Origin of the sequence: Caballeronia fortuita (genome assembly GCF_001544835.2) — a bacterium.
Classification (GTDB): Bacteria; Pseudomonadota; Gammaproteobacteria; order Burkholderiales; family Burkholderiaceae; genus Caballeronia; species Caballeronia fortuita.
Genome location: NZ_FCNX02000009.1, coordinates 1 through 55,037, shown reverse-complemented (window position 1 = coordinate 55,037; position 55,037 = coordinate 1). Strand labels below are relative to the sequence as shown.

The 55,037-nt window shown below is 63.7% G+C and carries 54 protein-coding genes (1 of these 54 running past the window's edge); 24 read left to right on the top strand and 30 right to left on the bottom strand.

The genetic code is table 11. The features are described from left to right. On the bottom strand, window positions 1-1,036 hold the 5' portion of the coding sequence (locus AWB77_RS18150) for a porin (protein WP_061135841.1). Its footprint begins 122 nt before the window's first position; the window shows 1,036 of its 1,158 coding nt (coding positions 1-1,036); its start codon is at window positions 1,034-1,036; the stop codon falls past the left edge of the window. Between the two features lie 975 nt (window positions 1,037-2,011). Between AWB77_RS18150 and AWB77_RS36895 the strand changes: the two genes are divergently transcribed. Next, window positions 2,012-2,167 carry a hypothetical protein gene (locus AWB77_RS36895; protein WP_244158570.1) on the top strand — a complete coding sequence of 52 codons (156 nt, stop codon included), beginning with the start codon at window positions 2,012-2,014 and terminating at the stop codon, window positions 2,165-2,167. Window positions 2,168-2,208: 41 nt separating this feature from the next. On the opposite strand, the gene AWB77_RS18140 is transcribed toward AWB77_RS36895, so the two are convergent. Both AWB77_RS18140 and AWB77_RS18135 read right to left on the bottom strand, forming a co-directional pair. Next, entirely contained in the window at window positions 2,209-2,469 is a 261-nt protein-coding gene (locus AWB77_RS18140; RefSeq protein WP_061135839.1) for a hypothetical protein, read from the bottom strand. Between the two features lie 99 nt (window positions 2,470-2,568). Continuing rightward, window positions 2,569-2,859, bottom strand: coding sequence for a hypothetical protein (locus tag AWB77_RS18135; RefSeq protein ID WP_061135838.1), 291 nt, complete (start codon window positions 2,857-2,859; stop codon window positions 2,569-2,571). Window positions 2,860-2,981: 122 nt separating this feature from the next. Between AWB77_RS18135 and AWB77_RS18130 the strand changes: the two genes are divergently transcribed. After that, window positions 2,982-4,046 carry a DMT family transporter gene (locus AWB77_RS18130; protein ID WP_061135837.1) on the top strand — a complete coding sequence of 355 codons (1,065 nt, stop codon included), beginning with the start codon at window positions 2,982-2,984 and terminating at the stop codon, window positions 4,044-4,046. Here AWB77_RS18130 and AWB77_RS18125 read toward each other — a convergent pair. Beyond that, complete coding sequence (locus AWB77_RS18125) at window positions 4,043-5,431, bottom strand: FAD-binding oxidoreductase (protein WP_061135836.1); 1,389 nt, start codon at window positions 5,429-5,431, stop codon at window positions 4,043-4,045. The two genes, AWB77_RS18130 and AWB77_RS18125, sit on opposite strands and share 4 nt — an antisense overlap. A 98-nt stretch (window positions 5,432-5,529) precedes the next feature. Between AWB77_RS18125 and AWB77_RS18120 the strand changes: the two genes are divergently transcribed. After that, entirely contained in the window at window positions 5,530-5,808 is a 279-nt protein-coding gene (locus AWB77_RS18120) for a hypothetical protein (protein WP_061135835.1), read from the top strand. Between the two features lie 19 nt (window positions 5,809-5,827). Here the strand turns inward: AWB77_RS18120 and AWB77_RS18115 are convergent, their stop codons facing one another. Continuing rightward, complete coding sequence (locus tag AWB77_RS18115) at window positions 5,828-6,031, bottom strand: hypothetical protein (RefSeq protein WP_061135834.1); 204 nt, start codon at window positions 6,029-6,031, stop codon at window positions 5,828-5,830. 88 nt (window positions 6,032-6,119) lie between these two features. Between AWB77_RS18115 and AWB77_RS18110 the strand changes: the two genes are divergently transcribed. After that, complete coding sequence (locus tag AWB77_RS18110; protein ID WP_061135833.1) at window positions 6,120-6,563, top strand: SET domain-containing protein; 444 nt, start codon at window positions 6,120-6,122, stop codon at window positions 6,561-6,563. 269 nt (window positions 6,564-6,832) lie between these two features. Beyond that, window positions 6,833-7,876, top strand: a complete 1,044-nt coding sequence (locus tag AWB77_RS18105; protein ID WP_061135832.1) for a GGDEF domain-containing protein — start codon at window positions 6,833-6,835, stop codon at window positions 7,874-7,876. Between the two features lie 4 nt (window positions 7,877-7,880). Here AWB77_RS18105 and AWB77_RS18100 read toward each other — a convergent pair whose 3' ends face one another. The 3 genes from AWB77_RS18100 to AWB77_RS18090 all read right to left on the bottom strand — a co-directional run bounded on the left by AWB77_RS18100 (window position 7,881) and on the right by AWB77_RS18090 (window position 10,404). Next, window positions 7,881-8,582, bottom strand: a complete 702-nt coding sequence (locus AWB77_RS18100) for an SDR family NAD(P)-dependent oxidoreductase (protein ID WP_061135831.1) — start codon at window positions 8,580-8,582, stop codon at window positions 7,881-7,883. Window positions 8,583-8,666: 84 nt separating this feature from the next. Then, on the bottom strand, window positions 8,667-9,041 hold the full coding sequence (locus AWB77_RS18095) for a potassium channel family protein (protein ID WP_061135830.1): 375 nt from the start codon (window positions 9,039-9,041) through the stop codon (window positions 8,667-8,669). Between the two features lie 163 nt (window positions 9,042-9,204). Beyond that, window positions 9,205-10,404, bottom strand: coding sequence for a polysaccharide pyruvyl transferase family protein (locus AWB77_RS18090; RefSeq protein WP_061135829.1), 1,200 nt, complete (start codon window positions 10,402-10,404; stop codon window positions 9,205-9,207). Between the two features lie 71 nt (window positions 10,405-10,475). Between AWB77_RS18090 and AWB77_RS36395 the strand changes: the two genes are divergently transcribed. Continuing rightward, window positions 10,476-10,643 carry a hypothetical protein gene (locus tag AWB77_RS36395; RefSeq protein WP_167354153.1) on the top strand — a complete coding sequence of 56 codons (168 nt, stop codon included), beginning with the start codon at window positions 10,476-10,478 and terminating at the stop codon, window positions 10,641-10,643. A gap of 21 nt (window positions 10,644-10,664) precedes the next feature. Continuing rightward, the gene (locus AWB77_RS18085) at window positions 10,665-11,066 is read left to right on the top strand and encodes a hypothetical protein (RefSeq protein ID WP_061135828.1); all 402 of its coding nucleotides are present in this window, start codon (window positions 10,665-10,667) and stop codon (window positions 11,064-11,066) included. A gap of 42 nt (window positions 11,067-11,108) precedes the next feature. On the opposite strand, the gene AWB77_RS18080 is transcribed toward AWB77_RS18085, so the two are convergent. Further along, the gene (locus AWB77_RS18080; protein ID WP_061135827.1) at window positions 11,109-11,585 is read right to left on the bottom strand and encodes an outer membrane lipoprotein; all 477 of its coding nucleotides are present in this window, start codon (window positions 11,583-11,585) and stop codon (window positions 11,109-11,111) included. A gap of 182 nt (window positions 11,586-11,767) precedes the next feature. On the opposite strand from AWB77_RS18080, the gene AWB77_RS18075 reads away from it, so the two are divergent. The 3 genes from AWB77_RS18075 to AWB77_RS18065 all read left to right on the top strand — a co-directional run bounded on the left by AWB77_RS18075 (window position 11,768) and on the right by AWB77_RS18065 (window position 14,314). After that, window positions 11,768-12,526, top strand: coding sequence for a hypothetical protein (locus AWB77_RS18075; protein ID WP_061135826.1), 759 nt, complete (start codon window positions 11,768-11,770; stop codon window positions 12,524-12,526). Window positions 12,527-12,743: 217 nt separating this feature from the next. Next, window positions 12,744-14,012 (top strand): PQQ-dependent sugar dehydrogenase, encoded by a 1,269-nt coding sequence (locus tag AWB77_RS18070; protein ID WP_061135825.1) that lies wholly within the window; start codon window positions 12,744-12,746, stop codon window positions 14,010-14,012. Next, a complete protein-coding gene (locus AWB77_RS18065) occupies window positions 14,009-14,314 on the top strand; it encodes a c-type cytochrome (protein ID WP_061135824.1) in 306 nt (101 codons plus the stop codon). The genes AWB77_RS18070 and AWB77_RS18065 overlap by 4 nt, the downstream gene beginning before the upstream one ends. A gap of 194 nt (window positions 14,315-14,508) precedes the next feature. On the opposite strand, the gene AWB77_RS18060 is transcribed toward AWB77_RS18065, so the two are convergent. The 5 genes from AWB77_RS18060 to AWB77_RS18040 form a co-directional block, all read right to left on the bottom strand. Continuing rightward, complete coding sequence (locus AWB77_RS18060) at window positions 14,509-15,852, bottom strand: type II toxin-antitoxin system HipA family toxin (RefSeq protein WP_061135823.1); 1,344 nt, start codon at window positions 15,850-15,852, stop codon at window positions 14,509-14,511. A 1-nt stretch (window position 15,853) separates the two neighbouring features. Next, window positions 15,854-16,117, bottom strand: a complete 264-nt coding sequence (locus tag AWB77_RS18055) for a helix-turn-helix domain-containing protein (RefSeq protein ID WP_061135822.1) — start codon at window positions 16,115-16,117, stop codon at window positions 15,854-15,856. Window positions 16,118-16,500: 383 nt separating this feature from the next. Continuing rightward, the gene (locus AWB77_RS18050) at window positions 16,501-16,683 is read right to left on the bottom strand and encodes a hypothetical protein (protein WP_061135821.1); all 183 of its coding nucleotides are present in this window, start codon (window positions 16,681-16,683) and stop codon (window positions 16,501-16,503) included. Window positions 16,684-16,819: 136 nt separating this feature from the next. Further along, entirely contained in the window at window positions 16,820-17,497 is a 678-nt protein-coding gene (locus tag AWB77_RS18045; RefSeq protein ID WP_061135820.1) for a glutathione S-transferase family protein, read from the bottom strand. Between the two features lie 17 nt (window positions 17,498-17,514). Further along, entirely contained in the window at window positions 17,515-18,312 is a 798-nt protein-coding gene (locus AWB77_RS18040) for an enoyl-CoA hydratase/isomerase family protein (protein ID WP_061136059.1), read from the bottom strand. Window positions 18,313-18,695: 383 nt separating this feature from the next. On the opposite strand from AWB77_RS18040, the gene modA reads away from it, so the two are divergent. Genes modA through modC form a run of 3 tightly spaced genes read left to right on the top strand, consistent with a single transcriptional unit; the run spans window position 18,696 to window position 21,233 of the window. Then, window positions 18,696-19,406, top strand: coding sequence for a molybdate ABC transporter substrate-binding protein (gene modA, locus AWB77_RS18035; protein WP_061136058.1), 711 nt, complete (start codon window positions 18,696-18,698; stop codon window positions 19,404-19,406). 8 nt (window positions 19,407-19,414) lie between these two features. Then, complete coding sequence (gene modB / locus AWB77_RS18030) at window positions 19,415-20,095, top strand: molybdate ABC transporter permease subunit (RefSeq protein ID WP_061135819.1); 681 nt, start codon at window positions 19,415-19,417, stop codon at window positions 20,093-20,095. 19 nt (window positions 20,096-20,114) lie between these two features. Further along, window positions 20,115-21,233 carry a molybdenum ABC transporter ATP-binding protein gene (modC, locus tag AWB77_RS18025; RefSeq protein WP_374728702.1) on the top strand — a complete coding sequence of 373 codons (1,119 nt, stop codon included), beginning with the start codon at window positions 20,115-20,117 and terminating at the stop codon, window positions 21,231-21,233. Here the strand turns inward: modC and AWB77_RS18020 are convergent. After that, complete coding sequence (locus AWB77_RS18020; protein WP_061136057.1) at window positions 21,222-21,809, bottom strand: NUDIX domain-containing protein; 588 nt, start codon at window positions 21,807-21,809, stop codon at window positions 21,222-21,224. The genes modC and AWB77_RS18020 overlap by 12 nt on opposite strands. Before the next feature lie 77 nt (window positions 21,810-21,886). Here AWB77_RS18020 and AWB77_RS18015 point away from each other — a divergent pair, with 77 nt between their 5' ends. From AWB77_RS18015 to AWB77_RS18005, 3 genes are all read left to right on the top strand, one after another. Then, window positions 21,887-22,642, top strand: a complete 756-nt coding sequence (locus AWB77_RS18015) for a DeoR/GlpR family DNA-binding transcription regulator (RefSeq protein ID WP_061135817.1) — start codon at window positions 21,887-21,889, stop codon at window positions 22,640-22,642. A gap of 171 nt (window positions 22,643-22,813) precedes the next feature. Beyond that, entirely contained in the window at window positions 22,814-23,164 is a 351-nt protein-coding gene (locus AWB77_RS18010) for a hypothetical protein (protein WP_061135816.1), read from the top strand. A gap of 16 nt (window positions 23,165-23,180) precedes the next feature. Then, complete coding sequence (locus tag AWB77_RS18005; protein ID WP_061135815.1) at window positions 23,181-23,711, top strand: YMGG-like glycine zipper-containing protein; 531 nt, start codon at window positions 23,181-23,183, stop codon at window positions 23,709-23,711. A 7-nt stretch (window positions 23,712-23,718) separates the two neighbouring features. On the opposite strand, the gene AWB77_RS18000 is transcribed toward AWB77_RS18005, so the two are convergent. The 7 genes from AWB77_RS18000 to AWB77_RS17970 form a co-directional block, all read right to left on the bottom strand. Continuing rightward, window positions 23,719-24,549, bottom strand: coding sequence for a hypothetical protein (locus AWB77_RS18000; RefSeq protein WP_082852676.1), 831 nt, complete (start codon window positions 24,547-24,549; stop codon window positions 23,719-23,721). A gap of 19 nt (window positions 24,550-24,568) precedes the next feature. After that, window positions 24,569-25,321: a lipoyl protein ligase domain-containing protein gene (locus AWB77_RS17995; RefSeq protein WP_061135813.1), complete on the bottom strand. Its 753-nt coding sequence runs from the start codon at window positions 25,319-25,321 to the stop codon at window positions 24,569-24,571. A gap of 109 nt (window positions 25,322-25,430) precedes the next feature. Beyond that, complete coding sequence (locus tag AWB77_RS17990) at window positions 25,431-26,555, bottom strand: acetoin dehydrogenase dihydrolipoyllysine-residue acetyltransferase subunit (RefSeq protein ID WP_061135812.1); 1,125 nt, start codon at window positions 26,553-26,555, stop codon at window positions 25,431-25,433. Next, complete coding sequence (locus AWB77_RS17985) at window positions 26,555-27,571, bottom strand: alpha-ketoacid dehydrogenase subunit beta (RefSeq protein WP_061135811.1); 1,017 nt, start codon at window positions 27,569-27,571, stop codon at window positions 26,555-26,557. Before AWB77_RS17985 ends, AWB77_RS17990 begins: the two co-directional genes overlap by 1 nt. A 19-nt stretch (window positions 27,572-27,590) precedes the next feature. Continuing rightward, the gene (locus AWB77_RS17980) at window positions 27,591-28,586 is read right to left on the bottom strand and encodes a thiamine pyrophosphate-dependent dehydrogenase E1 component subunit alpha (RefSeq protein ID WP_061135810.1); all 996 of its coding nucleotides are present in this window, start codon (window positions 28,584-28,586) and stop codon (window positions 27,591-27,593) included. A gap of 29 nt (window positions 28,587-28,615) precedes the next feature. Continuing rightward, window positions 28,616-29,671, bottom strand: coding sequence for an ATP-NAD kinase family protein (locus tag AWB77_RS17975; RefSeq protein WP_061135809.1), 1,056 nt, complete (start codon window positions 29,669-29,671; stop codon window positions 28,616-28,618). A 189-nt stretch (window positions 29,672-29,860) separates the two neighbouring features. Continuing rightward, entirely contained in the window at window positions 29,861-31,837 is a 1,977-nt protein-coding gene (locus tag AWB77_RS17970) for a sigma-54-dependent Fis family transcriptional regulator (RefSeq protein ID WP_061136056.1), read from the bottom strand. A gap of 180 nt (window positions 31,838-32,017) precedes the next feature. On the opposite strand from AWB77_RS17970, the gene AWB77_RS17965 reads away from it, so the two are divergent. After that, a complete protein-coding gene (locus AWB77_RS17965) occupies window positions 32,018-32,248 on the top strand; it encodes a hypothetical protein (RefSeq protein WP_061135808.1) in 231 nt (76 codons plus the stop codon). 7 nt (window positions 32,249-32,255) lie between these two features. Here the strand turns inward: AWB77_RS17965 and AWB77_RS17960 are convergent, their stop codons facing one another. Together AWB77_RS17960 and AWB77_RS17955 are read right to left on the bottom strand one after the other, a co-directional pair. Further along, window positions 32,256-33,023 (bottom strand): SDR family oxidoreductase, encoded by a 768-nt coding sequence (locus tag AWB77_RS17960; RefSeq protein ID WP_061136055.1) that lies wholly within the window; start codon window positions 33,021-33,023, stop codon window positions 32,256-32,258. Between the two features lie 72 nt (window positions 33,024-33,095). Further along, the gene (locus tag AWB77_RS17955; protein ID WP_061135807.1) at window positions 33,096-33,599 is read right to left on the bottom strand and encodes a hypothetical protein; all 504 of its coding nucleotides are present in this window, start codon (window positions 33,597-33,599) and stop codon (window positions 33,096-33,098) included. 377 nt (window positions 33,600-33,976) lie between these two features. On the opposite strand from AWB77_RS17955, the gene AWB77_RS17950 reads away from it, so the two are divergent. Next, on the top strand, window positions 33,977-34,681 hold the full coding sequence (locus AWB77_RS17950) for a glutathione S-transferase N-terminal domain-containing protein (protein WP_061135806.1): 705 nt from the start codon (window positions 33,977-33,979) through the stop codon (window positions 34,679-34,681). A gap of 214 nt (window positions 34,682-34,895) precedes the next feature. Then, window positions 34,896-36,443, top strand: coding sequence for a methyl-accepting chemotaxis protein (locus AWB77_RS17945; protein WP_061135805.1), 1,548 nt, complete (start codon window positions 34,896-34,898; stop codon window positions 36,441-36,443). A gap of 99 nt (window positions 36,444-36,542) precedes the next feature. On the opposite strand, the gene AWB77_RS35850 is transcribed toward AWB77_RS17945, so the two are convergent. Continuing rightward, window positions 36,543-36,683 (bottom strand): hypothetical protein, encoded by a 141-nt coding sequence (locus AWB77_RS35850; RefSeq protein WP_157694831.1) that lies wholly within the window; start codon window positions 36,681-36,683, stop codon window positions 36,543-36,545. On the opposite strand from AWB77_RS35850, the gene AWB77_RS17940 reads away from it, so the two are divergent. Beyond that, a complete protein-coding gene (locus AWB77_RS17940) occupies window positions 36,682-37,038 on the top strand; it encodes a hypothetical protein (protein ID WP_061136054.1) in 357 nt (118 codons plus the stop codon). The genes AWB77_RS35850 and AWB77_RS17940 overlap by 2 nt on opposite strands. 122 nt (window positions 37,039-37,160) lie before the next feature. Here the strand turns inward: AWB77_RS17940 and rpoD are convergent, their stop codons facing one another. From rpoD to AWB77_RS17910, 5 genes are all read right to left on the bottom strand, one after another. Continuing rightward, window positions 37,161-39,164, bottom strand: coding sequence for an RNA polymerase sigma factor RpoD (gene rpoD / locus AWB77_RS17935; protein ID WP_061135804.1), 2,004 nt, complete (start codon window positions 39,162-39,164; stop codon window positions 37,161-37,163). Window positions 39,165-39,415: 251 nt separating this feature from the next. Continuing rightward, window positions 39,416-40,735 carry a replication protein O gene (locus AWB77_RS34460; RefSeq protein ID WP_244158569.1) on the bottom strand — a complete coding sequence of 440 codons (1,320 nt, stop codon included), beginning with the start codon at window positions 40,733-40,735 and terminating at the stop codon, window positions 39,416-39,418. A 318-nt stretch (window positions 40,736-41,053) separates the two neighbouring features. Next, window positions 41,054-42,025 carry a ParB/RepB/Spo0J family partition protein gene (locus AWB77_RS17920; RefSeq protein ID WP_061135801.1) on the bottom strand — a complete coding sequence of 324 codons (972 nt, stop codon included), beginning with the start codon at window positions 42,023-42,025 and terminating at the stop codon, window positions 41,054-41,056. Continuing rightward, window positions 42,026-43,204 (bottom strand): ParA family protein, encoded by a 1,179-nt coding sequence (locus AWB77_RS17915; protein ID WP_061135800.1) that lies wholly within the window; start codon window positions 43,202-43,204, stop codon window positions 42,026-42,028. A 173-nt stretch (window positions 43,205-43,377) separates the two neighbouring features. Beyond that, on the bottom strand, window positions 43,378-45,324 hold the full coding sequence (locus AWB77_RS17910; protein ID WP_061135799.1) for a site-specific integrase: 1,947 nt from the start codon (window positions 45,322-45,324) through the stop codon (window positions 43,378-43,380). 181 nt (window positions 45,325-45,505) lie between these two features. Between AWB77_RS17910 and AWB77_RS17905 the strand changes: the two genes are divergently transcribed. The 4 genes from AWB77_RS17905 to AWB77_RS17890 all read left to right on the top strand — a co-directional run bounded on the left by AWB77_RS17905 (window position 45,506) and on the right by AWB77_RS17890 (window position 54,088). Next, complete coding sequence (locus AWB77_RS17905) at window positions 45,506-46,849, top strand: Nramp family divalent metal transporter (protein WP_061135798.1); 1,344 nt, start codon at window positions 45,506-45,508, stop codon at window positions 46,847-46,849. Window positions 46,850-46,898: 49 nt separating this feature from the next. Further along, entirely contained in the window at window positions 46,899-48,068 is a 1,170-nt protein-coding gene (locus AWB77_RS17900; RefSeq protein ID WP_061135797.1) for a dienelactone hydrolase family protein, read from the top strand. 156 nt (window positions 48,069-48,224) lie between these two features. Next, window positions 48,225-51,734 carry an autotransporter family protein gene (locus AWB77_RS17895; protein ID WP_157694830.1) on the top strand — a complete coding sequence of 1,170 codons (3,510 nt, stop codon included), beginning with the start codon at window positions 48,225-48,227 and terminating at the stop codon, window positions 51,732-51,734. Between the two features lie 47 nt (window positions 51,735-51,781). Beyond that, window positions 51,782-54,088, top strand: a complete 2,307-nt coding sequence (locus AWB77_RS17890; RefSeq protein WP_061135795.1) for a cytochrome P450/oxidoreductase — start codon at window positions 51,782-51,784, stop codon at window positions 54,086-54,088. Window positions 54,089-55,037: the final 949 nt, after the last annotated feature.

Below are 55,037 nucleotides of genomic sequence, written 5' to 3'. Positions count from 1 at the left end.
ACACGCCTTCGACGTACACATCGGTGCGCTTCGAGAGCGAGTAGTCCGCCTGCAGCGAAACCGTGTGCCACTTCGGATCGCCCGAACCGTTCGCGCCGGTCACCTTGCCGTCCGTGTACGTGTACGCGGCGTCGAGGCTCAGCGCCGGCGTCACGAGATAGCGGCCGTTCAGCTCGAAGTTGTTCAGATGCAGGTTCGTGTTGCCCGGCAGCGCGATCGTCGAGCCGCCCTGCGATGCCGCCAGCAGGTTGTCGTAGTGCGTGTTAGTCCACACGAAGCCGAGCGTCGCCGGGCCGTACGTGTAATTCAGGCCCGCACCGAACGTGCGCTGGAGTTCAGCCGTCAGATTGGCGTTGTTGCCCTGACCCGCCGATACCGCGCCGCCCGCATTCGCGCCATTGCGCGAATTGTTCGTCTGCAGGTAAGCGGCCGCGAAGTTCAGCGGGCCGTTGCCGTACGATGCGCCCGCGCTCCATGCGCGGTTGTTCGCGAACTGGCCCGCGTCGTTCGAGAAGCCGTACAGGCCGCCGAACTTGAAGCCTGCGTAATTCGCGCTCTGGTACTTGACCGAGTTCTTGATCGAGAACGAGTGATCGAGGTTGTCGTTGTCGAACGGATGCGCGGTCAGGTTATTGCCGTAACCCGCGCCTGCTTCGGCGAGCGGCGACAGATAATCGACCATCGAATCGTATTGACGGCCGAGCGTGACCGTGCCGAATTGATCGTGTTGCAGGCCGACATAAGCCTGGCGATTGAACATCGTGCTGTTTTCGGTATAGCGGCCGTTATTGAGGTTGAAGCCGCTCTCCAGCTTGAAGAGCGCGTGCAACCCGCCGCCCAGATCTTCGCTGCCTTTCAGGCCGAAATACGTGTCGGAAACTGCGCCGCTGCCTTGCTGCCAGTTATTGTGGCCGCCGGAATTGTTCGTGTAGACGAGACCTGCATCCAGCGTGCCGTACAACGTGACGCTGCTTTGCGCGTGCGCCGCTGCCGTGAACGTGCCGAGAATGCCCGCGATGAGAAGGGTTTTTTTCATGGTTCTCTAGTGTCCTGTTAATGCGAAAGCTTCCGCGGGCCAGTTGCCCTGAAGAAACTGGGACACACTTTATGCGACGGACACTTGAAATTGACCGCTCAGGGCACGCAATAATCATTTGCTGATTCCGCGATTCGGCTTGTGGGCGCTTCATAGTCTTTTAAGGTCAAGCGCTTAGCGCCGCAACCATCCCTTTTACGGCAATCGCGCTGTTGCACATCGACGACGTCATTAATGCGTATTCTGGAGAGGTCCATTGCGCCGCATGACGTTTATAACGGCCTGAACGATTTGTTAAGCTCGGTTCCGTCAACAGGTCTCCGAGAAGATAATCTGCGGACACGGGGCGGCTTCGCGAGAGGAGGCCGCCCCGTTATTCAACGTCTTAACGATGTGGTTGTTGCGCATCGATTTCCTTGCGCCGAAAAAATTCAGTTACCCGAAGCGTTCGGTGCGTTTCCCGCGATTCTTTCGGTTCATGTCGTCCACCCTCTTCGTCTTAGAACGACTCTCATTTAGGTCTATAATCACGAAGTTGCGCGATATGTTCTGCCCGATATCCCGCTACTTTTGAAAATTTTTCGCGCTTTTTGCATGCGATTCAGGCGACGAATTTACAGCTTGCCCACGAGAAGTCCGGCAATTCGCGGATCAGATCTAAAAAAATGTAACTGCCTTGCAAACGTTTGCCACGCCGTCTGGACGTGATGCGCGCCTCGCGGGTTTCATTTCGAAACAAATTGAATTGCCTTGAATCGTCTCTCCGGAACATTGATTGCTTTAATAGAGGTCTGTGTAAATCTAGCCGGAATCAGCGACATGAAAAGAAACGCCAACGCAACCGCCGTCCCCGCATTTCGACAGCGACGCCCCGCTCAACTAGCGGAGCGCGAGCTCATTCACCTCGAAATGGTTCTGGCGAGTCTCGCCGAAGGGAGTCCGGCTTCGGAGCGTCTTCCGGCCAGGTATTGGGACATGCGTATATCGCGACTCGACGCCGAATACGATCTCGTGCCGTCGCAAAGCCAGCGTGTCGCATCGCTTCAACGCAAACTTGCGTTACTCGATAACGCGCTCGATTCCGCCGCCGATGCTCAGGAAGGACAAGAGAGCCGGCGCGTTGCCGCCTGAGGCGATTTGCGCGATTTCCCGCATCGCCCGACTTGACGAAGTCACGGAGCCGCCCGCACCCATTCGTCGACGAATGTGCGTGCCGCGGTTTGCGCGCTCATCAGCGCATCCTCGGCGGACATGAAGCTCGCGTAACGCGCGTGCTCGATGCACAACGGCGAAAACGCGGTGACCGGCCTGCCCGACCGGCTTATCGTCACGATCGCCAGGTAGCGGACGTCGCCGGGCGAAGGCACGAGCCTGCCGTTCGTTTCGATTGCGACTTCGAGCACGAAGCCCCTGTGGTTGTAGGACCGTATCATCGGAACACCCCGTCACGCTCGTACGACGCATAGGCTCGCGTCGTGAATTAAGCGTGATCCAGCATGGGACGTTCCCGTGCGCCGTTGTCGCGCGGCGCGTCACACACCGCTCTGAACCACCGTCCCGTTCACGTGGCCCATGATCGCCGAGAGATTGCCGATGGCCGGTTCGGCATATCGCACCGGCGGCGCTTCGGGCGGCAGCGGCGCGGGACCGGAATCCATCGCGCGTGTATAGACCGGCAGCGGCGGCGCGCTCTGCGCGCTGGAGGCGACCGGAAACACCGGGCCGCCCGTGATGCCCACACCGATGAACGGATGCGCCTGCGCCACCGTCACGAGGCCGAAGGTCAGTTTGGCCGCCACGATCACATACTGGATGGTTCTCATGTTGCGTCTCCCGCGTTGCGTTGTTTGTCGATGCACGCATTCTGCGCGGCGAGAATGAGCGAAGAATGAGAGCGGCGTGAACTACACTTTTGCGATATCGCCGCACGTCCGAAGGAACGTCGATGCAAAGCCGCTACGCCGCGATCCTCGTCGCGCTCTCCGCCGCTGCGCTGTTCGGCGCGACCACGCCGATCGCGAAGGCGCTGCTCGGCCCGATGCCGCCGTTCATGGTCGCTGGCCTGTTCTATCTCGGCAGCGGCGCCGGACTGGGCGCGATCCTGCTTGCACGCGGATTCTGGCGCGATGAACGCAGCGGCTTGCGCATGCGCGAACTCGCATGGCTTTCGGGCGCGATCTTCTTCGGTGGCGTCGCGGGTCCGGCGCTGCTGATGCTCGGCCTGTCCAGCACGCCGGCGGCGACGAGCTCGCTCATGCTCAACCTCGAAGGCGTGCTGACGGCGGCGATCGCGTGGATCGTCTTTCGTGAGAACGTCGACGTATCCGTGTTTTTCGGCATGGCCGCGATCGTCGCGGGCGGCGTCGTGCTCGCGTGGGAAGCGGGCGCGGCGGGCGCGGTGCACGCGACGAGCGGCGCGCTGCTGATCGCGCTGGCATGCCTCTGCTGGGCGATCGACAACAACCTGACGCGCAAGATCTCGACCGCCGAGGCCATGGTCATCGCGTGCGCGAAGGGTCTCGTCGCGGGCGCGACGAATCTCGGCATCGCGCTTGCGATGGGCGCGCAACTGCCCGCGCCGCGCGTCGTCATCGGCGCGATGACGACGGGCTTCGCAGGCTACGGCGTGAGTCTCGTGCTGTTCGTGATCGCGCTACGCCATCTGGGGACGGCACGCACGGGCGCGTATTTCTCGGTCGCGCCGGTGTTCGGCGTCGCGCTTTCGCTCGCGATGTGGCCGCAAGTGCCGGGCGCCCCGTTCTGGATCGCCGCCGCGCTGATGGCGCTCGGCGTGTGGCTGCACGTGCGCGAGCGGCACGAACACGAGCACACGCACGAGCGGCTCGAACATACGCATCGGCATGTGCATGACGCGCATCATCGGCATACGCACGACTTCCCGTATTCCGGCGACGCGCCGCATACGCATCCGCACGCGCATCTGCCGATCACGCATACGCACGCGCATTTTCCCGACGTGCATCACCGGCATTCGCACGAACGCGCCTAGAACACCTTGCCCGGATTGAGCAGGCCGTGCGGATCGAGCGCGGCCTTGATCGCGCGCATCGACGCGATATCGGCGTCGCGGCGCGCGAGGTGCAGATAGTCGCGCTTCTTCACGCCGATGCCGTGCTCCGCCGAAATCGATCCTTCGAATTCGCGCGTGACGTCATAGATGACGGCGTCGACATCGTCGTGATCCTGTTTCCCGCGGCCGGGGATATCGACGACGATGTGAATGTTGCCGTCGCCGAGATGGCCGTACGTCATCACGACCGCGCCGGGCCAGCGCGCACGCAGACGCGCCTCGCATTGCGCGGCCGCGTCGCCGACCTGCGCGATGGAGAAGCTCACGTCGTACGCCGCGTGATTCGGAATGAAGCGGTCGTATTCGCCCGGCGCGTCGCGAATCGCCCAGAAGTCGCGCGCGTGCGCTTCGTTCGATGCGATCGCCGCATCCGCCACGATGCCCGCTTCGAGCATGCCGCCGAGAAATTCTTCGAAGGCTTCGCCGTGGCGTACCGGATCCGTGCCGACGCTTTCGAGCAGCACGTAGAACGGATGCGCATCGGCGAGCGGCGCGCGCAGACTCTTCAGGTTCGCGATGACCGTATCGTGATAGCCGGCCCACATCACCTCGAACGCGGACACGCCCGCCGCGAGACTCGCCTGCGCACGCGTGAGCAGCGTGGTCACGGCGGAGAAATCGGGCAGGCCGCACCATGCGGTGGCCGTCGCCGTGGGCTTCGGACGCAGCCGCAGCACGACGCGCGTGATGACCGCGAGCGTGCCTTCGCTGCCGATCAGCAGATGCCGCAAGTCGTAGCCGCTATTGTTCTTGATCATCTTGTTCAGCCCGCCGACGATCTCGCCGCTCGCGAGCACCGCTTCGACGCCGAGCACCTGATCGCGCATCATCCCGTACTTGATGACGCGGTTGCCGCCGGCGTTCGTCGCGAGATTGCCGCCGATGGAGCAACTGCCGCGCGCGCCGAGATCGAGCGGAAAGTAGAAGCCCGCCGCGCTCGCCGCTTCCTGCACCACTTGCAGCGGCGTGCCGGCTTCGACGGTCATCGTCGCGGAAACTTCGTCGATCTCGACGATGCGGTTCATCCGCTCCAGACTCATCGCGATCTCGCCGCCGAGCAGGTTCGCGCCGCCGACGAGCCCCGTCAGCCCGCCCTGCGTGACCACCGGCTGCCTGTGCGCCGAGCAGATGGCGAGCGCCTGCGCGACTTCGTCGCTCGAGCGCGGACGCACGATCGCGAGCGGCGCCGCGCCGGGCAAGCCGCTCCAGTCCGCGACGCGCCGGTCGCCGAATTCGTCGGGCAGCGCCACGACCTGTGCGCCGAGCGCCTCACGCAATGCCATTACCGCTTCGTTTGCCGCCATGCATCGTCTCCGTTCGTTGTTTCGCTTGATTACCTGATGCGCTAGTTTGAACCAAAACGCGCGAGAATTAGCAGCATCGATGCAAGGAGATTTCGACGATGGAACGAGCCGATTACGAGAGCGCACTGGCTCAGCTCACCGGCGCGGCGGAACTTGTCGCGCAGGACACGCAGGCGCAGGACCGCGCGCGGGCGTTCGAGATGCTCGCGTTTTTCCGGCTGCGTCAGGCTCGGGCGGGGGAATCGGGCATGGGCGCGACATCGAACGATGCGCTTTTCAGGGACACCGCCAACGCCGCGCTGACGATGGCCGGCCGCAAGGAGAGGCTCGCCGCCGCCGCGTTGCTGGAACAGGCGCGCGGGCTTCTCGGCGGTTGATCCTGGCTCGCGTGCCGGGCTAGAACAACTCCGTCTCCAGCGGCAGCAGATTGATCCACTTGACGGCGGTGCGCCGCTCCACGCCGTCGTCATGAATCGACCGTATCATCACGCGCTGGCCGCGCGCCTCCCCGAGCACTTCGACGATCCGGTTGTGATATCGCGCAAGCGAGCCGCGTAACGGCTTGCGCTTCCTGCTCTTGCGGGGAGAAACTGCGGGCATGGACGTGACAGCGATTTATGACGGCCACATCATAGCGATGCGCGCGTCTTCACTCAAACATTCAACTCCTCACTGCGAACGCCACACCATGCGTCGAATCACTGTACGGACTTCGCCCGTTCATGGCCGGGGCGTTTTCGCGCTCGCCGATCTGCCCATAGGCGCGTTGCTGCTCGAATACAAAGGGCTGCGCATATCCTGGAAAGATGCGCAGCGCATGCACGCGAAATCGACGGCGGAGGATGGCCACACGTTTCTGTTCGGTCTCGATGACGGCAGCGTCATCGACGGCGCGCGCGGCGGCAATTCCGCGCGCTGGCTCAATCACAGTTGCGCGCCGAATTGCGAGGCGGAGCAGGACGGCGAGCGCGTGTTCATCCGCGCGATACGGCCGATCGCGAAGGGGCAGGAGTTGTTCATCGACTATTGCCTGACAGTGGATGGCCGGCGCACCGCGGCCATGAAGCGGCTCTATGCGTGCCGCTGTCTCGCGTCGGGCTGCCGCGGAACGATGCTGTCGGCGCGCCGGTAGCGGCGGCGCGTTCAACGGGCCAGAAGTCGCCGGCACGGAAGCCGCCGGGCAAAAAAAGCCCCGCGCGAGGCGGGGCGAAGGTACGAGACCACCGTATGTAGCATTCGAAGCTACCTGCGGAGCATAGTCGCGCCCATCCACGCTTCACACCAGTAAAGTCCGAAAGCTATTGCGCATCGTCCGATTGCGAGCGTTGCCGCGCTTCAGAATTTCCCGTCGCGGCCGATAACACACGCAAACGTCAACCCGGCATCGCCGCATCCGACACGATGAATCGCGACTCAACCGAAAGCCCGCTCAAGGCCGCATTCCTGCGCCACGAAGACACCCTCGCGCCGCCCGGACGCGCGTTCGGCGAGGACGATCACGCCGTCTATCGCACGTTGCTCGAATCGACGAAGGCTATCCCCTGGAAGATCGACTGGGCGACGATGGAGTTCGCCTACATCGGCCCGCAGATCGAGGCGCTGCTCGGCTGGGCGCCGTCGTCATGGAAGAACGTCAACGACTGGGCCGAGCGCATGCATCCCGACGATCGCCAGGCGGTCGTCGAATTCTGCGTCTCGCAGTCGAAAGCGGGCACGGATCACGAAGCCGATTACCGCGCCCTCACGCGCGATGGCGGCTATGTCTGGCTGCGCGATGTCGTGCACGTCGAACGAAACGAACGAGGTGAAGTAGAAGCGCTGATCGGCTTCATGTTCGACATCAGCGAACGCAAGCGCACCGAGGAAAAGCTCGCGCAATTGCAGCGCGAACTCGAACGCCTGTCGTTCAGCGACAGCCTCACGGGCGTCGGCAACCGCCGCCGCTTCGACGACGTCATGGCGCGCGAATGGCAAGCGGCGAAGGAATCGGGCAAGCCGCTGTCGCTCGTGATGATCGACATCGACTTTTTCAAGTCATACAACGATTACTACGGCCACGTTCAGGGCGACGATTGCCTGAAACGCATCGCGCGCGTGCTCGGCGAAGCGGCCGGTCCGCAGCATTTTCTCGGCCGCTTCGGCGGCGAGGAATTCGCGCTGATTCTCGCCGATACGGACGCCGAAGCAGCAATGCGCATTGCCGAGCGTTGCCGCGCGCTCATCGCCGGCGAAGCCATCGCGCACGTGCGCTCGCCGCACGATCAGCAGGTGACGGCGAGCTTCGGCGTCGGCACGGTCGCGCCGGGCGAGCGCATGGACGTGACGACGTTCATCAACCTCACCGACGCGCAGCTTTATCAGGCGAAGGACAACGGCCGCAACCGCATCGCGGCCGTGGATCGCGCGGGCATGAAGGGCGAAGGCTTCAAGGCGCAGTCGCGCTGAAACGTCAGACGCGCCCCGTAACCGGAATCGCCGCGCCCGTGATGCATTGCGCTTCGGGCGAAAGCAGGAACGCGACCACCGCGCCGAGTTCGTCGGGCTTCACCCAGCGGTCGAAATCGGCGCCGGGCATGTCGCGGCGATTCGGCGGGGTATCGATGATCGACGGCAACACCGCGTTCACCGTTATGCCCCGATCCTTCAGCTCCTCCGCGAGCGCCTCGGTGAGGCGCAACAGCGCGGCCTTCGATGCCGCATACGCGCCCATGCCCATCGCCGCTTTCATCGCGGCCAGCGCGCCGACATTCACGATGCGACCGCCCTGCTGCGCGCTCAACGCCGCGAGCGCCGCCTTCGATGCGTTGAGCGCGGTCTTCACGTTGACGTCGAACATCGACTGCCAGGTGTCGGCGCTGCCGTCCGCGATCGTTTCCCAACTGAACGCGCCGGCCACGTTGACGAGCGCGTGCAGCCCGCCCGTCTGCTGAACGATCGTATCGATGGCCTGTTGCGCGGATTTCGCATCCGTCAGATCGATGCCCGTCACGATGCACGCGCTATCGAGCGGCGCGGCCAACGCGTCCTTGCTCGCGCCGTGACCGATCAGCGCGACGTGCGCGCCGCGCCCCGCGAGTACGCGCGCCGTTGCGAGTCCCAGACTGCCGAAGCCGCCCGTAATGGCGACGATCCTTCCTTCGAGGTTGTTCATGGCGTTGACGCTCCGTGTGATGAGGCCAGTTGAAGCATAGACGCAACGCGGGCGGGCGGGCGGGCAAAGATGAGCCGGCGCGCGTCAGGCCGTTCGCCCCGCCGCGCGCTGCACCGCGAACACTGCGACTGCCGTCGTCACGCCTGTCACGAGGACGCCATAAAGGCCCAGCAACACGGACAAGGCGCGGCCGATGCCTGTCGTCGCGACGACATCGCCATACCCGATGGTGAGCGCCGTCACGCTGCAGAAATAGAGCGTGTCGCCGAAAGAAGCGCGTGCGTGCGTGATGCTGTCAACGGGCGCGCCGAGCCAGAACATGGCCGCGCACAACGCGACGAACACTATCAGCAGCAAGCCGAGCAGTGAGCGCAGATGCCAGAGCGCCCGCACGAATTCGAACGTCACACGGCGAGAATTGATTGTCTGGATCTGCAGAAGTTTCGTAATGCTCTTCATTCGGACGGATTGCACGCGGCGTCGGTGATAAGCCGTCATCCTAACCTTGTCGCACATCCGCGCGAAAGCATGCGGACTCGTTATTCAGCCAGCGCCGATTCCGCCTTTCCCGAAGCTTTCGCGCCGCGGCCGACGCGTGCCCGGTCCGCGAGCCTGCGCCGCGTCATCGTTTGACCGCGAGTTCCGCACATCGCGCGATGGGTTCGAACCCTTCGCGATGCGCCTTCGCAAACGCCGCCGCTTTCTCTTTGAGCACTTCGCGATCCATCGAAAGTGCGTCGAGCATCGCGTCGTGCAAGTCCGCGATCGCCACGACGCCCGGCGCGCCCGCGATGTCCCACGTCGATACATACGCGCGCTGTTTGACCGAATCCGCGTGATGCAGATTCACGCGCGGCAAGCCGTACGCCATCGCGACGATCCGGCCGTGCAGACTGCTGCCCGCGAAGCCTTCGCTGCTCGCGATCAGCGCGCAGATATCCCAGACGTTCAATGAATCGACGATTGTCACCGCCGGATGCCGCATGCGCGCCGCCATGCGCTCGTAGACCGCGATGTCGTCGTGCCACGGCGCCGCGCCCGCACGGAACAGCGCAATGCCGAGCCCGGTCGATCGTCCGATCCGATCCAGCCGATGCGCGATCTGCGCGAGCGTCGCGTCGTCGCCGAAATCCGCGCTCAACTGGACCGCGAGATAACCGTGGGCGAACGCGCGGCGCGCGCCGGCGTGCATGCGGATGCGCGCGTCGAAGAGTTCGGCGACCATCGATGCCGGATCGGGAACGAGCTGCGCGTCGAGGCCCGATTGCCTGAGCGCGGCTCGCGTGTGCGTGTCGCGCACGCTGACGTGATCGGCCGAGCGGAGTTTGGCGAGGACTTCGGCGCGTAACGCGGCATCGCTGTGGTCGAGCGCCGCGCCGCCGATCGCGTTCGCGCATATCGACGCCTGCGGGAACGTCTCGCGGCCGATCACGTACGGCGCGCGCGCGCCGGTGGCGAGTTCCGTGCGCGCCCAGGCGTCGCGGTCTTGTGCGCGTGAGCCGTATCGCGCGATGCGGGCTTGCGCTTCTTCGGGTTTCGTCAGCATCACGGCGGCTTCCCAAGCGCCGCACGTGAGCAACTCGCCGCCCGCGTGAATCAGCGCGAGCGGTTCGTCGCGCCAGCGCGCGGCGAGCGGCGCGAGCGCGGCGACATCGTGACCGCCGTATGCGCGCAAGTCGCGCTGCGCGCATCCGGCGAATATCGGCGCGATCCCGGGACAGCGTTGCTCGAGCAGTGCCGCGACGACATGCGCGAACAGCATGTCGCCGAAGTTATGACGATCGAACGCGCCGAAGACGATGATCCGCCGCTCGCTTCCCATATCCGCACCTCACGATCCGCTAATTCTGCCCTAGCACACTGCCCTCACACGCCGCACGTCAGGAGGGAAAGATGAAGATCGAACCGACGCCCATCGCCGCCGCATCGCTGGTCGCCGCGGACGCCGAGCGCGACACGTCGACGGAACAAATCGCCGTCGACGCCGCCGCGTCCGCCGAACCGATACGCTACGAAGACCTCCTGCCCTATCTGCTCTTGCCGATGGCCGGCGCATACTGAACCGAACCGCTGGAGCGCGCGATGTTCATCCGAAACGGCGTCACATACGAATTCCATCATCTCGGCATTCCGGCGCAAACGCCGCGCGAAGGCGAGCGCTACAGCGCGATGTTCCGCATGTTTACGAGCGATGCCGAATGCGCGCTCATGCGCGTGCAATATCACCGCTTCGAGGAAGGCAGCACGCTGCCCGAGATGTTGCGCGCGATGCCGCACGTCGCGTTCAAGGTGAGCGATCTGGCAAAGGCGATCGAGGGAAAGACGATTCTGCTCGGGCCGTATGAACCGATCGACGGCTTTCGCGTCGCGGTGATTCGGGATGGCGAAGCGCCCGTCGAACTCATCGAAACGACGCTCACGGACGAGCAAATATGGGGCCGGGCGACGAGCGGCACGCAGGCGCCGGTGTATCGGCGCGTTTGACGTTAGAAGGAGCGCGCCGGCCGAAGCCGGCTTTGTCGCAGGTCAGGCCGTCACGCGTGTGATGCCGCCGCTCGACAGCAGACGCACGCGCTGGCCGGCATGGAACGTCTGGCCATCGGCGGCCTGGGTGATCGCGCGCAAATCGCCGTTGTCGAGCCGCACGGTGATTTCGAGTCCGCGCTGCCGTTCGAGATGATCCTGGACCTGATCGCCCGCGACCGCGCCCGCGATGCCGCCGATCACGCCCGCGAGCAACGATCCATGTCCTTCGCCGACCGCGCTGCCCGCGACCGCGCCGAGCAGGCCGCCGCCGAGTGCGCCGAAAGGCGCGGGATGGCCGTCGTTGTTGTCGATCGTTACGCCGCGCACGCTTTCGACGGTCGCCATGCGCACCGTTTCTTCGTGCTGCGTCTGCATGCTGTCGTAGATGTCGGCGGAACTGCCCATCGATGCGCAGCCGCTCATGCCCACCGTGCAGGCGACGGCCAATGCACATACGGCGATAGTCGACTTGTTCATGTTTTTGCTCCTCGGATCGGACGATGTCTTGTTGGGTCCGGCGCGCGTTTCGTGTATCGCGCCGGCATGAAAAGCATCGTAAAGAGGCAGAATGAGCGCCGAATGAGCAGGCGCGGCACGCTTGACCGGAATGTTCGAAGCGCTTATACAGAACGCTCAAACGCTCGCGACCGGAGTCCTGAATGAAAAGAAACGCGATTCCCTTCATGGTCTGCGCCATCGCGCTCGCCGCCTGTTCGACGGGCGGCACCGGCACGCCTCCGCCGCCCGGCACCGTCACGACAACCTTGCCATCCGGCGGCGTCTATAAAGGTTCGCTCAAGGGCAGCACGGCCGAAGCGACGCTTCTCATGCTCTTCGACGGAACCGCGTATCTCTTCTATGGCGGCGCGGGCGGCACGGGACTGGCGGGCGTCGCGGTCGCGAAGAATGGCGCGCAGTCTGGCGACGGGCGCTTCACCAGCGATTCCGCGTTCGACTATCACATCGGCCGCGCGCCGGCATTGGCCGCCGTGTTCAGCGCGAATTTCGCGCAGGCGCCCGCCGTCGCCGGAACCGTCGCGAACAAGGACGGCAGCGCGGGACTCGCGTTCTCCGCCAGCGCGGCGCCGATGCTCGACATCGCACCGACCCGCGCCAACGCGCTCGGCCTGTACAGCGGGCGCGGCATGACGCTCGGCGGCACGACGCAGACGCGCATCACCGTTGCGGGCGACGGCTATCTCGCGGGCACGACGACATCCGGCTGCATCTTCAAGGGGACGACTGCGCCGCACGAAGGCACGAACGCCTACGACGTCTCCGTGACCTTCGGGCCCGCGCCCTGCCCGATTCCCGACACGACCGTGACCGGTAACGCCGTGCTCGACGGCGCGCGTCTGCTCGTCGCGCTGCCGAGTCCGGACCGCGGCAACGTGTTTCTCTTCGACGGCCGGAAATAGATGCCGCATGGCGCGGCGCGCGGGCGCGAAAATTCGCCATCCGCTGCTTACATGCGCGTTTTCTGTCCTAAGATTCTTTTCGTTTCTCTCGCGCTGCGCGCGCGTGGTCGCAGGTGGTTCAGTGCAGTTTTGAAGAGCAGTCCTGCTTTGCATGGAACCGGACGATGGCGCCGTAACGCCCCGCTCCGTTCAAATAACAAATCCGGAGACAACTCAAATGAACGCAACGCTCAAGCTGGTGCCGCTGGCCGCCGGTGCGATGTTCACCTGCCTGCCGATCGCGCATGCCGCGCAGGACAACGTCAACACGCTGTCGAACTTCCGTCAGACCGGCAACGCGACGCCGGCGGAAACCATCCCGCAATCCGGCCAGACCGCCGATGCGCTGCGCAAGAATCTCGAGCAGATCAAGCTGCCGCCGGGCTTCAAGATCGAGCTGTACGCTGTCGTGCCCGAAGCGCGCGCAATGACGATCGAGCCGTCGACGGGCGTCGTATTCGTCGGCACGCGGAAGAATCGCGTGTGGCAGGTGACCGATCGGACCAAGCAGCGCGTCGCGAGCGATGTCGTGCAGTTCGCGTCTTCGGTGACGTTCAAGGTGCCCAATGGCGTGTGCTTCTCGCCGGACGGCGTGCTCTACGTCGTCGAGCAGAATCGCGTACTCGGCTTTCCGGCGGCGCAGTTCTTCGGCGAAGGCGGCCCGGATGTCGCGGCGGCGGTCGTCGTGCCGCAGGGCAAGCTGATACCCACGCAGTTCGAGAGCTTCAATCACGGCGCGCGTTACTGCCGCGTCGGTCCGGACAAGAAGCTGTACATCGCGCTCGGCCAGCCGTGGAACGTGCCGCCGAAGGACAAGCTCGCCGAGCTCGACAAGAACGGGCTGGCGGGCATCATCCGGCTGGATCAGGACGGCAAGAATCGCGAAGTCTACGCGCACGGCGTGCGCAATTCGGTCGGCCTCGACTTCAATCCGAAGGACAAGACGCTCTGGTTCACCGATAACCAGGTCGACGGCATGGGCGACGACACCCCGCCCGGCGAGCTGAATCACGCGACCAAGGCCGGCGAGAAATTCGGCTTCCCGTGGTACGGCGGCGGCAAGGTGCGCACGGTCGAATACAAGGACCAGAATCCGCCGGCGGGCGTCGTGTTTCCGCAGGTCGAATTCGCCGCGCACGCCGCCGATCTGGGCATGTCGTTCTATAACGGCAAGATGTTCCCGCAGAAATATCAGGGCGGCATCTTCGATGCGGAGCACGGCTCGTGGAATCGCACGAAGCCGATCGGCGCGCGCATCATGTTCGTCCCGATCAAGGACGACGGCACGGCCGGCGAAGCGGAAGTCTTCGCGGAAGGCTGGCTCACGCCGAGCGGCGAATACATGGGCCGGCCGGTCGACGTGCAGACGCTGCAAGATGGCTCGCTCCTCGTCTCCGACGACTATGCGGGCGCGATCTATCGCATCTCGTACACGGGGTCGAAATGAAGCGCATCGTGATCGTGCTGGCGCTGGCTGCGCTGTCGCAGGCGTCGTTCGCTGCGGGAGACATCAAGGCCGGGCGCGCGAAGGCATCGGCGTGCGCGGCGTGTCACGGCATCGACGGAATCTCGAAGCTGCCCGAAGCGCCTAATCTCGCGGGCCAGACCGAGGAATATCTTGTGAAGGCGCTCAACGATTTCCGTTCGGGCGAGCGCAAGAACGAAATGATGTCGATGATGGCGAAGACCTTGTCCGACGCGGATGTCGCCAATCTCGCGGCGTACTACCACAGCCTCGGCAAGCAATGATGTCCGCCGGAGTGTTGCAAATTCGCTGCGGTCGATTCCCGATTGCGAATTTTTTTATTTTAGGTGTTGACGTGGAGACTTAAGGGTTTATACTTACACCTGTCTCCTCCATGTCTCAACCGATGTGGATTCAAGCCCGCTCAACTGAAGCGGGCTTTTTTTTTGCCTTTCGAATTGCGGCGGCGAGCGCGCTTTTAGTGTTCCTTGCCGGGATTCGCCAGCAATTCCGAGCGTCCGATCACCTCCCTAGACTTGCCGGCCGTCTCGGCGTCCGAGAAACCCGCTGCCTCGATGACGGGCGTGAGCGCTCTGAGCGCCACTTGCGGTTTGGCGCTGCGCAGCGACGCCATCCCTTCGTTCCACGCATGCAGCATCTGTTTGGCAATCCAGTGCCAGCGCGTCTCGTTCTTCGCCGCTTCGGCGATGTCCTTTCCCGTCGACACCGCAGCGTCGCACAATGCTTCGACCATCTCGCGATAACGCTTCGGCGCAATGCCGAGCCGCGTATTGAAGAAGCGCTCGAGCGTTCGCCCCGGCGCCCACGTCTTGCGGCCGTCGATGCTCAGGCCCGGCGGATTGTTCGCGAAGCGCGGGTAGGCTTCGGTCGTGACGATGTCGTAGGCGGGCGTGTAGAGTACGTCGTCGATATCCGAGTAGAGCAGCGCGATGTTCTTGGCGTGGCAGTCCGCGTTGCGCACGACGTAATTCGTGATGAGCAGCCAGCCTAGCTGCTCGGCCTCGCGCCGCCAGTTCGCGGCGGCGATGTAGGGTTTCGTCGCGTTGAGCACCTGTTCCGTCGATGGACGGTATTTCTCGTGCGGCGGCAGGCCGAGCAATCCGCAGGCGTCCTCGACGCCGAACGCCGGCTTGCCCATTTCGTCGACATCGAAGCGGTCGACGACGAGCACGCGGCCATCGTCCGACATCGTCGTTCTCGCGACGCGCGCGACGCCGAGCCGCGCCAGCACTTGCATCGAGTAATGCTCATTGAAGCCGAGGTAAGGCGTTTGCTCGTCGGAACCCTTGATGATGTGGCGGCTCGTGCGCAGCGTCTGCTTGCCTACGGGCGGCTGGGTCGCCGGGCGTTCGGGCGCGAGGAACTTGGGTACGGCGCCCGAAATGGCCGCGCGGGCGTAGTAGCGCACGAGTTCGGCGAAATGGCCCGTCGTGATGTCTTCGTGCAGCAGGCTTTTAAGGTCGAGCGGTTCGAGTTCGCCGCCCGGCGCGCCGCCTTCGGGCGTGACGGTAACCCGGCCGATGCCCGATCCGCCGATGACCGCGAGCAGCGAAAGATCGGTGCCGTCGAGATAAGGGCCGAATTCCTCCCGGATCACCTGAAGGAGGAAGCCTTCGGGCAGATTCTGCCGGAAGAAGGGATGCAGGTCGCGCGGCCACACCCACGCTTCCTCGCGAACCGGCATGGTGAGGCTGACGAAGTCGTCGGCGGTGGCGTCGGCGGTGTAGCGCAGCGCGTAATCGTCCGCCTGCCGATAGAGATGCGCGACGAGTTTGCCTTTGACGAAGACGTTGAGACGCATGTCATTGGTCTCCCGCGTTGCGCTGCTCGGTCAGGACGTCATCCAGCGTGCGTGCGTGGCCGCGCTTGACGGCGCGCAGATCGTAGCCGGCGGCTTCGAGGAGCCGCACAAGTGCCGATACGCTCATGTCGCCGCGAGCGAGCGTTTCCATGCGGGCGAGCGTCGTGCGCGATATACCGGCGCGTTCGGCCAGTTCTTTTTGCGAAAGTCCGCTCGCGCGGCGGGCGTCCTTCAGCATTTCGCCGATATCTGCCAATGTCGTCATTTGTAGCCTCGGGGCGTCAAGAATTGACGGAACGAGGCTTATTGTAGCCCGGGTGCTACAAGTCGGTTCAAGCGTTGGTTGTGTCCTTGGAGATACACGGAAAGGGAAAGCGCCGCAAGTTGTAGCCTACGGGATACAGAGTTTTAGAGCGAAGCAAGCGACCGCGCCTCTGAAGCTCCAGGCGCGGTCACGTGCATTGCATCTGATTGGTCTCCTGACGCGCCCCTCGCGCAAGGCTTGGGGTTACCGTCCAAGGCTCTCTGGCTTCGATGTTTTCTGTTGTCCACAGTTTCCGTGCACAAACCTGTGGATATCATTCTCATTACCGCCGCAACGCATTGATTCAACGACGCTTGCCCGCAACGCCCACCGACGCGCCCCGTTCAGTCGGTACTCAGCACGCATGACGCGACGATCGCGCCGCCGCGATCCAGCTCGGCGTTGAAAATCGATTGCGGCGCGCTCGCGCTCAGCTCGTCCGCGGCGGAGCGCGGCAGCGCCAGCGCGATGGTGGCCGTCGCGAGCAACGCAACAACCACCGACAGGAACCAGGAAAAGACGACCATCGCCAACCTCGTCTGCAAAGTCTCTCGGAATCGGCGCGCGTGATAGTCAGCGCGTGATGTGAAGCGTAGGGCTGCGCGCCGCTTCGCGCAGCCCCACGGACGAGGGGACTTGAAGGAGGGAGAGACTGTCGGCGGCCTACGGACGCAGCTTCGGCGACGGTGTCGTCGATATACCTTGCGCGCGCGCCGCGGCTTCCTGCGCCTCGATCGCGCGCACGAAACCGTCGCGTTCGCGCAGACGCTGCCAATACCGCGCGATCGACGGCGCAAAACCGCCGCTCTGCTCCAGCAGTTCCGCGAGCATCAACGCATAGCCGACGGAAATATCCGCCGCCGTGAAACGCCCCGCGCACAGGTACGGCTGCGCATCGAGCAATGGCGCGAGCGTGCGCAGGCGGGCGTGGAACCATCGCGCGTAATCGTCGACGATTTGCGGCTGCAGCCGCTCCGGCGGCTCCAGATGCGCGTAACGCAGCACGAGCGTCTGCGGAAATGTGAGCGTCGCCTCGCCGAAATGAAGGAAGTTGAGATAGCGGCCGAAATCGCGCTCGTGCGGCGCGACGTCGAGCGCGCCCGGCGAGTAACGCGCCGCCAGATACTGGCAGATCGCCGACGATTCGGTCATGAAAAGCGCGTCGTCCGAATCGTCGGTGAGCGCGGGAATCGTGCCGAGCGGATTCAGTTCCTTGTAGCTACGCGCCAGCACGCGCGGCGGAAACGGCAGCATTTTCAGTTCATAGGGCACGCCGATTTCCTCGAGCGCCCACAGCGGCCGGAACGAGCGCGCGCTCACGCAATGGTGCAGCGTAATCACGTCGATGTCTCCGCCGCTCAGCCGAGCCAGGACGGTTTGCGCTTCTCGAGGAAGCTGCGCACGCCTTCGCGGCCTTCGTCCGATGCCCGGATGCGCGCGATGCGCTCGGCCGTCTCCCCGATCAACGCTTCGTCGATGTCCTTGCCCGCAAAATCCGCGACGAGCTTCTTGCACTCGCGCACGCCGTTCGGACTATTCGCGGCGATGCTCGCAGCGATCGCGTCGACGCGCGCATCGAGCTGATCGGCGGCGACGGCTTCATGCACGAAGCCCAGACGCAGCGCTTCGGCGGCATCGAAACGTTCCGCGCTCAAGAAGTAGCGATGCGCGGCGCGCGCGCCCATCGCGCGGATCACGTACGGCGCGATGGTCGCGGGCATCAGGCCGAGCTTTGCTTCGGAGAGGCAGAACTGCGCCGTGTCTGCCGCGACCGCGATATCGCACACCGCGACGAGTCCCATCCCGCCTGCATAGGCATCGCCCTGCACGCGTGCGACGACCGGCTTCGAGCAGTTATAGATCGTGTTGAGCATGGTCGCGAGGCCGAGGGCGTCAGCGCGGTTCTCGGCCTCCGAATAGCCCGCCATGCGCTTCATCCAGTTGAGGTCCGCGCCCGCGCAGAATGCCGGGCCGCTCGCCGCGAGAATGATGGCGCGCACGTTGGCGTCGTCGTCGAGCGCGCGAAAGGCTGCTGTCAGTTCGACGATGGTCGCGTCGTCGAATGCATTGCGCACCTCGGCACGATCGAGCGTCACGCGCGCAATGTGTCCTTCGATACCGAGCTTCAGGCGTTGCAGGTTCGCTGCATCGGTCATATCGTCGTCTCCGAATATCAAAAACTGAGCGTCGCTCAATTCGTGCATGACTGGCACTCGCTGCTTTATCGATCAGTGTCTGCGAAAAACGAGCATACGGTCAACCCCATTCTTTGAGCGTCACTCACAAACGGCGCGCGGCACAATCATCCGAAGAGACTCATGTCCGACATGTCGAAAAGCGGCATGCGCCGACGTAATATAGTCGTATATATTACGGTGCTCGCCCGCGCCGTGCAGCCACGCTCGCGGCCTCCGACGCGCCGCCGAAGTCAATCCAAAACCAGAACTCATCTCGATTCAAGGAGCTTTACGTGAAGACTCGTATTCTGCGCGCTTTGCTTTCCGCGTTCGCGCCGTTGATCGCCGGCGCCGCCGCGATCATGGCCGCGACGCCGGCGCTTGCCGGTGAAGTGCAGGTCGCGGTCGCGGCCAACTTCACGGCGCCCGTGCAGGCAATCGCCGCCGACTTCGAAAAGGACACGGGCAACAAGGTCATCGCATCGTTCGGCGCGACGGGTCAGTTCTACGCGCAGATCAAGAACGGCGCGCCGTTCGAAGTATTCCTCGCCGCCGACGACACCACGCCCGCCAAGCTCGACAGCGAAGGCGCGACGGTGCCCGGCAGCCGCTTCACCTACGCGACAGGCGCGCTCGCGCTGTGGTCCGCGAAAGATGGCTACGTCGACGACAAAGGCGAAGTGCTGAAGAAGAACGCGTTCGATCACATCGCGATCGCCAATCCGAAGGCAGCGCCTTACGGTCTCGCCGGCTATCAGACGCTCGACAAGCTCGGCCTCACAGCAGAAATCAAGCCCAAGGTCGTCGAAGGCCAGAACATCTCGCAGACGCAGCAGTTCGTCGCGACGGGCAACGCGGAACTCGGGTTCGTCGCGCTGTCGCAAATCTATAAGAACGGTAAGATCACGAGCGGTTCGGCGTGGCTCGTGCCGGCCAATCTGCACGAGCCGATCAGGCAGGACGCCGTCATTCTCGACAAGGGCCGCGACAATCCGGTTGCGAAGCAGTTTGTCGAGTACCTGAAGGGTCCGAAGGCCGCCGAAGTGATCAAGTCGTACGGTTATCAACTCTAATTGCGCCGATGCCGCTCGATAGCGCCGATCTCCAGGCCATCACGCTGACGCTCGAACTCGCGTCGCTGACGACGGCGCTCCTGCTCGTCGTCGGCACGCCGATCGCGTGGTGGCTCGCGCATACGCGTTCGAAGGCGAAGGGCATCGTCGGCGCGGTGGTCGCGCTGCCGCTCGTGCTGCCGCCGACCGTTATCGGCTTCTATCTGCTCGTGCTGATGGGGCCGAACGGTTATGTCGGCAAGATCACGCAGGCGGCGGGCATCGGCTTGCTGCCGTTCACGTTCGCGGGGCTCGTCGTCGGCTCGGTGATCTATTCGCTGCCGTTCGTCGTGCAGCCGCTGCAGAACGCGTTCGACGCGATCGGCCGCCGTCCGCTCGAAGCCGCCGCGACGCTGCGCGCGAGTCCGTGGGACACGTTCTTCACGGTGGCGCTGCCGCTCGCGCGCCCGGGCATCGTCACGGCGACGATTCTCGGCTTCGCGCATACCGTCGGCGAATTCGGCGTCGTGTTGATGATCGGCGGCAACATTCCGGGACGCACGCGCGTCGTGTCCGTGCAGATCTTCGATCACGTCGAGGCGCTCGAATACGCGCAGGCGCACTGGCTCGCGGGCGGCATGGTCGTGTTCTCCTTCGTCGTTCTTCTGCTGCTTTATTCCGGCCGGCGTCCCGTCACGGCTCATGTCTGAACTCACATCGAACCGCCTGATGCTCGAACGCGCGCACGTCCGCGCCGGGGAAGCCATCGAAGCGCGCTTTCTGGTCGAGCACGAAGGCTTCACGCTCGATCTGGATCTCACGCTGCCCGGCCGCGGCGTCACCGCGATCTTCGGCCATTCCGGTTCCGGCAAGACCACGCTGCTGCGCTGTCTCGCGGGACTCGCGCGGCCGCGCGCGGGGCGGCTCGCCGTCAATGGCGAAGTCTGGCTCGACACCGGGTGCAACACTTTTCTGCCGACGCACAAGCGCCCGCTCGGCTACGTCTTTCAGGAAGCGAGCCTCTTCGCGCATCTGAACGTGAAGAAGAACCTGCGCTTCGGGCTCGATCGCGTGAAGGCGTCCGAGCGGCGCGTGGATCTGTCGCAGGCGGCGGAATTGCTCGGCATCGAACATCTGCTGGATCGCATGCCCGGCGGATTGTCGGGCGGCGAGCGCCAGCGCGTGGGCATCGCGCGCGCGCTTCTGACGAGTCCGCGCCTGCTTCTGCTCGATGAACCGCTCGCATCGCTCGATCAGAAACGCAAGCTCGAAATTCTGCCGTATCTCGAACGCCTGCACGACGAACTCGACATCCCCGTGCTCTACGTGAGCCACGCGCCGGAAGAGGTCGCGCGGCTCGCGGATCATCTCGTGCTGCTCGAAGGCGGCCGCGCGCTCGCGAGCGGCCCGATCGCCGATACGCTCGCGCGGCTCGACCTGCCGCTCGCCATCGCCGACGACGCATCGGTCGTGTTCGAAGGTATCGTCGACGGATACGACAGCGCGTATGGCCTGCTCACGCTCGCGTTGCCGGGCTCGCGCGCGAAGCTCGCCGTCGTGCATACGCCGATGGCGGCAGGCAAAACCATGCGCGTCGCCGTGAAAGCGCGCGACGTGAGTCTCATCACCGGCTCGCCCGAACACGCGCGCAGCAGCGTGCTCAACGTGCTGCCCGCGACGGTCGTCGGCATTGCGCAGGACGCGAATCCGTCGCAGGCCGTCGTGCGGCTCGATGTCGACGGCTCGCCGCTGCTCGCGCGCGTCACGCGTTATTCGATGGACCGGCTGAGCATCGTCGAAGGCATGCGGCTGTGGGCGCAGGTGAAGGCTGTGTCCTTACTCGCCTGAGCGCGCCTCGAGCGCGGCGTATTGGAGCAGCATGATCGTCTTGCCGTCCATGATCTCGCCGCGCTCGATCATCTGCATGGCCGTTTGCAGCGGCACTTCGATCGTCTCGATCTCTTCGCCCTCTTCCACGACGCCGCCGCCATCCGACACGCGCATCGAGCTGTCGTATTCGCCGATGTAGAAGTAGAGCTTCTCCGTCACCGATCCGGGGCTCATGAACGCCTCGAAAATCTTCTCGACATGCTGCACGCGATAACCCGTTTCCTCCTCCACTTCCGCGCGGATGCGCGCTTCCGGCGACGCGTCGTCGAGCAGGCCGCCGGGCGTTTCGATCAGCATGCCGTCGTGTCCATTGACGAACGCGGGCATGCGGAACTGGCGCGTCAGCAGCACGTTGCCGCTCTTGCGATCGCGCAGCAGGATCGTCGCGCCGTTGCCGCGGTCGTAGGTTTCGCGGCTTTGGCGCTGCCACGCGCCGTCGCGCCGCTGGAAATCGAAGGTCACTTTTCTGAGGACGTACCAGTCGTCCGACAACACTTCGGTCTTGAGAATGCGCACGCGTTCCTGAGTTTCCATCGATTCACCTTTCGACATCTAGATCGACTCATGTTAACGTGCAGTTTCGTGCAACATCAAGATATTTCGTGCAAACAATGTTGACCAGCCAGCGCAAGAAAGCGATCCTCGACACCCTCAAACGCGACGGGCAAGTGCTCGCCACCGAACTGAGCGCCCGCTTCGGCATCTCCGAGGACACGGTGCGGCGCGATCTGCGCGAACTCGCGGCCGATGGTCTTTTGCAGCGCGTGCACGGCGGCGCGCTGCCCGCGTCGCCGGCAGTGGCGCCTTTCGCCCGGCGTGAGCAGATGGAATCGGACGCGAAGCGGCGCATCGCGAAGAAGGCGGCGGAAATGATCGCGCCGGGGCAAATCGTGATCGTCGATGGCGGCACGACCGCCGCGCTGCTCGTGCGCCAGTTGCCCGACGATCTTCGTGCGACGATCGTCACGCATAGCCCGAGCGTCGCGGTCGCGCTGGCGCAGCACGCTTTCGTCGATGTCGTGCTGATCGGCGGCAAGCTCTACAAGCATTCCATCGTCACAGTGGGTGCGGCCGCCGTCGAAGCGATGTCGCACGTCAACGCCGATCTGTACTTCATGGGCGTGACCGGCGTGCACCCGGCAGCCGGTCTCACCACCGGCGATTTCGAGGAGGCGCACGTCAAGCGGGCGCTCGCGGCGCGCGCGGCGGAGACCGTCGTGCTCGCGTCGGCGGCGAAGCTCAATGCGGCGTCGGCGTACCGGATCGGCGGCATCGAACTGGCGCAGACGATCATCGTCGACAATTCCGCCGATACGACGCTCGTCGAGCCGATCGAACGGGCCGGAATTACCGTGTTGCGCGCCTGAATGACGACACTTTGTTACCCGGTAACGCGCCGAAAAAAACCGGCCGGCTCGTGTAATTGAATTTCCCCGGCAAAGGGAATAGCGTTGAAAGACGCGCGTGTCCGGTCAACAGCGGAGGTCGGAATTCCGTTATAGGCATCGACACCGCAAACATTTTTTCTGGAGAAGGACGTGAATCGCCTCAAGGCTTTTATTGCGCTGGCGCTGATCGCGAGCGCCGGCGTGACCGCCAACGCGTACGCCTGGGCGCGCGTGGGCGTGTGGGTCGGCGGACCCGTGTATTACCCGTATCCCGTCGCGCCCGCGCCGTACTACTACTATCCGCCGCCGCCCGTGGTCGTGCAGCCCGCAGCGCCCGTGCAATATGTCGAGCAAGGCCAGCCCGTTGCCGATCCGGGCGCGCCCGCCCAGCAGCCCGGCATGTGGTACTACTGCGACTCCGCGCGAGCCTATTACCCGTACGTGAAGCAATGTTCCGGCGCGTGGCGCCCGGTTCCGGCGACGCCGCCGCCTTCCAACTGATACATCGCAGGAATCAATGAACTACTCAAGGCTAGGCCTTCTACTGGCCGCGACCGGCGCGATCGGGCTGTCGGCCTGCACCGTGATGCCGACCGGTCCGAGCGTGATGGCGCTGCCCGGCAGCACCAAGACGTTCGATCAATTCCGCTCCGACGACGCCTCGTGCCGCCAGTTCGCCCTGAATCAGGTCGGCGGCGTGGACGCGAATCAGGCGGCGACCAACAGCGCGGTCGGCAGCGCGGTGGTCGGCACGGCGCTCGGCGCGGCTGCGGGCGCGGCCTTCGGCGGCGGCTCGGGCGCGGCCATCGGCGCGGGCGCGGGGCTTCTAACCGGCAGCGCGTTCGGCGTCGGGGCATCGCAGGCATCGGGCTATAACGTGCAGCAACGTTACGACTACGCGTATCTGCAATGCATGTACGCCGCCGGTGACAAAGTGCCCGTGCGCGGCAACACGCGCATGGTTCAGCCTTCGGGCGGCGCATACAGCACCACACCGCCGCCGCCTCCGCCGCCACCGGGCTGGCAGCCGCCGCCTGGCGCGTACTGATCTTCCTTCAATGCCGCACGCGCCGGTCCTCGCCGCCGGCGTTCAGCGGCGCATCGGGCACGAACGACGGCGCGACCAGCAAGCCCGTCACCCAGCCGATATAAAACCGGGCATCGCTCCAGAACTCCGCTCCTTCGTAGACGCGAAACGCCTGCACGTGCGCGAGCCATAGCACGAGTTGCAGCGCGCCCGTCAGCACGAGCCAGGCAAGCGCGATCACGCCGGTCGCACGGGCGCAGCGCCTGAACGTCGACGCATCCCATTGTTCCCGCACGATGATGCATCCCGCGATCAGCACGCCGATCGTTGGAATCGCGCTCGTCGCGAGGACGTGCACGCTCCAGCCGAACATCACGCCGACGAGCAAGCCGACGACGATCGACAGCGCCGCTGCCGGCCACGCGATCCACGACGGCGCGCGCGCGGCCATCCACGCAATCGTGATGAAAAACGGCGTGATCGCCCATTGCAGCGCCTGCGCGACCGCTTTCGCGAGGTTGTCAGCGGCCTGCTCGTTCGAATGACTCGCCGCGACATACACGGTGATCGCTTCGTGCACGCACACGGCGACGACCGCGAAACTCAGCGCCTCGCACGCAGCGAAGGCGGGAGACTTGCTCACGTGCTCGTGCGAATCGGAAAGACCGCGCAAGCGCTCCAGCACCGGTTCGACGAAGAACGCGAGAATCGCGCCGATCAGGAGCGCGGCGGCGGCATCGGTCAGGGAAAAGTGGCCGAAGAGGGAAAAGAGGCCTTGCCACAGAAATTCGGGCGCGGCCGCGCACACGGCGACCCACAGCGCGAAGAAGAACCCGTTCGAAGCACTTCTGAGCGGCATGGCCACCTCGATGCGTTTTTTATCGTTCCGGCGGCGACGCCTTCTTCACGCGGTCGATCAATGTCGCGCGCACGCGCTCGCGCAGATCGGCGGGCATTGAGAAACATTCGTAGGCGAGGGCCTGCGCGACGGTCACGACGCGCAATTCCTCGTAGCGTCGTCCGCTTTCGAGCATCGCTTCGAAGGCGTTGGCGCGCTCGTTGATTTCGATCGGATCGGCATCGACGAGCAAGACGGCATGCGCGAGCACCGCGTAGAGCGGCGCGTTGGGGTCGCCGTGCGGCACGCGCCGCCAGTATTGCGCCGTGCCCGCGATCTTGCGGGCGTCGTCGCCGGGGCCCCAGGCGAGATTGAAGCGGCCATCGCAGAAAGAACCTTCGACCGCCTGCCAGTGCGTGCGCACGCCGAGCGCGTTGAGCGCATCCGCGAGAATGCCGCACAGATGCACGTAGACGGATTCGGACAGCGCGCCCATCGCCGCGCGCACCGGATACGCGAGGCTCAGATTGAGAATGCCCGGACCTTGCGGCACGAGGCCGCCGCCCGACAGACGCAGCCACACGGGACAGCCACGCGCGGCGAAGGCGTCGCGCGCATCGGCGAGCGCCGCGTAACGCTGATAGCTGCGCGGCACGACGAGCGACGCGGGCGCTTCCCAGACATGCGCGACGGCATCGCCCGCGGCCGCGCGCGCGAGCAGCGCTTCTTCGGCTTGCAGCGGATCGTGCGGATCGGCGGAATGCGCAGCGGGATCGATCAGTTCGAAGGGCATGGAATCGAAAGAATGACGCGCGGACGCCGGCGCGATCCCGACATGGTAGTCAAGAAAGCGCGGACGCGCCGTGCCGGTGTCGTCATCGGCCGCGGCGCGCGCCGGGCGCTCAGCCGCCCTTGCCCACGTGCTCCTTCAACAACGCATTCACTTCATTCGCCTTCTCCATCTGGCTCATGTGCCCTGCGTCGTCGAACACGCGGACGGTCGCACCTTCCGGCGCGTTTTTCGCGTGCGCGGCAGGAATGATCTGGTCCTTTTCGCCCCAGATCACGAGCACCGGCTTGCCCGTCGCGGATAGCCCGGCGCCCGGCCGCGCGCTCTGCTTTCCGCCCGCGAACAGTCCGCCGTTCAGCGATGTCAGCGCATCGCCCACGCCGTCGAGCCGCTTGTATTTCAGCAGATCGTCGAGCATCTGGCGGCTGACCAGTTCGGGATTAGCGAACAGCAGTTCGACGACGGGCTTCAGTTCGCGGCGCGATTCGGCGGTCACGAAACCTTCGGTGTACGCGTTGTTCACTTCGTCGCCGAAACCGGCCGGCGATATCAGCGAGACCGACTGCACGCGCGCGGGCTGATCGACGGCCATTTGCGCCGCGATGCCGCCGCCCATCGAATGTCCGACGAGATGCGCGCGGTCGAGCGACACGGCGTCCATGAACTTGCCGACGAACGCGGCGAGTTCCGCGAGCGAAGTCCCCGGCACTTTCGGCGTCGATTGCCCGTGGCCCGGCAAATCCAGCGCGAACACGCGGTTCTTTTCGGCGAGCGCATCGAGATTGAAGAGCCAGTTGTCGAGATCGCCGCCGAAGCCGTGGATGAACAACACCGCGTCCTTGCCCGCGTCATCGCCGCCGCGCGATGCATAGCGCACGCGGATGCCGTCGACATCGACGAAGTGATACGCCGCCGCTTCCTCGCCCTCTTCTTCATCCTCGGCGGGCGTGACGTACGACGAGACATACGCGTCGATATCGGCGTCGCTCACGTCGGACGGCGCGAGCACCCCAAGCAGCGCTTTCACCGGCAGCGTATCGCCCGCCGACGCCACTCTTCGGCGCAGCAAACCCGCATCGGGCGCTTCGACCGCATTGGCGATCTTGTCGGTTTCGACATCGAGGATCGGCATGCCGACGGTGATCTCCGTGCCCTCCTCCACGAGCCACTCGTTGACCGTGCCTTCCTTCATCGACAAGCCCCATTTGGGCATCACGATCGGTGTGATTGCGGCCATCAGTGCTTTCCTCCCTTCATGGTTTTTCGTGCGGCGTCGGCGATCTGCGCGGCGCCCGGAATGTAGAGATCTTCGAGCGTCGGCGAGAACGGCACCGGCGTATGCGGCGCGCAGACCATCTGGATGCCGGACTTCAGCGCGCCGAACGCCTGCTGCGCGACCTGCGCCGATATATCCGTCGCGATATTGCAGCGCGGATTTGCTTCATCGACGACGACGAGCCGTCCCGTGTTCTCGACCGTCTCCAGCACGGTGTCGATATCGAGCGGCGACAGCGTGCGCAGATCGACCACTTCCGCTTCGATGCCTTCCTTCGCGAGCGTCGCCGCCGCTTCGAGCGCGCGATGCACCATCAATCCATACGTGACGATCGAGACATCCTTGCCGTCGCGCACGACATTCGCTTCGCCGAACGGAATCGCGTAAGAGTTCTCGGGCACTTCGCCTTCGAAGCCGTACAGATTCTTGTGCTCGCAGAAGATGACGGGATCGTTGTCGCGGATCGCCTGGATCAGCAATCCCTTCGTGTCGTAAGGCGTCGACGGGCACACGACCTTCAGACCCGGAATGTGCGTGAATAGCGACGTAAGCATCTGGCTATGCTGGGCCGCCGCGCGAAAGCCCGCGCCGACCATCGCGCGGATCACGACGGGCGTTTCCGCCTTGCCGCCGAACATGTAGCGGAACTTCGCCGCCTGATTGAAGATCTGGTCGAAGCACACGCCCATGAAGTCGATGAACATCAGCTCCGCGACCGGGCGCATGCCGCACGCCGCCGCGCCGATCGCCGCGCCCACGTATGCAGATTCCGATAGCGGCGTATCGAGCAGTCTGTCGCCGTGCTTCGCGTACAGACCTTTGGTCACGCCGAGCACGCCGCCCCACGCGTCCTTCTCGCCGTCCGCGCCAGCGCCGCCAACGATATCCTCACCCAGCACGATCACGCTCGGATCGCGCGTCATTTCCTGATCGATGGCTTCGTTGATCGCCATCTTCATGCTCAGTTTGCGGGCCATGATGTGTTGTCTCCTCGATTCAGTATTTGACGTAGACATCGGTGAGCAGATCGGCGGCGCTCGGCAACGGCGCGTCCTTCGCTTCCTGAACCGCGCGGTCGATCAACGCGGCGACTTCGCGGTCGATCGCGTCGAGCTCTCCTGGCGAGATCACGTCGGCTTGCGTCACGGCGGCCGCGAATTTCTTCAGGCAGTCCTTGTTCGAGCGGATATCGTCGAGTTCGCCGGGCGCACGATACGTCTGCGCGTCGCCTTCGAAATGGCCGTAGAAGCGGATCATCTTGCACTCGAGCAGCGCCGGCCCGCCGCCTTCGCGCGCGCGCCTGATGACTTCGCCGGCCGCTTCGTAGACCGCGAAGAAATCGGTGCCGTCGACGGTCACACCCGGAATGCCGAAGCCCGCCGCGCGATCCACATAGCTGTCGACCGCGGTGCCGTAATCGCGCGCCGTCGATTCCGCATAGCCGTTGTTCTCGATCACGAAAATCACCGGCAGATTCCACACCGCAGCAAGATTCAGGCTTTCGAGGAACGTCCCCTGATTCGACGCGCCATCGCCCGCGAACGTGATGCCGACTTCGCCCTTGCCGCGAAACTTCGCCGCGAGCGCCGCGCCGCAGATCAACGGGGCGCCCGCGCCGAGAATGCCGTTCGCGCCCATCATCCCTTTCGAGAGATCGGCGATATGCATCGAGCCGCCCTTGCCGTTGCACGAGCCGCCTTTTTTGCCGTAGATCTCCTTCATCATCGCGACCGGATCGACGCCTTTAGCGATGCAATGCCCGTGTCCGCGATGCGTGCTCGCGATGCGGTCGCCGTCGTTCAGATGAGTCATAATGCCGACGCCCGCCGCTTCCTCGCCCGCGTACAGATGCACGAAGCCGGGGATATCGCCGCGTCCGAAATCGACGTGCAGGCGCTCTTCGAAATCGCGGATCGTGCGCATCGTCCGATACACCTTCAACAGTTCATCCTTCGAGAGCGGCAAGCCGCCCGCGTGTTGCGTCGCTGTCATATCTGTCTCCTTTGGTGGGTCTAGCGGGTCTAGCGGGTATTGCCGTTGAGCTGACGCATCAGCCCGGACGCCGCCGCGTAGCGCATGCACGCGGCGACATCGATGCTGCGAAAAGCGTTTTCCCGGAGCGTGACGGTCACATCGTCGCCGGGGTTGAAGGCGAGCTCGCGTTCGCCATCGAGCGCGACGATGCCGCTCTTCTGCGTCACGCGATGCGGCACGCCATCGGAAAGGCGCGTCCAGTTCGCGATCGGCACCGATTCGACGAGGCCGGGCGCGATCGGCGCGTGCAGCGCGAACTCGCACGCGTCCGCGCGGCCGAGTTCGATTGCGAGTCCGCCCTCGTCGTGACGGCCGAGCGGCTCCAGCAAGCCCGCGATCGCCGACATGCCGATCGCCTGCGGATCCGCGTAAGAGACGTAGACGGCGGCGAGCGTGTCGATCTTCCACAGCGCCCGCGCGCCGATGAAATGCTCATGCGAGATCACGGCATCGACGAGCGCGATGTCGCGGCGCACGTTGCCCTTCGCATCGCGAATCTCGATGTCGAGCCGCTTGTTCGACGCGAGCGCATCGTCGGGCGGCACGCGGCCCGTCGCGTACAGTCCTGTCGCGAGTCCGGAGACGGTCGGCTCGCGCATTTCTGGATACGCGTTGTTCGTGCCCGTCGACAGTCCGGCGATCGGCACCTGGCCGCACTCGCGCACGACCGCGCGGTGCGTGCCGTCGCCGCCGAGCACGATCAGCGCATCGACGCCCGCTTCGCGCATCATGTGCGCGGCGCGGAAGGTATCGTCGACGCGCGCGGTCACGGGCATGTCGAGGAAATCGACATGCGCGAGCGCGGCGTCGGGACCTTGCTTGCGCGAGAGATGACGCTGAAGCATGACCTTCAGCCCTTCGCGATCCGGCATCATCAGCACGCGCGAAACGCCGCACGACGCGAGCGACGACAGCAGCCGCAACACGATATTCACGCGATCCGCGAGCTGCAGGCTGTTCGCGTTCGCGATGACGCGCCGGATATCGCGCGCCGAAACAGGATTGGCGATGATGCCGACGAGCGGCGCCGCGCGTTCACGCATGCCTGTGTCTCCGTTGTGTGTTTTGTGCGGCGGATAAAGGCAAGCGCTATGCCAATCGCGCAGCGGCTTTCAGGCGCGAAAAAGCGAGGGATAACCCGCAAGAAACGGGCGATTCGGCGGGTGTACGGGACGCCGCCGTGACAGGTGTCACAGCGGCAGGTGTATCGGCGGGGTACAGGCGTATCGGGCCTAGCTGGCGTCGCGCTGATTCGGCGACTTGATGCCGTATCGCGCCATGCGCCGATACAGCGTCATGCGGCTCACGCCGATCTGCCGCGCGACCGCGCTCAGGTTCCAGCTTGCCGCGCGCAGATACTGCATCAGCAGCATGCCTTCGGGCGGCAGCCGATGCGGATCGAATTCATCGGCGACGACCGCGCGCGGCGCCTCGGCTTCGTTTTTAGCGCTCGCGCCGCCGAAGCCTTCCGGCAGATCGTCGACGTCGATCAGGCCGTTCGAGCACACCGCGCGCGCATAACGCAGCACGTTGCAAAGCTCCCGCAGATTCCCCGGCCATGCATGCCGATGCAACCGCTCGCGCGCCGCCGGCGACAGCGTGACCGCGCCTTCGAGAAGTTTGTCGACGAGCCAGTCGAGATCGGTCCGTTCGCGCAGCGGCGGCAGCGTGAAGCGCGCGCCGTTCAGGCGGTAGTAGAGGTCTTCGCGGAAACGTCCGTCGTGCATGAGCGCATCGAGCGAATGATGCGTCGCGGAAATGACGCGCACATCGACCGAAACGGGACGCGACGCGCCGATCGCCAGCACTTCGCCTTCGGCCAGCACGCGCAGCAGACGCGATTGCAGTTCGCGCGGCATGTCGCCGATTTCATCGAGAAAAAGCGTGCCGCCGTCGGCTTCCTGAATCAGCCCGCGCTTGCCCTTCGCGCCCGCGCCCGAAAAGCTGTTCGGCAGATGTCCGAACAATTCGCTTTCGATGAGCGTCTCCGGAATCGCCGCGCAATTCACCGCGACGAACGGCCCCGCGCGCCGCGCACTCGCGCGATGCAGCGCCTTCGCGAAGTATTCCTTGCCGCTGCCGGTTTCGCCGTTGACGAGCAGGTTGATCGGCGAATCGACGAGCTTGGCGGCACGTTCCAGTTGCCGCGTGAGCGCGGCATCGCCGCCGCAGAGCGCGGCAAGCGGCGCCGGCACGTCCACGCTGCGTTGCGAAGGTGCGTTCGTCGACGGCGTGACGCACGGCGCGGGCGGCATCACGCTTAAGTACAGCAGCGCGCCCGATTTCGCGAGCGGCACGGCGCGCAGCTCGCTCGGCCGCGAATAGACGAAGCGGCCGAGCTCTTCGATACGCGCATCGAAAAGCGCATCGAAGGGCATGCCGATCAGCGACATCGCGGTTTCGCCCGGCGCGACCGGGCGGCCGAGTTCGGCGGCGAGCATCGTATGCGCGCGCCGGTTGTGTCCGACGATGCGCCCGCTCGCATCGAGCGCGATCAGATATTCGGGATTCACATCGACGAATTCCGGCGACATGTTCAGCTTCAGAATCCAGTCCTGCCGATGCGTGCGCAGAAAGTTCGCGTTCTCGATATGCCCCGCGTAGATGCGCACGAGCTGCAGCGCGAGATTCTGGCTGTCGCGCGCTTGCGGCGACACGAGCGCGGAGATGTCGAGAATCGCGGACAGCGCGCCGCGCGAATCGTAGAGCGGCGCGGCGGTGCACGTGAGCGGAATGTGCGTCGCATCGAAGTGATCGATCTGATGCACGGTGAGCGCCTGGCCGGTCGTGAGCGCGGTGCCGACCGCGCATGTGCCCGCGCCCGCTTCGCTCCACTCCGCGCCGAGATACAGACCCGCGCGGCGCAGCGCGGAATCGGTGCTGGCGTCGCCGATGTAATCGACGGTGACGCCGAGCGCGTCGGTGAGCAGCACGACGTAACCCATGCCCGCGACCTGCTCGTACAGCGTTTCGAGCCCGTGACGCGCGATGCGCGCGAAATCGTCGATGCGCTGTTGATGCTCGCGCAGGCGCGTCTGCGGCAGAATGCGCGCTTCCTGCATCCGCGACGGATCGAGCCCGTATTGATGCACGCAGCGCCGCCAGGATGACTGAATGATGCCGTCGTGCGTGCGCGCGGAAGCGAGCGCGTCCGCCCGCGTCGTCGCCGCGACGACTGCCTCGATGTGCTCGCGTTGCCGCATGTCCATCGCGCTCTCCTTGGCGTTCTCGTGCCGCCCGCACGCGGAATTCACCGATTCGCACGAGCGTGTCTCAGGCCATATGATGCTCGAATCGGCAGGACGCGTCATGCGGCGATGGCGCTGCGCCGCAGCAAAAACGCATGCCGGTACATCGGCGCATCACAACGAAAAGACGGGAGACGACGGATGGCCAAGATCGCTTACGAAGATTTCGAGCGACAGATCGTGCAGCATCACCTCATCAAGGGCAACGTGTACGAGAACGGCGCGGCGCTCGTCGAGCGCGCGAACCGGTGGATCGCGGAGAATGGCATCGACGTGCTGAATGTCGAAAGCCTCTCGACGTTCGGCGCCGGCGACGATACCAGCGTGAGCCATTGGTACTCGGGCATTCGCGTCTGGTATCGGATCGCGTAAGAGAGGATTAGCCGCGGCCGACGAACGGCATCTTCGTCGCCATCACGGTGTGAAACAGCACGTTGGCTTCGAGCGGCAGATTCGCCATGTAGAGCACCGACTGGCCGACGATCTTCACGTCCATCATCGGTTCGATGGCGATCTCGCCGTTCGCTTGCGGCACGCCCTTCGACATGCGTTCGGACAGTTCGGTGAACGCATTGCCGACATCGATCTGACCGACCGCGATTTCGTACTTGCGGCCATCGAGCGATGCGGTTTTCGTGAGACCCTGCACGGCGTGTTTGGTCGCCGTGTAGGCCGCGGAATTCGGGCGCGGCGCGCTCGCGGAGATCGACCCGTTGTTGATGATGCGGCCGCCCATCGGCGTTTGCGCCTTCATCGTGCGGAAGGCCTGTTGCAGGCAAAAGAACATGCCGTTCAGATTGATATCGACGACATTGCGCCACTGCTCGGGCGTCCAGTCTTCGAACGGTCCGGGCGGATTGGTCACGCCGGCGTTGTTGAAAAGCAGGTCGACGCGGCCGAATCGATCGACCGCCGCCTTGAAGAGTTTTTCGACGGATTGCGGATCGGAGACGTCGGTGGGCACGGCGAACGCGCGGTCCGCCGCGTTCGATTCGCCGATCACCGCATCGAGCGGCGCGGGACGCCTTCCCGCGAGCACGACCGACCAGCCGTCGCCGAGCAGGGCCAGCGCCGCCGCCCGGCCGATGCCGCTGCCCGCTCCGGTAACGATGGCAATTCGTTGAGACTGGTTTGCTGCGTCGGACATGTCGGCGTTCTCCAGTTGGTGCGCACGCAACACCTGCGCGCGCGTAGGCGGGAGAACATTATCGACGATGAATCAGCGGTTACGCGATGCTTCCGTCGTGACCGTTCCGGCCGCCGATGCATTACGCAGGCCGCTGCCATCGCAGAAGACGGCGGTCATCAGCATCGGCACGACCTGTTTCACGACGGCCGTGCTGCCCGCCTCGCGCACCTTTTCCTCCACCGTCTCCGACGCCGCGAGCACGACGACGCCATAGGCGGAATCGTTGATCGGCTGGCCGCTGCCGCGCTTGAACAAGTCGTCGCCCTGCTCGTAGCCGAGCACCGCGTAGACGCGAAAGCCGTAGGCAGTGAGCTCGCTGCCCTGCGTCGGCTTGAACGCGTTGACGGAATTCGCCTCGACGCGCATCGGGCGCGCGTCGATGGACTTATCGGCGACGAGCGGCGCGATGAACCTGTGCGCGCTGGATTTGCAGTCGAGCTGGCTTTCGAGAGGCGTCGCGTCGCACAGGCTGGGCAGGAGTCCCCCGACCACGGCAGCGAATGCGGTGAGCGTTGCGAGAGGAACGGTTTTCATGGCAGCAGTAACCAACGGTTCGTCGGGCCGGCACGGATGCTCGGGCATCCGCGTCGATGCAATAAGCGAGCCAGTGAGCCGGCCCGCACCTCGCGCACGCGCTGCAATGTTCCCGCAAGGGCTCGGTTTATTCGTTGTTGGTTGACTTCTTGACCTGGGCGCTACGCGCAATCCTCGTGCTCGTACAGTGATTCCTACAATCGTTTTTGTAGTCGTTGTAAAGGCAGGTTCCCCGCTTCGACCCGGCGCGTCTGTACGAGATCCCTCAATGTTTTCCTTTCGATGCGTCCGCCCGATGACAACGCGCGCCGCAGGATCTTCCGGCACGATTCCCGTGGAATCGTTATATTCGGCGCTTCGACCTTCGAGGACCTTACATGACCGCACTTGCCGATTTCCCCATCACCCGCAAATGGCCCGCTCAGCATCCCGAGCGTATTCAGCTCTACTCGCTGCCGACGCCCAACGGCGTGAAAGTCTCGATCATGCTGGAGGAAACCGGCTTGCCTTACGAGCCGCATCTGGTGCGCTTCGACAAGAACGATCAGATGTCGGATGAGTTCATGTCGCTCAATCCGAACAACAAGATTCCCGCGATCATCGATCCGGACGGCCCGAACGGCGAACCGATGCCGTTGTTCGAATCGGGCGCGATTCTCGTCTATCTCGCAGCGAAAAGCGGCAAGCTGATGCCGGACGACGTCGCGAAGCGCTACGAAACGCTGCAATGGCTGATGTTCCAGGTGGGCGGCGTCGGCCCGATGTTCGGGCAAGTCGGCTTCTTCCACAAGTTCGCCGGCAAGGAGTACGAGGACAAGCGCCCGCGTGCGCGCTACGTCGCGGAATCGAAGCGGCTGCTCTCCGTGCTCGACAGGCGGCTCGACGGCCGCGACTGGATCATGGGCGACGAATACGGCATCGCCGATATCTCGACGTTCCCGTGGGTGCGCAATCTGATCGGCTTTTACGAAGCGCGCGAGCTCGTCGATTTTCACGAGTTCAAGAACGTGGAGCGCGCGCTCGATGCGTTCCTCGCGCGCCCCGCCGTGAAGCGCGGACTCGAGATTCCGAAGCGCGTATGACCGCGCGACATCGGTCCCTCTCGTTGTGATTTCGTTGTTATTTCGTCGGCAACGCGCACGCAAAGGTTTGCGGCGCATGATCGATGCGCTTGTCACATAAACATCTCGAACGACCGGTAGATTGCGCTCTCCATAAAAGTCCGACGATTGGCCACTTCGCGCCGCCGCGCCCCGGCCGCCGGACTTTTCCGCGCACTTCTCTCTTCTACCGAAAATGTCAAAGCTCACCGTCAGGGCGCGCCTTGCGATCGTAACGGGCGCGGTCGCCGCCGTGCTCATCGCTGTCGGCAGCGTCGGATTGTTCGGCGTCCAGCAAGGCAACGCCGCGCTTCGCCACGTCTTCGAAGGCCGCGCGCAGGCGCTGCAGACCATTTCGATCATCGACGAACTCATCACGCAAAGCCAGTTCGCGATCAGCGACGCCGTGCTCGATCCGTCCGCGCAAAAGACGCAGACCGTGGTTGCGTCGACGCAGCAGCGCATCGCAAATATTGATGCGTTGCTCGGCCGCTATCTGCGCTATCCGCTCGATTCGACCGAAGCGCCGCTCGCGAAACGCCTTGCCGCCGACTGGGCGACGCTGCGCGACAAAGGGTTTCGCCCGACCGCCGATCTGCTCGCCGCCAACAATCTTTCCGAGGCGCAGTGGATCGTCACACAGCAGATCGAGCCGCAAGCAAAACGCGTCAAGAAGGAAAGCACGGACCTGCGCGCGTTTCAGCTCACCGCCGCGCAGAAGGAATACGACGACGCGCAGCGCGTGAGCCGCATCGTCCAATGGACGGTGGGCGCGTGCATCGTGGCGGGCGTAGCGCTCGTCGGCTGGCTGTGCTTTTCGATGGCACGTACGCTCATGCGCCAGCTCGGCGGCGAACCCGCGCTCGCGGCGAGCGTCGCGCGGCGCGTGTCGCAAGGCGATCTTCTGACCGACGTACCGGTCGCGCGCGGCGACACTGTCAGCGTTATGCACGCGATGAGTTTGATGCGCAGCCAGCTTGCTTCAATGGTCGGCGACATCAAGCGTTCGACGCAGACCATCGGCATCGCGGCGGCCGACATCACCGCAGGCAATCACGCGCTGTCCGCGCGCACCGAGGAACACGCGGCGAGCTTGCAGCAAACATCGGCGAGCATGGAACAGATTGCATCGACCGTTCGTGCGAATGCCGGCCACGCGAACCGCGCTCGCGAGCTTGCGCGGGAAGCGTCGGCCCGGGCGAAGGACGGCGAACGCGCCGTCGCCGATGCAATTGCGCGCATGACCGATTTGTCGTCGCGTTCGTCGCAGATCGGGCAAATTACGAGCGTCATCGAATCGATCGCCTTCCAGACCAATCTGCTCGCGCTGAACGCGGCGGTCGAAGCGGCGCGCGCGGGGTCGCTCGGGCGCGGCTTCGCGGTCGTCGCGGAGGAAGTGCGCGCGCTTGCACGCCGCTCGTCGGACGCGGCGAAGGAGATTTCTCAACTGACGCGCGAAGTGAACGCACAAGTCGAGTCGAGCGGCTCGACCGTGCAACGCGCGGGCGCGACGCTCGCCGAATTGCTCGCCTCCGTCGATGACGTCTCCGCGCTCGTCGGAGCAATCGCGACGGCGTCGCGCGAGCAAAGCAGCGGCATCGACGAAGTGAACGACGAGGTATCGCAGATGGATCGGCTGATGCAACAGAACGCGGCGCTCGTGAACGAGGCATCGACGGCGGCGCTATCGCTCGATGCGCAGGCGCGCGATCTCCGGCAAACCGTACAGGCGTTCCAGGTTTGAGGGCATTTTTGACACGACCGGCGCGATTTCCGCGATCGGTTCAGAATGAGAGCAGAAGCAACGCGCGAATTTCGTACGCCGGGTGAAAAGCGTTACGCATCAAGACGTTGGCCCGGCGATGCTCAGGATAACCACTTGCTTGTCCAGCGAAACCGTGGACAAGCATTCGTCCGTCTCCAGCGACACGAGTTCGCCGACCGCATGATTCTTCAATGCGACTCTGACGATGGTGACACTCATGGACGCCCTCTTCCGCTCTCCTCCACGCCTCGCCCGCGCGCGGCGCGTTCCCTTGATCGCCGCGATCGGCATGATCTGCATTGCGGCGCATGCGCAGACGCAATGTCCCGGTTACGTCGAGACCGACGCCGGCAGCGCGTTCGATATTGCCTCGATTATCCGCGACACCGGCTCACCGCAATCGGCGCTGGAGAAGTTGCGCGGCGCGGTCGCGCGCGTCAACGCAGGCGGCGGATGCGCGATCTTCCGCGATCGCCTGGCCTGTGAGGAAACGCTGACGCTCGCGAACAAGGCGATCGTCGCGTTGCAGGCGTGCGCATCGTCAAGCATGCCTAAAGGCGCGGCGCACGGCTGATTCCCGGTTGATTCCCCGTTGATTCGGTTGCGGCAATAAAAAAACGCGTGCCGCCATCTCTGGCGGCACGCGCTTTCGGGTTCGCCCGAACGTGAATTCAGGCGGCCCGCGCGATCGTGCGATCAGCGATCCAGGAACGGACGCAGCTTGTCGGCACGGCTCGGGTGCATCAGCTTGCGCATCGCCTTGCTTTCGATCTGGCGAATACGCTCGCGCGTCACGTCGAACTGCTTGCCCAACTCTTCGAGCGTGTAGTCCGAAGCCGTGTCGATGCCGAAGCGCATACGCAACACCTTTGCCTCGCGCGGCGACAACGCGTTCAGCGCGTCGTCGATCGCGGCGCGCATGTTCGCGTGCACGGCGGCATCGGCCGGAGAAGCCGCGCCCTGATCTTCGATCATGTCGCCAAGCGTCGCATCGGCATCTTCACCGACCGGCGTTTCCAGCGACACGGGCTGCTTCGCGATCTTGAGAATGCCGCGGATCTTCTCTTCCGGCATTTCCATGCGCTCTGCCAGTACCGACGGATGCGCTTCCATACCCGTCTGCTGCAAAATCTCGCGCGAGATGCGGTTCAGCTTGTTGATCGTTTCGATCATGTGGACCGGCACGCGGATCGTGCGCGCCTGATCGGCCAGCGACCGCGTCACGGCCTGACGCACCCACCACGTTGCATACGTCGAAAACTTCCAGCCGCGACGATATTCGAACTTGTCCACCGCCTTCATCAAGCCGATGTTGCCTTCCTGAATCAGATCCAGGAACTGCATGCCGCGATTCACGTACTTCTTCGCGATCGAAATCACGAGACGCAGGTTCGCTTCGATCATCTCGCGCTTGGCCTGACGCATTTTCAACTCGGCAGCCGTCATCTGACGGTTGATCTGCTTGAGCTGCTTGAGCGGCATCTCGACCACGCCTTCGATATCGATGAGCTTTTGCTGCTCGGCCTGAATCGCCGGAAGACTGCGCTCGAGCGACGCGCCGTATTGCTTCGAGCCCGCCGAGGCACGCGCCGTCCATTCGAGATCGGTCTCGTGACCGACGAACGATTCGACGAACTTGTCGCGCGGCATGCCGCAACGATCGACCGCGATCTGCAACACGCGACGCTCGATATCGCGCACTTGCGCGACTTGCTGCTGAACGTTCGCGCACAGACGATCGATGGTCTTCGCCGTGAAGCGGATCGAACCGAGCTCGCGCTGGATTTCGGCGCGCGCTTTCTCGACAGCCTTCGTCGCGACCGCGCCCGATCCCTTAGGATTGCTTGCCTGTTCCGCCAGTGCGCTCACGCGGGCGAAGATTTCGAGGCAATCGGCCTTCAATTGCTTCAGACGCGCTTCGTTCGACGCGCCGGCATCGCTGCCGTCGAGGTCGTCGTCGTCGTCTTCGTCGCTGTCGGATTCGTCGGTGTCCGTATCGATGTCGGCAGAGTCAGTCGTGTCGGATGTCGGCATGTCTTCGTCGGCGGTGTCTTCTTCCTTCAGACCGTCGACGAGTTCGTCGATCTTCAGTTCGCCCGATTCGACCAACGCCGCATCCGCGAGAATCGTCCCGACGGTCGACGGACATGCCGCGATGGCCTGGATCATCTCGTGCAGACCGTCTTCGATGCGCTTCGCGATGGCGATTTCGCCCGCGCGCGTGAGCAGCTCCGTCGCGCCCATTTCGCGCATGTACATGCGAACCGGATCGGTCGTGCGGCCGAATTCGGAATCGACGGTCGACAGCGCGTTTTCCGCTTCTTCGTCCGATTGCTCGTCGGTTACGACGCTCGGCGCGTTATCGCTCAGAAGCAGCGTTTCGGCATCCGGCGCCTGCTCGTAGACAGCGACACCCATGTCGTGGAACGTGCTGACGATGGTCTCCATCGCCGCCGTCTCAGCGAAGTTGTCCGGCAGGTGGTCGTTGATCTCGGCGTGCGTGAGATAGCCGCGATCCTTGCCCAACTGGATGAGCGCGCGCATCTGGCGCTGGCGCTCTTCGTTCTGCTCCGCCGTCATTGCGACATCGGGCTGTATCGTGCCGGCCTGGCCCTTTCCTTTATTCGCCCGCCGGCCCGGTGCCTTGCGCGCCGGCGCGACGATATCCAGCTCCGAATCTTCCCGATCAAAACTTGCCATACTTTCTCCTCGACAGGTTTGCTCGGCGACGACAGATCCCCGGGAGCGAGCGTAACGGCTCGCGATGATTTCGATGACAGCTTCGACCACGGACGGCTTGCTGAAAATCGCATCGAGCAAAGCACGCAAACCGCATCCGTACGCGGATTTGCGTTTTCCAATCGCCCATTCAGGCGCAACCTTAGAGTATATCAGCATTGTTGCGTCGCAGCAGCCTGATTCATAAAACTTTTAGGCCGGTCTGCGAACGCCTATTCGTCTGATCTATGCAAGGTCGGTTCGATAACGCGCCGGTTCGCCGATAACGCCGTACGTGATATCGCCTGCAAGAGCGAACCCAAAGGGGACGGACCGATGCGTCGCGGATCAGGCGGCGTCGGCGTGTCCTTCGAGGTGATAGATGGGATGCCGCCGGCATTCTTCAAGCGCAGGAGCGTCTTCAGATCGGCAAGGCACGCTTCTGATTTTTGCCTGCATTCCAGCGAGACTTTTGCAGACGCTTGATGGCTGTCAGCGGTGGAAGCGTCAGAAGCGACGATGTGGCCCGCTTCGAGTGCAGCGATGAAGTCTCGCGCCCACGATCCTGAATGGATGCGCGGTTGCGCCTCGTCGCGATGGCGGACGACGATGGAGCGGGCGTCATCCGCGACGTTGTATCGACGCATGCCGTCGCGACTCACGAACGATTTCCCGGCCAGTTCGGCGGATGCCGTTTCTATGTGCTCTAAGCGGTTGCGTTGAACCTGTTCTTGCGCGTGTGCATCGCGCTGGCTTCTCACGCGGTAGGCGAAGTCCACCGGCGCCCGAAGAAGCGTACGAAGGTAGCTGATCGGATGCGTAGCGCGTCGAAGGGCAGTCCAGGTTGCCTCGACGACATCGGAAAGAAGCTTGCCGTGGGCTTTAGCTTCGCGCATGAGTTTGAAGATCAGGAATTCACGAAATCCCAGCGGCAGCAGGCGTTGCAGGTCGGCGGGGAGGCGTCCTGGTTGTCTCTTTTGTTTATTGGGGATTAGATCCTTATATATAGCGCCGTCTGCCACAGTGGCAGACGGATGGGCGAAACGAGGATCTGCTTCGCTGAGACGCTGCTCTTCCCGACGCACGATAGGCGCTTCGTTGCGTTCGCTAGCGGGCTCGACGAGTCCAAGCAACGTCGCAGCTTTGGGCGTCAGATGGATATAGGCGCGGCCGAAAAGCCCTGCGGTCACGTAACGCGTCTGCGGCGGACGAGTGATGAAGCCTGCACTCTCAAGGTCGTCCATGCTGCGATAGAACGTTCGCATGGATTGCTGAGCGCGCCCGGTGAGAAGTTCTCGCCGGGCGAAAATAGACGCGTAGGGATGTGCGGCGTCTACGGTGCGCGCTAGCGCGGCGAGCAAAGCGCGTGCTCGGGCGGGCAGGGCTGTAGTGTGAGTCGCACGGTGGGCAGCCCGAAAGATGACCCAAGGCAGGTTCGAACGATCGCAGGCGTAATCGTCCAGCGCCTGTTGGTCGGTCTGCCGCGATGGCGTTTCAAGTTCTTGAGGGCGAAAGGTGCCCTCGCCTGCAACGGAAAGTTGCGCGATATGCATGTCAAGTACGTCCATTTCGAAAAATGGAAGACAAACGCTTGACTGCCGATCGCGATCCGCTAAACTTCGAGTTGCGTACTCGTGACCCGATTGGCGTCGGGAAGCGGACCGGGCGATAAGCAGTTAAGCCCGATATTCAAAAGCCTTCGGTTGGCGCCGAAGGCTTTTGTCTTTGTGCAGCCAATTCGTTACATCGCAGCCTCTTGTCGCTGAATTTGCTAACTCGTTGATTTGCATGGAAGTTCTACTAGAGCCACTCGTGCCTGCAAGCCTTCAATCGGATAAGTGATTGATTTGCAAGGAAGCTCTACTAGAGATTCAGTCCTGGTCCGATTCGATTAACGTTTTGTTGATGAAGTCCGCAATGCGTTGTCCCCATTGCTCGGCATCGGTTGCATCCTTCTCAAAGAACCGCACGCCAACCACACCATTCCGAGTTGAAATCTCACAAACCTTTCGGCGCCCCGAACGCACTACGGTAGAACTTGGGGCGACGGCGCGTGGCTTTTCTGTTGCCAATGCAACGGCCTTGTCCTGAGTAAAGGTTTCATCTTCCACAAGACGCCGAACCGCTTCGATGACCTTTTCCGACTTGCCCGCTTCCGTCAATGCGGCGAGTTTTTGTGCTGCGTTACTACCCAGTCGTTCCGGCCTTTCGGCAAGCGCAACCTTCGCTGCTTCCGGCAACGCGTCGAAGGAAAAGATCCGCGTTACATGACTCTTGCTCAGCCCTGCGCTCTCCGATATCTCGGAACGAGACAGACCGCTCAACTCCTGAAGCCTTTTGAAATTCCAGTATTTCTCAAAGTCTGTCAGGGAAGGTGACAACAAATTTGAAAAGAACGCCGCGAACTCGATCTCGCCTTCTTCAATTGACGCGACGTTGGCGCGTATCGTCAACCTTCCGAGTTCCCGATACGCGGCAACGCGGTTGTGCCCCGCGATAATCTCGTACCGTCCTTCTGGCTGCACGCGCACAAGAATCGGTGTAGCCAGCGCGTGTTGGGCGAGGTTGTTCTTTAGTTCCTGAAACTGCTCATTCGTAAGCTTGCGACGCCGTCCGCTCACCTCAACGAGCGCATCGAGCGGAACCTCCAATGCCGCACGTTCTTCGAGCTGAGATTCGAGCTCCTTGATGCGTGCCTGCGCCGTATTGATGCGGTGCTGCGCATCCATCAATCGGCCGGGCGAAGTGCGCGGCTCCGTGTTGACGGGACGCGATTGTGCCATCTCCGTCGGCTTGCTGCCGACGTTCGCTGTCTTGGCGAGGAGTCTGTCCCCGATGCCCATTTAATCCTCCGTCTGATTCCACGCGCGAACAAACTGCGCGTCGAGATGCTCCGCGAGCCGGTCGAGCGGCTCCTTGAATCGGTTATATGCGGCAGTGCTGCCGTCCGGCTTCGACAGGTCATAAACCGTCGAGAGTTGCGCAGATGCACCCTTCGGTACCGTCGACTCCGGAATCTCGAATGGAAGTACGCGATCACCGTAAGCTTTTTGTAGCCAACCACGCACGACGCGCGATACGTCGTCAGACTTGGCTTTTGTCAGAATGACGTTCACGAAATCAAAGCGCTTTTGCTCGAGCACGCCTGGCAGCTTCTTGGCGATATCGGCGAAGAGATGCCAGAACTGTGTCGAGCTTGCGAAATCGAGTGCTTCGGGCGGGCAGGGCAGGAGTATCGCGTCGGACGCAAGCAGAGCGTTAATCGTCAGATAACTCAGCGCGGGAGGCGTGTCGATTACGATTGCATCGTACTCGGCGGTCAGCGGCATCAAACCCTTGCGGACGATCTCCCAGAATTCGAACGTGCTGTCGTTCAAAACCTTGGCCGGAATCTCGAATTCCGCATCGAAAAGCGATGACGACGCGGGAATCAGATCCAGGTTATGCCAGTACGTCTCCTGCACGGCGTAATGTAGCGTCTGCTGATCGCCATAAACGAGCGGAAGCAGGGTCTGATCGTCGGAGATTTCGGCATCCGGCGCCCAGCCGCACAACTGCGTCGTCGTGCCCTGCGGGTCACAATCGATTACGAGTACGCGCCGGCCAAGCAGCGTCAGCGCCTGAGCCGCCGAAACGGCGGTTGTCGTCTTCGCGACACCGCCTTTGAAATTAGCCACGGTCACGATACGCCCGCGCTTGCCCTCAGGCCGCCGCGCACGTTCCCGTGTTGCGCGGATCCACGTGAGCGCCTCCTCGAGCGTGAACTCCTTGCTCCGGCCCGCGCCCTTCGAGGTTCCCGCAGGCAAGTCGCCCTTGGTGGTCAGGTACTGGAACCGCTGCTTGTCGATGCCGCAGAGCGATGCGACCTGCGCGCTGGTGAATGTTGGCGCGCTCTTGCGCGGATAAGGCTCCAACATTGCATCGCGGATCTGATTGAGGATGTCAGTGGCTTGGGCCGCCACCCCCAAGAGCGTTTCGATCGAAACGGATTGGTCGACTTCGGGAAGCCGAGCGCTTAGCATGGAATTCGCAGTCACTGGCGGGCCTGGGTAAGCAAATAATTCTTCGGTTTGTGGAAAACAAGTTGCAAACCGAAGAATAAACGCCGAACTGGTAAACCTCAAGTAAACTCTGAAGTACTTGAGCGCCCGCGCAGGACATTTTTACAACGCCGATGGCTCGTGTAAACGCAAATCTAGGACAGTTCTGAAGTTTTTCGAGTTAACCACGCGTTGCGAAGTAGCGTTTCGACGCCGAGAAGTCGCGCCGAGTCCTCGTCTTTGAGATATTGCGCGGTAGTCGATACATCGGCGTGACCGAGTCCGCTGCTGAGTTCTTGCAGATGCGCACCGTGGGCGAGCGCGTGTGTCGAATGAGTATGACGCAGCCAATGAGTGCTGGCTTGCTGTAGCCGCCGGTTGCCTCCGGAGGCATCGGATTCCATCAGCGTCCCGGCGTTCGAGAAAATGCGCTTGAAAATCTTCCCGACGCCATCGGGCGTCAGCGATTGGCCGCCACGCGCCTGCGCCAGGATTGGCGTGCCCGCCGGGCAAGCCAGTGGATCCGGCAAGCCGCGCCGTGCAAAGCTTTCCCTGATTGTTTCGACGACGATCGGCGGCAACAAAACCCTACGCGGCGTTCCCCGATCTTGACGGACAGCAAGCCGCCAAACCACGCCATCGACGCCGGACAGACGGCCGACACTCAGGGCGTCGCTGGTTGCGGCCGCGAGCTCGGCGCGGCGCAGACCCGTTGCGTAGGCGAGCAGCAGCGCCAGTTTGTCGCGGTGCTCGGCAAATGAATATTCTTCACGTTCGACCGATTGCAGCACGCATTTCCACTGATCGAAATCGAGCGTGCGCGTCGCCGAATCGAACACGGGCGGGGCCGCGACGCGGGCAAATCCCGCAAACGGATTGACAGACAGATAACCCTCGCCAACCAGCCATTCGCACATCGCGCTCAGAATCGAACGCGCGGTCTCGCGGCTGCGGTCGGAAAGCGGACCGGCGAACGGCCGCCAGCCGTCGAAACACCGTTCCCCGCGATTGCGCGCGACCCAGCGCGCCGCCGGCTGCGGATTCGTCAAAAAAGTGCCGATATATTCAGCGCATTCGACAGCATCGAGCGAGGAAACCGGCTTGCCTTTCTCGACCAACGCCCACAAAAGCAAGCGCTCGGCCTCACGCCGATACGCCCGCCGCGTGTGCTCGCTGCCGGAACGGGCGTCGAGCCACGCGGAAATCGCGTTGATATCTGTGCCGAAAGGCGCGTGAGCCGACGCCCCATTTGATCCTTTCGACCCGTCGAGCGCTTTCGGAACGCGCAGTGCCTCGAGTGGCGCGATCGCGACCGCATCGGTTGCCTGAATGTCGACGCGTGGCGTAGGCTGCCACTGCCGACGCGGCACGAGCGCCGCCGGCGACAGCGTCTGCCCGAGCGCCTGAGCGTGAAGCTGCAGCCAGTCGACCACGCGCTGCGCGCCTTTCGGACCGAGCCGCGGCACCGTCGCGTACCATCGATGCCGCCGCCGCTCGATCAGTCCGACCACATCGGCAATCGTCGTCAGACCGGCAGCCGTCAGCCGCGCGGTGATGGCGGGCTCGAACCAGCCGTCGATAGGGTCGTCCGGGCGCGGATCCTGTGCGAGCGATGCCTCCATCCGCGCGAGGGCGTCCGCCTGACGCCGACGCAGCCGCGCATTGCGTGCGGCGCGGCGATCGACGGCAGGCGACGTATCCGCCGGATATGCCTCTGAATAGAGCGCGAGCAGTTCCGACTCGCCATAAACCCCGCCCGGATCGACAGTTTCACGGAAATCTTCGAGGGACGGGGAGGCCGCAGCGGGCGGCGGCTCGAACAGCGGGATGCTGCCCGGACGAAGCCGTAGCAAGTGCGCCGCTTCCGTATCGCGCGCGCGGCGGGCAAGCACCGAAAGCGTGTCGCGCAATGCGGCGATCAAACGTCGGGTGACGCGAACATCCGTGCTGGCGTCGCCATAAGACGCATGCAGTTGCGTCTCCGACACGCCATCGAGATAACCTCGATACAGTGCGAAATGCTGCCTCGTCAGCCGGCCGGGCGCAGTCGAGCGCGCAATTTCCGCTGGAAGCGTTCCGGTTCGTGCCGTGCTCCTGACCATTTATCCTTTCTTTTCAGTCATTTGCGGGCAAGATATCAAGCAGCTTCGAATTTGACAAGAAAAATCGCTACATCTGATAAGTAGAATTATCAGCTTGTCCGCGCGTGCGCTTGAATGTTGATGCGGCGCGGCGCATATTTCCGAAACGCCCACAGCCGGAACCGCAGGAGAAAAAGAGCCGATGCTTGATCCTGTACGCCCCGCCTCTAAACCACCCGAGCAGGACGACGCGTTCCGCCCGAGCCTACCGGAGGTGTACGCGTCGGTTCATGTCCCGGAAGGCGGCCGATGGATTCGCCGGTTTCTCGCGTTTGCCGGACCGGGCTACATGATTTCCGTCGGCTACATGGACCCAGGCAACTGGGCGACGGACATCGCCGGCGGGTCGAAGTTCGGTTACACGCTGCTTGCCGTCATCCTGCTATCGAATCTGATGGCGATTCTGCTGCAAGCGCTCGCGGTGCGCCTCGGCGTCGCGACCGGCCGCGATCTCGCGCAAGCTTGCCGCGATCATTATCCGAAACCGGTGAACATCGCGTTGTGGCTCGCGTGCGAGGCCGCGATCATCGCGTGCGACCTGGCCGAAGTGATCGGCACCGCCATCGCGCTGCAATTGCTCTTCGGCATCCCGCTGATCGCGGGCGCGCTCCTGACCGCGTTCGACGCCTTCCTTCTGTTGCTGCTGATCAACAAAGGCTTTCGTCTGCTCGAAGCGTTCGTCATCGCGCTCCTGGTCGTGATCGCCAGTTGCTTTGCGCTGCAGATTGCGGCCGCCGCGCCGCCGCTCGCCGATATCCTGCGCGGTTTCGTGCCGTCGCCGCGCATCGTCGCCGATCGCGAGAGGCTGTACGTCGCGATCGGCATTCTCGGCGCGACGGTCATGCCGCACAACCTGTATCTGCACTCGTCGGTGGTTCAGACCCGCGCCTATGGCAAGTCCGTCGCCGCCCGCCGCGATGCGATCCGATGGGCGACCATCGACAGCACCATCGCGCTGACGCTCGCGCTTTTCATCAACGCGGCGATCCTGATCGTGGCCGCCGCCGTCTTCCATGCAAGCGGTCACGACGAAGTCGCGGAAATCGGCGACGCGTTCCGCCTGCTGTCGCCGCTGCTCGGCCTGGGCATCGCTTCGACGCTCTTCGCGGTCGCGCTGCTCGCGTCGGGCCTGAACTCGACAGTCACCGCGACGCTCGCCGGACAAATCGTCATGGAAGGCTTCTTGCGCCTGCGCATTCCAAACTGGGCGCGGCGCCTCATCACACGCGGCATCGCCATCGTTCCGGTGATCGCCGTGACGGCGATCTACGGCGAAAAGGGCACGGGCCAGTTGCTCGTTTTGAGCCAGGTGATTCTGTCGATGCAACTGCCGTTCGCGGTGATCCCGCTCGTGCGTTTCGTTTCGGATCGTCGCAAGATGGGCGTCTTCGCGGTTTCGCGTTGGACGAGCGCGCTTGCGTGGCTGATCGCGGCGGTCATCGTCGTGCTCAACGTGAAGCTGCTCGCCGACACGCTCTCGTCGTGAGCATGCGGCGCGCGCCACCACACACTCTATATAGAAGGAGACGCAGACAATGAGCGGCAGCCTCATCGACATCACGCTTCGCGACGGCACGATCATTTCCGCTTACGCCACGCATCCTGCAAAGGGCTCGGGTCCGGGCATCGTGTTGCTGCATGACGCGGCGGGCCTCGACGACTTCGTCACGCGCATGGCCGATCTCTACGCCGAAGAAGGATACGCCGTACTCGCGCCGCGTCTTCCCGATCACGATCCGAAGCCGGGCGGTATCGCCGCCGACAATTTCGCCGCGCTCGTCGATGCCTTGCGCGCGTTGCCGCAGCACGCGGGCAAAGTGGGCGTGATCGGCTGCGGACGCGGCGGCCGTCTCGCGACGCGCATCGCCGCGCAGGCCGATGTCGATTGCGCCGCCTGCTATTACGCCGACGATCTCATCGACTGCATCGACGATATCCCCACGATCCGCTGCCCGATGGTCTTTCACTTCGCGCAAGAGGGCGCGCAGGATTCGCGCGAAGCCGATGTAGAGGCCGCGCTCGCGGGCAGGCCGCACATCGAACGCTTTGTTTATCCGGGCACGTCGGCGGGCTTCATCGTTTCGAATAGCGAACACTACGACAAACCCGCCGCGCTGATGGCGTATTCGCGCACGCTCGCGATGCTGCGCAAGGTGCTCGGCCCGGTCTTCGATCTGAACGCCCTTTGGGAGCAGCACTGCTATTTCGAATTCGGCACGCGCGACGTCGACGCCGTCATGCCGACGATGGTCGCCGAGCCTTACGTGAACCACGTGCCGACGATGACGGGCGGCGTCGGTCACGATCAATTGAAGCGCTTCTACCGATATCACTTCGTCCATTCCAATCCCGCCGACACGAAGCTGATTCCGGTGTCGCGCACGATCGGCGCGGATCGCGTCGTCGACGAGTTCGTCTTTTGCGCGACGCATGATCGCGAGATCGACTGGCTCTTGCCGGGGCTCGCGCCGACCGGACGATACTTCGAAGTCCCGATGCTCGCCGTCATCCGCTTTCGCGGCGACAAGCTCTACAACGAACACATCTATTGGGATCAGGCTTCGGTGCTGGTGCAGATCGGCGTGCTCGATCCAGAAGGCCTGCCCGTCGCGGGACGGCAGACGGCGCGCAAGCTCATCGACGAAACCTTGCCGAGCAATCAGTTGATGCCCAACTGGGCGTCGAGCGAAGGCAAGCCCATTTGACGAAGCGGATAATCTCAGTGGCTTTGCACGCGCGCAATACGTGGACTACTCTGAGCCAATAGTTGATTGAGAGCATTGATCAGCGAGGCTGACATCGGCGTAATGATGAGCAGCACTGCTGAACATAATGAAACCGTCAGCAAGGTCGAAGAGTCCATGCGCCGTTCGCCGCTTCAGGTCCGATCGACGCCGCTCGCTCATGCGCTTTCGCTCGCGTTCGGTGTCTGCTGTCTTTTTCGCGCATCGGCCGCGTTCGGCGGGTGCAGTAGCAACGCGCCGCAATCGGATGTGACCGTCATTTGCGATACACGCCCGCCGATTGCTTCGACGCTGCCGGTTATCGCGGTGCCCGGCAGTGTCAACGTGACCATCGATGTCCTGCCGGGCGTCGAGCTGGATATCGTCAACCGCAATGGGCTGTACGTGCGCAACACGAGTACGGCAACCAACAGGGGCACGCTGCGTCTCACCGGCAACGGTTTCGACGGCATGACATCGCAAAGCCCGACGACCGGCCGCAATACGCTCGTCAACCGCGGCGCGATCTACACCAATGGCACGAATTCCGAGGCGATGTTCAACAGTGCGGCTGCGGTGACCATGCGCAACGAAGCCGGCGGAACGCTTACGACGAGCGGCGCGAGCGCCTCGGCGATGATCGATTTCAACAGCGCCGGCGGCACGCTCGTCAACGACGGCGCGATCGTCACGAGCGGAGCGGGCTCGAATGGGATGACCGTGCGCACGAGCGGCGACACGCTCGTCAACAACGGTTCCATCACGACGACCGGCATGTCGGGCAACGGCATTTCCGCGGGAGGAACGCCCGGCCAGAACGTCGTCACCAACAATGGCACGATCGACGTATCGGGCAACAACGCCTCGGGCATCGTTTCGCAGGACGCATCGCCGGGCAGCATCACCAACACGGGATCGATCATCGCGCGCGGGACGGGCGGAAACGGGGTTTCGGTCAGCAATGCCGCGCCGGTCACGAACGCGACAGGCGCGAGCATCGTGAGTCAGCACGCGAGCGGCATCATCGCGAATGGCGGCGGCACGCTCGACAACGCCGGCACGATTCAGGGCGCAACCGGCGTGACGATCGCGAACGGCGGCGAAACGATCGTCAATAGCGGCACGATTCGCGGCACGAACGCCGAGGCGATCGTCGCAAGCGGCAAGATCAACGTGTCGATCACGAACTCGGGCACGATCGCGGGAGGCGCGGGCGTCGCGATGCGCACGGACACCGGCAGCGATACGTTCAACATGAATGGCGGCACGGTGACCGGACAGATCCGTCAGGGCGACGGCGTCGACGCCTTCACGATGACGGCCGGCCAGGTCGATTCGCTCGATCAGGGCGATGGCCGCGACACGTTCACGATGTCCGGCGGGCGCATCGTCGGCGTGTTCGCGAATGGCGACGTCGCCCGGATCACGGGCGGGCGCATCGGCAGCGTGGATCTGAACGTCGGCACGAACATCTACGACATGTCGGGCGGACAGATCGACGGCAACGTGACGGCCGCGCAGAACGACGACACATTCATCCTCTCGGGCGGGACGATCGGCGGGCGCGTCGATCTCGGCAGCGGCACGAACTCGTTGACGATCACGGGCGGCTCGATCGGGCAAGGCGTCACGACGACCTCCGGCACCGACACGCTGACATGGAGCGGCGGCACGATCGCCGGCCCGGTATCGCTCGGCGCGGGCAACGATTCGGCCGTGATCCGCAATCTGACCGATGCGACGCTCGCCGCGACGACGCGCTTCGATGGCGGACCGGGCACGGACACGCTCACGTTCGACAACGTTCAGACAAGCGGCCTCGCGCGCTACGCGAATTGGGAGACGGTGAGCGCGACGAACAATACGCAACTCGCCTTCGATGCGAACGGACTTACGCTCGGCGATGCCGCGAGCGGCACCGGCACGCTCGATCTCGACGCGGCGAGCACGATACTCGCGGGCGGCATCGGACGCACGTCGATACAGCCGGCGATCGCGGGGCAACTCATCGCGCTGAACAACGCGGGCACGATCGATCTGACGAACGGCGGATCGAGCACGAGCGACGCGTTCGTCGTGAACGGCAATTACACGGGCAACGCTGGACGGCTGCTCGTCCAGAGCGCGCTCGGCGCGGACGGCTCGCCAAGCGACAGGCTCGTGATCGCGCAAGGCACGGGCGGCGGAACGACGTCGATAGGCGTGACGAACGCGGGCGGAGGCGGCGGGCTGACGACGGGCGACGGGATACTCGTCGTGCAGGCGGCGAACGGCGCGACGACATCGGCGGGCGCGTTCACGCTCGGGCAGGGCGTCGGTGCGGGCGCTTATACGTACTTTCTGTTCAAGGGCGGCGTTAGCGAGGGCACGGCGGACAACTGGTATTTGCGCTCGAGCGTGCCGCCGTTGCCAGCGCCTGTTCCAGCGCCGACAACGCCGACAACGCCGACAACGCCGACCACGCCGACCACGCCGACCACGCCAACAACGCCAACAACGCCGACAACGCCGACAACGCCGACAGCGCCGACAGCGCCGACAACGCCGACCACGCCAACAACGCCAACAACGCCAACAACGCCAACAACGCCAACAACGCCAGCAGCACCAGCAACACCATCGCTCGTCCCTACGGCCGCAGCCGGCACGCCGCCTTTGCCGCCTCCACCGCCACCCGGCGCGGCGCCAATCCCGCTTTATCGGATGGAAGTGCCGGTCTACGCCGAATTACCGCCGGTCGCCCGTGAACTCACGATCCAGCAAATCGGCACGTTCCACGAACGCCAAGGCGAGCAGGCGCTGCTGACCGAAAACGGCTCGCTGCCCGCAGCGTGGTCGCGCGCGTGGGGCGGTCACGCGACGCAGCACAACAGCGGCGCGGCCGATCCCGAATTCAGCGGCGGCATCGGCGGGGTGCAGGTCGGCCACGACCTCTATGCCGACACGACACCGCGCGGTCATCGCAATCACTACGGCTTCTTCCTCGGTTTCGCGCGTGCGAGCGGTGATGTCGACGGCTTCGCGCTCGGCTTCCCCAACGCGAATGCCGGCCATCTGTCGATCAACGCCTATAGCGCGGGCCTGTACTGGACGCACATCGGGCCGGGCGGCTGGTACACGGACGCCGTGCTGCTCGGCAGCTCGCTTACCGCCGATCCGCGATCGAATCGCGGCGTCGGCGCGACGACGCATGGCAGCGCGTTCGCGGCATCGATCGAAGCGGGCTTGCCGATTCCGCTGTCCGCGCGGCTTGAGATCGAGCCGCAGGCGCAACTCATCTGGCAGCACGCGAACCTTCACGATATCGATGACGGCATCTCCACCGTATCGTTCGATGAAGCGAGCGGTTTCGTCGGCCGCCTCGGCGTGCGCTTATTCGGCCATTTCGACGCCGCCGGCACGACCTTCGAGCCGTATGTGCGCGCAAATCTGTGGCGTTACTTCGGCGCGACCGATACCGCGACCTTCGCGGGCACGACCGTCATCCCGACGAGCGTCGCCGCGACGACCGCGCAATTCGGCGCGGGCATCGTCGCGAAGGTAAGCGCGCGCGGCAGCGTGTTCGCGAACGTCGCGTATTCGACCGGGATCGCGGGACCCAATCGCAGCTCGATCGAAGGCGGATTGGGCGTGCGCTGGAAGTGGTGAGGCGTTGCATACTATGGTCACTCTAGAAAAACGATCAGGAGACGAGCATGACCGCAGCGCCGCATTGCCCATTCCATGACGAAGCGCCGAACGGCTGCCCGGTCAGCGCGCGCGCGGCCGAGTTCGATCCTTTCGGCGACGGTTACCAGCAGGACCCGCCCGAATACGTGCGATGGGCGCGCGAGCAGGAGCCGGTGTTCTTCAGCCCGAAACTCGGCTACTGGGTCGTCACGCGCTACGACGACATCAAGGCGATTTTCCGCGACAACATCACGTTCAGTCCGTCGATCGCGCTGGAGAAGATCACGCCGACCGGCCCCGAAGCGAACGCGGTGCTCGCATCCTACGGCTTCGCGCTGAACCGCACGCTCGTCAACGAGGACGAGCCCGCGCACATGCCGCGCCGCCGCGCGCTGATGGACCCGTTCACGCCCGAAGCGCTCGCGCATCACGAGCCGATGGTGCGGGCGCTCGCGCGCGAGTATGTCGATCGCTTCATCGACGATGGCCGCGCCGATCTCGTCGATCAGATGTTGTGGGAAGTGCCGCTCACCGTCGCGCTCCATTTCCTCGGCGTGCCGGAAGAAGACATGGACACGCTGCGCCGCTATTCGATCGCGCACACGGTCAACACGTGGGGACGGCCGAAGCCCGAGGAACAGGTCGAAGTCGCGCACGCGGTCGGCAAGTTCTGGCAGTACGCGGGCAAGGTGCTCGACAAGATGCGCGAAGATCCGTCCGGTCCCGGCTGGATGCAATACGGCATTCGCAAGCAGAAGGAATTGCCCGACGTCGTCACGGATTCTTACCTGCATTCGATGATGATGGCGGGCATCGTCGCCGCGCACGAGACGACGGCCAACGCCACCGCTAACGCGATGAAGCTGCTGCTGCAGCATCCCGACGCGTGGCGCGACATCTGTGAAGACCCGAGCCTGATTCCGAACGCGGTCGAAGAATGCTTGCGCCATAACGGTTCGGTCGCGGCGTGGCGGCGGCTCGCGACGAAGGATGTGACGATCGGCGGCGTCGAGATCGCGGCGGGCTCGAAGCTGTTGATCGTCACGTCCTCGGCGAATCACGATCAACATCAGTTCGCCGATGCCGACCTCTTCGACATCCGCCGCGAAAACGCCAGCGATCAACTGACGTTCGGCTACGGCGCGCATCAGTGCATGGGCAAGAACCTCGCGCGCATGGAGATGCAGATCTTTCTCGACGAACTCACGCGCCGCCTGCCGCATATGCGCCTTGCCGAACAACGCTTCACGTATGTGCCGAATACGTCGTTTCGCGGGCCGGAGCATCTTTACGTCGAATGGAATCCGGCGATGAATCCCGAGCGCGCCGATGCGTCCGTGCGCGAGCCGCGCGCGGCGGTGCGCATCGGCGAGCCGTCGTCGCATGCGGTAAGCCGCGCGGTGATCGTCGATTCGGTTGCGGCGTGCGCCGATCGCATCGTGCGCGTGAGACTCGTCTCGGCGGACGGCCGCGCTCTGCCGCGCTGGACGGCGGGCTCCCATATCGATGTCGTGTGCGGCGAGTCGGGTATCTCGCGGCAATATTCGCTATGCGGCGATCCAGCGGACGCGCGCGCGTTCGAAATCGCGGTATTGCGCGAGACCGACAGCCGCGGCGGTTCGGCGTGGGTTCACGAGAACGTGAAGCCCGGCGCACACTGGCGCATCCGCGGTCCGCGCAACCATTTCCGTCTCGACGAAACCGCGAAGAAGCTCGTGCTGATCGCGGGCGGCATCGGCATCACGCCGATCAGCGCGATGGCGCGGCGCGCGCGTTCGCTCGGCATCGACTACGAACTGCACTACAGCGGACGCTCGCGCGCATCGATGGCGCTGCTCGACGAAATGCGCGCGCTGCATGGCGCACGCCTTTGCGAGTATGTGTCGGAAGAAGGCGCGCGCAACGATTTCGCGGCGCTTGCCGTCGACGAAAACACGCTCGTCTATGCGTGCGGCCCGGCGCGCATGCTCGATGCGCTCGGCGAGGCGAGCGCGGCATGGCCCGACGACGCGCTGAAGATAGAGCACTTCGAATCGAAGATCGGCACGCTCGATCCGCACAAGGAACACGCGTTCGATGTCGAGCTGAAGGACTCCGGACTCGTGCTCACGGTCCCCGCCGACCAGACGCTGCTCACGACACTGCGGCGCGCCAACGTCGATGTGCAAAGCGACTGCGAGGAAGGGCTGTGCGGATCGTGCGAAGTGCGCGTGCTCGACGGCGATATCGATCACCGCGACGTCGTGCTGACCAAAGGTGAACGTCAGTCGAACAATCGCATGATGGCGTGCTGCTCCCGCGCTAAAGGAAGAAAGCTCGTCCTGGCGCTTTGAAGCGATTATTTCATTGACGGATGTCATTATGTCGCGGCGAGGCGCGATATTAACTGCTTATAGTTTCATCACGCCGTCATTTGGATCGGCTTGCAAAGCCGATAAAGATGATTCGGTTATACCCAGTAGTTAATTCGCATCTATGTAGAACGACACCTTTAGCGAAGACAGTCCTGGACAGCGCGAATGCTTGCCGCATCGGGGCGATTAAAGCCCACGCACTAACCCGAAGCACGCGAAATTGATCATACAACCCGCGCAATTTCTCCAATCATATAGGATGATTATTGAACGTCCGTTCGAACGCTGGGGCCTTATCCCGCATGTCTGATCGGCAACTTTTTACCGAATATAGGGTTTATACCTACTAATATGAAATTTTTTACGCATGTTTTGCGTTTAGAATTGTTACTAATTTGGTGCGTCGCACAAGCACGCACGACCGAATAAAACTTCCAACAGACTCTGCTGCAAGACGGCGCGAAGATTCGCGCGGAGAAATCGCGTCTACGTGATTCGCAGCAGGCAGTCGGCAGAGAAGCCGGTGCGGAACCTGAGAGATTTTATTAAAGGCCCATATAAATGGACCACGCAATTGGCTGGACGCCTGCCGCATCCCGTTCGGGATTTTTTCTGCGGAGCGAACCTTGTCCGACGGGCGAGGCTATTCCGTAGTCGGCGCGACGCCCTTTGAAGTCGCTCACTCGTGCATCGGACGGTCGGACATTGCTCCGCAATCGACGCTGCGCATCAATCTGGCCGGGTTCGAAACGAACCCATCGAATCCATTCGTAATGGATGCATTTTCGCGTCGCGTGGTTTCCTTCGCGAACGGAAGCCTGTTCATGTTTTCGCTGTTTCACGAGGATAGAAAATGACTGACGTAGTGATCGTATCGGCCGCGCGTACGGCGGTAGGCAAGTTCGGCGGCTCGCTCGCGAAGATCGCG

What these genes read in the sequence shown, in the direction of transcription:
- AWB77_RS18060 (WP_061135823.1), bottom strand. Translation starts at nt 15,852, where the DNA reads ATGCGTCTCAACGTCTTCGTCAAAGGCAAACTCGTCGCGCATCTCTAT.
- AWB77_RS17895 (WP_157694830.1), top strand. Translation starts at nt 48,225, where the DNA reads ATGCGCCGTTCGCCGCTTCAGGTCCGATCGACGCCGCTCGCTCATGCG.
- AWB77_RS18040 (WP_061136059.1), bottom strand. Translation starts at nt 18,312, where the DNA reads ATGACCGATGCAGCGAACCTGCAACGCCTGAAGCTCGGTATCGAAGGA.
- AWB77_RS17950 (WP_061135806.1), top strand. Translation starts at nt 33,977, where the DNA reads ATGACCGCACTTGCCGATTTCCCCATCACCCGCAAATGGCCCGCTCAG.
- AWB77_RS18055 (WP_061135822.1), bottom strand. Translation starts at nt 16,117, where the DNA reads ATGACGACATTGGCAGATATCGGCGAAATGCTGAAGGACGCCCGCCGC.
- AWB77_RS18015 (WP_061135817.1), top strand. Translation starts at nt 21,887, where the DNA reads ATGTTGACCAGCCAGCGCAAGAAAGCGATCCTCGACACCCTCAAACGC.
- AWB77_RS17955 (WP_061135807.1), bottom strand. Translation starts at nt 33,599, where the DNA reads ATGAAAACCGTTCCTCTCGCAACGCTCACCGCATTCGCTGCCGTGGTC.
- modC (WP_374728702.1), top strand. Translation starts at nt 20,115, where the DNA reads ATGCTCGAACGCGCGCACGTCCGCGCCGGGGAAGCCATCGAAGCGCGC.
- AWB77_RS18105 (WP_061135832.1), top strand. Translation starts at nt 6,833, where the DNA reads ATGAATCGCGACTCAACCGAAAGCCCGCTCAAGGCCGCATTCCTGCGC.
- AWB77_RS17995 (WP_061135813.1), bottom strand. Translation starts at nt 25,321, where the DNA reads ATGCCCTTCGAACTGATCGATCCCGCTGCGCATTCCGCCGATCCGCAC.
- AWB77_RS17900 (WP_061135797.1), top strand. Translation starts at nt 46,899, where the DNA reads ATGAGCGGCAGCCTCATCGACATCACGCTTCGCGACGGCACGATCATT.
- AWB77_RS18085 (WP_061135828.1), top strand. Translation starts at nt 10,665, where the DNA reads ATGTTCATCCGAAACGGCGTCACATACGAATTCCATCATCTCGGCATT.
- AWB77_RS17915 (WP_061135800.1), bottom strand. Translation starts at nt 43,204, where the DNA reads ATGCTAAGCGCTCGGCTTCCCGAAGTCGACCAATCCGTTTCGATCGAA.
- AWB77_RS18050 (WP_061135821.1), bottom strand. Translation starts at nt 16,683, where the DNA reads ATGGTCGTCTTTTCCTGGTTCCTGTCGGTGGTTGTTGCGTTGCTCGCG.
- AWB77_RS18075 (WP_061135826.1), top strand. Translation starts at nt 11,768, where the DNA reads ATGAAAAGAAACGCGATTCCCTTCATGGTCTGCGCCATCGCGCTCGCC.
- AWB77_RS18005 (WP_061135815.1), top strand. Translation starts at nt 23,181, where the DNA reads ATGAACTACTCAAGGCTAGGCCTTCTACTGGCCGCGACCGGCGCGATC.
- AWB77_RS17965 (WP_061135808.1), top strand. Translation starts at nt 32,018, where the DNA reads ATGGCCAAGATCGCTTACGAAGATTTCGAGCGACAGATCGTGCAGCAT.
- AWB77_RS18000 (WP_082852676.1), bottom strand. Translation starts at nt 24,549, where the DNA reads ATGCCGCTCAGAAGTGCTTCGAACGGGTTCTTCTTCGCGCTGTGGGTC.
- AWB77_RS18090 (WP_061135829.1), bottom strand. Translation starts at nt 10,404, where the DNA reads ATGGGAAGCGAGCGGCGGATCATCGTCTTCGGCGCGTTCGATCGTCAT.
- AWB77_RS17970 (WP_061136056.1), bottom strand. Translation starts at nt 31,837, where the DNA reads ATGGACATGCGGCAACGCGAGCACATCGAGGCAGTCGTCGCGGCGACG.
- AWB77_RS18070 (WP_061135825.1), top strand. Translation starts at nt 12,744, where the DNA reads ATGAACGCAACGCTCAAGCTGGTGCCGCTGGCCGCCGGTGCGATGTTC.
- AWB77_RS17975 (WP_061135809.1), bottom strand. Translation starts at nt 29,671, where the DNA reads ATGCGTGAACGCGCGGCGCCGCTCGTCGGCATCATCGCCAATCCTGTT.
- AWB77_RS18080 (WP_061135827.1), bottom strand. Translation starts at nt 11,585, where the DNA reads ATGAACAAGTCGACTATCGCCGTATGTGCATTGGCCGTCGCCTGCACG.
- AWB77_RS17960 (WP_061136055.1), bottom strand. Translation starts at nt 33,023, where the DNA reads ATGTCCGACGCAGCAAACCAGTCTCAACGAATTGCCATCGTTACCGGA.
- AWB77_RS17910 (WP_061135799.1), bottom strand. Translation starts at nt 45,324, where the DNA reads ATGGTCAGGAGCACGGCACGAACCGGAACGCTTCCAGCGGAAATTGCG.
- AWB77_RS18125 (WP_061135836.1), bottom strand. Translation starts at nt 5,431, where the DNA reads ATGGCGGCAAACGAAGCGGTAATGGCATTGCGTGAGGCGCTCGGCGCA.
- AWB77_RS17905 (WP_061135798.1), top strand. Translation starts at nt 45,506, where the DNA reads ATGCTTGATCCTGTACGCCCCGCCTCTAAACCACCCGAGCAGGACGAC.
- AWB77_RS36895 (WP_244158570.1), top strand. Translation starts at nt 2,012, where the DNA reads ATGCGTATATCGCGACTCGACGCCGAATACGATCTCGTGCCGTCGCAA.
- modA (WP_061136058.1), top strand. Translation starts at nt 18,696, where the DNA reads ATGGCCGCGACGCCGGCGCTTGCCGGTGAAGTGCAGGTCGCGGTCGCG.
- AWB77_RS17980 (WP_061135810.1), bottom strand. Translation starts at nt 28,586, where the DNA reads ATGACAGCGACGCAACACGCGGGCGGCTTGCCGCTCTCGAAGGATGAA.
- AWB77_RS17890 (WP_061135795.1), top strand. Translation starts at nt 51,782, where the DNA reads ATGACCGCAGCGCCGCATTGCCCATTCCATGACGAAGCGCCGAACGGC.
- AWB77_RS18120 (WP_061135835.1), top strand. Translation starts at nt 5,530, where the DNA reads ATGGAACGAGCCGATTACGAGAGCGCACTGGCTCAGCTCACCGGCGCG.
- AWB77_RS18115 (WP_061135834.1), bottom strand. Translation starts at nt 6,031, where the DNA reads ATGCCCGCAGTTTCTCCCCGCAAGAGCAGGAAGCGCAAGCCGTTACGC.
- AWB77_RS18095 (WP_061135830.1), bottom strand. Translation starts at nt 9,041, where the DNA reads ATGAAGAGCATTACGAAACTTCTGCAGATCCAGACAATCAATTCTCGC.
- AWB77_RS18130 (WP_061135837.1), top strand. Translation starts at nt 2,982, where the DNA reads ATGCAAAGCCGCTACGCCGCGATCCTCGTCGCGCTCTCCGCCGCTGCG.
- AWB77_RS18020 (WP_061136057.1), bottom strand. Translation starts at nt 21,809, where the DNA reads ATGGAAACTCAGGAACGCGTGCGCATTCTCAAGACCGAAGTGTTGTCG.
- AWB77_RS35850 (WP_157694831.1), bottom strand. Translation starts at nt 36,683, where the DNA reads ATGAGTGTCACCATCGTCAGAGTCGCATTGAAGAATCATGCGGTCGGC.
- AWB77_RS17920 (WP_061135801.1), bottom strand. Translation starts at nt 42,025, where the DNA reads ATGGGCATCGGGGACAGACTCCTCGCCAAGACAGCGAACGTCGGCAGC.
- AWB77_RS36395 (WP_167354153.1), top strand. Translation starts at nt 10,476, where the DNA reads ATGAAGATCGAACCGACGCCCATCGCCGCCGCATCGCTGGTCGCCGCG.
- AWB77_RS18110 (WP_061135833.1), top strand. Translation starts at nt 6,120, where the DNA reads ATGCGTCGAATCACTGTACGGACTTCGCCCGTTCATGGCCGGGGCGTT.
- AWB77_RS34460 (WP_244158569.1), bottom strand. Translation starts at nt 40,735, where the DNA reads ATGCATATCGCGCAACTTTCCGTTGCAGGCGAGGGCACCTTTCGCCCT.
- AWB77_RS18140 (WP_061135839.1), bottom strand. Translation starts at nt 2,469, where the DNA reads ATGATACGGTCCTACAACCACAGGGGCTTCGTGCTCGAAGTCGCAATC.
- modB (WP_061135819.1), top strand. Translation starts at nt 19,415, where the DNA reads ATGCCGCTCGATAGCGCCGATCTCCAGGCCATCACGCTGACGCTCGAA.
- AWB77_RS18065 (WP_061135824.1), top strand. Translation starts at nt 14,009, where the DNA reads ATGAAGCGCATCGTGATCGTGCTGGCGCTGGCTGCGCTGTCGCAGGCG.
- AWB77_RS17990 (WP_061135812.1), bottom strand. Translation starts at nt 26,555, where the DNA reads ATGGCCGCAATCACACCGATCGTGATGCCCAAATGGGGCTTGTCGATG.
- AWB77_RS17945 (WP_061135805.1), top strand. Translation starts at nt 34,896, where the DNA reads ATGTCAAAGCTCACCGTCAGGGCGCGCCTTGCGATCGTAACGGGCGCG.
- rpoD (WP_061135804.1), bottom strand. Translation starts at nt 39,164, where the DNA reads ATGGCAAGTTTTGATCGGGAAGATTCGGAGCTGGATATCGTCGCGCCG.
- AWB77_RS18100 (WP_061135831.1), bottom strand. Translation starts at nt 8,582, where the DNA reads ATGAACAACCTCGAAGGAAGGATCGTCGCCATTACGGGCGGCTTCGGC.
- AWB77_RS18135 (WP_061135838.1), bottom strand. Translation starts at nt 2,859, where the DNA reads ATGAGAACCATCCAGTATGTGATCGTGGCGGCCAAACTGACCTTCGGC.
- AWB77_RS17985 (WP_061135811.1), bottom strand. Translation starts at nt 27,571, where the DNA reads ATGGCCCGCAAACTGAGCATGAAGATGGCGATCAACGAAGCCATCGAT.
- AWB77_RS17940 (WP_061136054.1), top strand. Translation starts at nt 36,682, where the DNA reads ATGGACGCCCTCTTCCGCTCTCCTCCACGCCTCGCCCGCGCGCGGCGC.